Source organism: Exiguobacterium sp. PHA03, from assembly GCF_041945985.1.
GTDB lineage: Bacteria > Bacillota > Bacilli > Exiguobacteriales > Exiguobacteriaceae > Exiguobacterium_A.
Window position 1 is genome coordinate 1,833,488 of sequence record NZ_JAUTYQ010000001.1, and the last position, 57,671, is coordinate 1,891,158.

The 57,671-nt window shown below is 47.4% G+C and carries 52 protein-coding genes (2 of these 52 running past the window's edge); 20 read left to right on the plus strand and 32 right to left on the minus strand.

The features are described 5' to 3' along the window. Together Q7C19_RS09645 and Q7C19_RS09650 are read left to right on the plus strand one after the other, a co-directional pair. Positions 1–14, plus strand: the 3' portion of a protein-coding gene (locus tag Q7C19_RS09645; RefSeq protein ID WP_035410166.1) for an SGNH/GDSL hydrolase family protein. It extends 727 nt beyond the left edge of the window; the window shows 14 of its 741 coding nt (coding positions 728–741); its start codon lies off the left edge, out of view; the stop codon is at positions 12–14. A gap of 344 nt (positions 15–358) precedes the next feature. Further along, positions 359–826: a hypothetical protein gene (locus tag Q7C19_RS09650; protein ID WP_035410169.1), complete on the plus strand. Its 468-nt coding sequence runs from the start codon at positions 359–361 to the stop codon at positions 824–826. 59 nt (positions 827–885) lie between these two features. Here Q7C19_RS09650 and Q7C19_RS09655 read toward each other — a convergent pair whose 3' ends face one another. Together Q7C19_RS09655 and Q7C19_RS09660 are read right to left on the minus strand one after the other, a co-directional pair. Beyond that, positions 886–1,482, minus strand: coding sequence for an alpha/beta hydrolase (locus Q7C19_RS09655; protein ID WP_290752535.1), 597 nt, complete (start codon positions 1,480–1,482; stop codon positions 886–888). Further along, positions 1,479–2,417: a VOC family protein gene (locus Q7C19_RS09660; protein WP_375092019.1), complete on the minus strand. Its 939-nt coding sequence runs from the start codon at positions 2,415–2,417 to the stop codon at positions 1,479–1,481. Before Q7C19_RS09660 ends, Q7C19_RS09655 begins: the two co-directional genes overlap by 4 nt. 179 nt (positions 2,418–2,596) lie before the next feature. Between Q7C19_RS09660 and Q7C19_RS09665 the strand changes: the two genes are divergently transcribed. The 3 genes from Q7C19_RS09665 to Q7C19_RS09675 all read left to right on the plus strand — a co-directional run bounded on the left by Q7C19_RS09665 (position 2,597) and on the right by Q7C19_RS09675 (position 5,177). Beyond that, positions 2,597–3,490 carry an ABC transporter ATP-binding protein gene (locus Q7C19_RS09665; protein WP_035410178.1) on the plus strand — a complete coding sequence of 298 codons (894 nt, stop codon included), beginning with the start codon at positions 2,597–2,599 and terminating at the stop codon, positions 3,488–3,490. Beyond that, positions 3,480–4,679, plus strand: a complete 1,200-nt coding sequence (locus tag Q7C19_RS09670; RefSeq protein ID WP_035410182.1) for an ABC transporter permease — start codon at positions 3,480–3,482, stop codon at positions 4,677–4,679. Before Q7C19_RS09665 ends, Q7C19_RS09670 begins: the two co-directional genes overlap by 11 nt. 66 nt (positions 4,680–4,745) lie before the next feature. Continuing rightward, a complete protein-coding gene (locus tag Q7C19_RS09675) occupies positions 4,746–5,177 on the plus strand; it encodes a hypothetical protein (RefSeq protein WP_035410184.1) in 432 nt (143 codons plus the stop codon). 47 nt (positions 5,178–5,224) lie between these two features. On the opposite strand, the gene Q7C19_RS09680 is transcribed toward Q7C19_RS09675, so the two are convergent. From Q7C19_RS09680 to Q7C19_RS09715, 8 genes are all read right to left on the minus strand, one after another. Then, positions 5,225–5,854 carry a helix-turn-helix domain-containing protein gene (locus Q7C19_RS09680; RefSeq protein WP_035410187.1) on the minus strand — a complete coding sequence of 210 codons (630 nt, stop codon included), beginning with the start codon at positions 5,852–5,854 and terminating at the stop codon, positions 5,225–5,227. 30 nt (positions 5,855–5,884) lie between these two features. After that, positions 5,885–7,816, minus strand: coding sequence for an FtsX-like permease family protein (locus Q7C19_RS09685; RefSeq protein WP_056063129.1), 1,932 nt, complete (start codon positions 7,814–7,816; stop codon positions 5,885–5,887). Next, on the minus strand, positions 7,782–8,546 hold the full coding sequence (locus Q7C19_RS09690; protein WP_035410192.1) for an ABC transporter ATP-binding protein: 765 nt from the start codon (positions 8,544–8,546) through the stop codon (positions 7,782–7,784). Before Q7C19_RS09690 ends, Q7C19_RS09685 begins: the two co-directional genes overlap by 35 nt. Next, positions 8,539–9,531, minus strand: a complete 993-nt coding sequence (locus Q7C19_RS09695) for a sensor histidine kinase (RefSeq protein WP_313491326.1) — start codon at positions 9,529–9,531, stop codon at positions 8,539–8,541. The genes Q7C19_RS09690 and Q7C19_RS09695 overlap by 8 nt, the downstream gene beginning before the upstream one ends. Next, the gene (locus Q7C19_RS09700) at positions 9,528–10,214 is read right to left on the minus strand and encodes a response regulator transcription factor (RefSeq protein WP_035410198.1); all 687 of its coding nucleotides are present in this window, start codon (positions 10,212–10,214) and stop codon (positions 9,528–9,530) included. The genes Q7C19_RS09695 and Q7C19_RS09700 overlap by 4 nt, the downstream gene beginning before the upstream one ends. A gap of 94 nt (positions 10,215–10,308) precedes the next feature. Continuing rightward, complete coding sequence (locus Q7C19_RS09705; RefSeq protein WP_375092020.1) at positions 10,309–12,228, minus strand: ABC transporter permease; 1,920 nt, start codon at positions 12,226–12,228, stop codon at positions 10,309–10,311. Further along, positions 12,215–12,976: an ABC transporter ATP-binding protein gene (locus Q7C19_RS09710; RefSeq protein ID WP_375092021.1), complete on the minus strand. Its 762-nt coding sequence runs from the start codon at positions 12,974–12,976 to the stop codon at positions 12,215–12,217. Before Q7C19_RS09710 ends, Q7C19_RS09705 begins: the two co-directional genes overlap by 14 nt. Positions 12,977–13,133: 157 nt before the next feature. Next, positions 13,134–13,637, minus strand: coding sequence for a PTS sugar transporter subunit IIA (locus tag Q7C19_RS09715; protein ID WP_035410206.1), 504 nt, complete (start codon positions 13,635–13,637; stop codon positions 13,134–13,136). A gap of 178 nt (positions 13,638–13,815) precedes the next feature. Between Q7C19_RS09715 and Q7C19_RS09720 the strand changes: the two genes are divergently transcribed. Continuing rightward, complete coding sequence (locus Q7C19_RS09720) at positions 13,816–15,519, plus strand: M3 family oligoendopeptidase (RefSeq protein ID WP_375092152.1); 1,704 nt, start codon at positions 13,816–13,818, stop codon at positions 15,517–15,519. Between the two features lie 291 nt (positions 15,520–15,810). Here Q7C19_RS09720 and Q7C19_RS09725 read toward each other — a convergent pair whose 3' ends face one another. Then, positions 15,811–18,597 (minus strand): putative bifunctional diguanylate cyclase/phosphodiesterase, encoded by a 2,787-nt coding sequence (locus Q7C19_RS09725; protein WP_375092022.1) that lies wholly within the window; start codon positions 18,595–18,597, stop codon positions 15,811–15,813. Between the two features lie 138 nt (positions 18,598–18,735). Next, positions 18,736–19,158 (minus strand): CBS domain-containing protein, encoded by a 423-nt coding sequence (locus Q7C19_RS09730; RefSeq protein ID WP_035410212.1) that lies wholly within the window; start codon positions 19,156–19,158, stop codon positions 18,736–18,738. 171 nt (positions 19,159–19,329) lie between these two features. Between Q7C19_RS09730 and Q7C19_RS09735 the strand changes: the two genes are divergently transcribed. The 3 genes from Q7C19_RS09735 (at position 19,330) to Q7C19_RS09745 (ending at position 25,054) form a co-directional block, all read left to right on the plus strand. Next, the gene (locus Q7C19_RS09735) at positions 19,330–21,537 is read left to right on the plus strand and encodes a methyl-accepting chemotaxis protein (RefSeq protein WP_375092023.1); all 2,208 of its coding nucleotides are present in this window, start codon (positions 19,330–19,332) and stop codon (positions 21,535–21,537) included. A 115-nt stretch (positions 21,538–21,652) separates the two neighbouring features. After that, positions 21,653–22,810, plus strand: coding sequence for a helix-turn-helix domain-containing protein (locus Q7C19_RS09740; RefSeq protein ID WP_035410218.1), 1,158 nt, complete (start codon positions 21,653–21,655; stop codon positions 22,808–22,810). 102 nt (positions 22,811–22,912) lie between these two features. Continuing rightward, on the plus strand, positions 22,913–25,054 hold the full coding sequence (locus tag Q7C19_RS09745) for a bifunctional glycosyltransferase/CDP-glycerol:glycerophosphate glycerophosphotransferase (RefSeq protein ID WP_375092024.1): 2,142 nt from the start codon (positions 22,913–22,915) through the stop codon (positions 25,052–25,054). A gap of 123 nt (positions 25,055–25,177) precedes the next feature. Here the strand turns inward: Q7C19_RS09745 and rlmD are convergent, their stop codons facing one another. The 9 genes from rlmD to Q7C19_RS09790 form a co-directional block, all read right to left on the minus strand. Beyond that, a complete protein-coding gene (gene rlmD / locus Q7C19_RS09750; protein ID WP_056063144.1) occupies positions 25,178–26,536 on the minus strand; it encodes a 23S rRNA (uracil(1939)-C(5))-methyltransferase RlmD in 1,359 nt (452 codons plus the stop codon). A 25-nt stretch (positions 26,537–26,561) separates the two neighbouring features. Next, complete coding sequence (locus Q7C19_RS09755) at positions 26,562–27,524, minus strand: diacylglycerol kinase (protein WP_035410224.1); 963 nt, start codon at positions 27,522–27,524, stop codon at positions 26,562–26,564. A gap of 147 nt (positions 27,525–27,671) precedes the next feature. After that, positions 27,672–29,105 (minus strand): Asp-tRNA(Asn)/Glu-tRNA(Gln) amidotransferase subunit GatB, encoded by a 1,434-nt coding sequence (gene gatB / locus Q7C19_RS09760; RefSeq protein WP_035410227.1) that lies wholly within the window; start codon positions 29,103–29,105, stop codon positions 27,672–27,674. Between the two features lie 14 nt (positions 29,106–29,119). After that, complete coding sequence (gene gatA, locus Q7C19_RS09765; protein ID WP_035410229.1) at positions 29,120–30,562, minus strand: Asp-tRNA(Asn)/Glu-tRNA(Gln) amidotransferase subunit GatA; 1,443 nt, start codon at positions 30,560–30,562, stop codon at positions 29,120–29,122. Between the two features lie 15 nt (positions 30,563–30,577). Further along, the gene (gene gatC, locus Q7C19_RS09770) at positions 30,578–30,868 is read right to left on the minus strand and encodes an Asp-tRNA(Asn)/Glu-tRNA(Gln) amidotransferase subunit GatC (protein WP_023469336.1); all 291 of its coding nucleotides are present in this window, start codon (positions 30,866–30,868) and stop codon (positions 30,578–30,580) included. A gap of 200 nt (positions 30,869–31,068) precedes the next feature. Continuing rightward, positions 31,069–32,295, minus strand: coding sequence for an Nramp family divalent metal transporter (locus tag Q7C19_RS09775; protein ID WP_290752594.1), 1,227 nt, complete (start codon positions 32,293–32,295; stop codon positions 31,069–31,071). Positions 32,296–32,425: 130 nt separating this feature from the next. Further along, positions 32,426–33,937, minus strand: coding sequence for a sodium/proline symporter PutP (putP, locus tag Q7C19_RS09780; protein WP_290785691.1), 1,512 nt, complete (start codon positions 33,935–33,937; stop codon positions 32,426–32,428). A 78-nt stretch (positions 33,938–34,015) separates the two neighbouring features. Further along, positions 34,016–35,560, minus strand: a complete 1,545-nt coding sequence (gene pruA, locus Q7C19_RS09785; protein ID WP_029342578.1) for an L-glutamate gamma-semialdehyde dehydrogenase — start codon at positions 35,558–35,560, stop codon at positions 34,016–34,018. Between the two features lie 130 nt (positions 35,561–35,690). Further along, positions 35,691–35,978: a HesB/YadR/YfhF family protein gene (locus Q7C19_RS09790; RefSeq protein WP_035410238.1), complete on the minus strand. Its 288-nt coding sequence runs from the start codon at positions 35,976–35,978 to the stop codon at positions 35,691–35,693. A 121-nt stretch (positions 35,979–36,099) separates the two neighbouring features. Here Q7C19_RS09790 and Q7C19_RS09795 point away from each other — a divergent pair, with 121 nt between their 5' ends. From Q7C19_RS09795 to Q7C19_RS09810, 4 genes are all read left to right on the plus strand, one after another. After that, a complete protein-coding gene (locus tag Q7C19_RS09795; protein ID WP_056063160.1) occupies positions 36,100–36,939 on the plus strand; it encodes a hypothetical protein in 840 nt (279 codons plus the stop codon). A 13-nt stretch (positions 36,940–36,952) separates the two neighbouring features. Beyond that, entirely contained in the window at positions 36,953–37,402 is a 450-nt protein-coding gene (gene bcp / locus Q7C19_RS09800) for a thioredoxin-dependent thiol peroxidase (protein ID WP_375092025.1), read from the plus strand. A gap of 330 nt (positions 37,403–37,732) precedes the next feature. Continuing rightward, on the plus strand, positions 37,733–39,382 hold the full coding sequence (locus Q7C19_RS09805) for a peptide ABC transporter substrate-binding protein (protein ID WP_056063166.1): 1,650 nt from the start codon (positions 37,733–37,735) through the stop codon (positions 39,380–39,382). A 269-nt stretch (positions 39,383–39,651) separates the two neighbouring features. Further along, entirely contained in the window at positions 39,652–40,302 is a 651-nt protein-coding gene (locus Q7C19_RS09810) for a homing endonuclease associated repeat-containing protein (protein WP_035410251.1), read from the plus strand. A 97-nt stretch (positions 40,303–40,399) separates the two neighbouring features. On the opposite strand, the gene Q7C19_RS09815 is transcribed toward Q7C19_RS09810, so the two are convergent. Next, on the minus strand, positions 40,400–42,097 hold the full coding sequence (locus Q7C19_RS09815) for a GGDEF domain-containing protein (protein WP_035410254.1): 1,698 nt from the start codon (positions 42,095–42,097) through the stop codon (positions 40,400–40,402). A gap of 134 nt (positions 42,098–42,231) precedes the next feature. Here Q7C19_RS09815 and Q7C19_RS09820 point away from each other — a divergent pair, with 134 nt between their 5' ends. Next, positions 42,232–42,840 carry a YktB family protein gene (locus Q7C19_RS09820; RefSeq protein WP_035410258.1) on the plus strand — a complete coding sequence of 203 codons (609 nt, stop codon included), beginning with the start codon at positions 42,232–42,234 and terminating at the stop codon, positions 42,838–42,840. A gap of 31 nt (positions 42,841–42,871) precedes the next feature. Here the strand turns inward: Q7C19_RS09820 and Q7C19_RS09825 are convergent, their stop codons facing one another. The 6 genes from Q7C19_RS09825 to Q7C19_RS09850 all read right to left on the minus strand — a co-directional run bounded on the left by Q7C19_RS09825 (position 42,872) and on the right by Q7C19_RS09850 (position 47,881). Beyond that, a complete protein-coding gene (locus Q7C19_RS09825) occupies positions 42,872–43,384 on the minus strand; it encodes a hypothetical protein (protein ID WP_035410262.1) in 513 nt (170 codons plus the stop codon). A 163-nt stretch (positions 43,385–43,547) separates the two neighbouring features. Next, on the minus strand, positions 43,548–44,618 hold the full coding sequence (locus tag Q7C19_RS09830; protein WP_035410265.1) for an ABC transporter substrate-binding protein: 1,071 nt from the start codon (positions 44,616–44,618) through the stop codon (positions 43,548–43,550). Between the two features lie 3 nt (positions 44,619–44,621). Then, positions 44,622–45,422: an ABC transporter permease gene (locus Q7C19_RS09835; RefSeq protein ID WP_035410268.1), complete on the minus strand. Its 801-nt coding sequence runs from the start codon at positions 45,420–45,422 to the stop codon at positions 44,622–44,624. Further along, positions 45,422–46,228, minus strand: a complete 807-nt coding sequence (locus Q7C19_RS09840; protein WP_081780411.1) for an ABC transporter permease — start codon at positions 46,226–46,228, stop codon at positions 45,422–45,424. The genes Q7C19_RS09835 and Q7C19_RS09840 overlap by 1 nt, the downstream gene beginning before the upstream one ends. Further along, on the minus strand, positions 46,228–47,322 hold the full coding sequence (locus tag Q7C19_RS09845) for an ABC transporter ATP-binding protein (RefSeq protein WP_035410273.1): 1,095 nt from the start codon (positions 47,320–47,322) through the stop codon (positions 46,228–46,230). Before Q7C19_RS09845 ends, Q7C19_RS09840 begins: the two co-directional genes overlap by 1 nt. Positions 47,323–47,335: 13 nt before the next feature. Continuing rightward, a complete protein-coding gene (locus Q7C19_RS09850) occupies positions 47,336–47,881 on the minus strand; it encodes a helix-turn-helix domain-containing protein (protein ID WP_081780412.1) in 546 nt (181 codons plus the stop codon). A 187-nt stretch (positions 47,882–48,068) separates the two neighbouring features. Here Q7C19_RS09850 and Q7C19_RS09855 point away from each other — a divergent pair, with 187 nt between their 5' ends. The 3 genes from Q7C19_RS09855 to Q7C19_RS09865 are packed head-to-tail and all read left to right on the plus strand — an operon-like array spanning position 48,069 to position 50,101. Continuing rightward, a complete protein-coding gene (locus Q7C19_RS09855; RefSeq protein WP_035410276.1) occupies positions 48,069–48,914 on the plus strand; it encodes a DegV family protein in 846 nt (281 codons plus the stop codon). 59 nt (positions 48,915–48,973) lie between these two features. Then, positions 48,974–49,702: a tryptophan-rich sensory protein gene (locus Q7C19_RS09860; protein WP_214852355.1), complete on the plus strand. Its 729-nt coding sequence runs from the start codon at positions 48,974–48,976 to the stop codon at positions 49,700–49,702. 51 nt (positions 49,703–49,753) lie between these two features. After that, entirely contained in the window at positions 49,754–50,101 is a 348-nt protein-coding gene (locus tag Q7C19_RS09865) for an iron-sulfur cluster biosynthesis family protein (protein WP_035410282.1), read from the plus strand. Between the two features lie 233 nt (positions 50,102–50,334). On the opposite strand, the gene Q7C19_RS09870 is transcribed toward Q7C19_RS09865, so the two are convergent. The 3 genes from Q7C19_RS09870 to Q7C19_RS09880 all read right to left on the minus strand — a co-directional run bounded on the left by Q7C19_RS09870 (position 50,335) and on the right by Q7C19_RS09880 (position 53,839). Beyond that, on the minus strand, positions 50,335–52,377 hold the full coding sequence (locus Q7C19_RS09870) for a bifunctional diguanylate cyclase/phosphodiesterase (protein ID WP_375092026.1): 2,043 nt from the start codon (positions 52,375–52,377) through the stop codon (positions 50,335–50,337). A 180-nt stretch (positions 52,378–52,557) separates the two neighbouring features. Then, entirely contained in the window at positions 52,558–53,295 is a 738-nt protein-coding gene (locus Q7C19_RS09875; protein ID WP_375092027.1) for an anti-sigma factor, read from the minus strand. Next, on the minus strand, positions 53,276–53,839 hold the full coding sequence (locus Q7C19_RS09880) for an RNA polymerase sigma factor (RefSeq protein WP_375092028.1): 564 nt from the start codon (positions 53,837–53,839) through the stop codon (positions 53,276–53,278). The genes Q7C19_RS09875 and Q7C19_RS09880 overlap by 20 nt, the downstream gene beginning before the upstream one ends. Positions 53,840–54,065: 226 nt before the next feature. Here Q7C19_RS09880 and Q7C19_RS09885 point away from each other — a divergent pair, with 226 nt between their 5' ends. The 3 genes from Q7C19_RS09885 to Q7C19_RS09895 all read left to right on the plus strand — a co-directional run bounded on the left by Q7C19_RS09885 (position 54,066) and on the right by Q7C19_RS09895 (position 56,169). After that, a complete protein-coding gene (locus Q7C19_RS09885) occupies positions 54,066–54,329 on the plus strand; it encodes a metal-sensitive transcriptional regulator (RefSeq protein WP_035410294.1) in 264 nt (87 codons plus the stop codon). A gap of 178 nt (positions 54,330–54,507) precedes the next feature. Then, positions 54,508–55,314, plus strand: a complete 807-nt coding sequence (locus Q7C19_RS09890) for an SMP-30/gluconolactonase/LRE family protein (RefSeq protein ID WP_035410297.1) — start codon at positions 54,508–54,510, stop codon at positions 55,312–55,314. A gap of 126 nt (positions 55,315–55,440) precedes the next feature. Continuing rightward, the gene (locus tag Q7C19_RS09895) at positions 55,441–56,169 is read left to right on the plus strand and encodes an MBL fold metallo-hydrolase (RefSeq protein WP_214852343.1); all 729 of its coding nucleotides are present in this window, start codon (positions 55,441–55,443) and stop codon (positions 56,167–56,169) included. Positions 56,170–56,231: 62 nt separating this feature from the next. Here Q7C19_RS09895 and Q7C19_RS09900 read toward each other — a convergent pair whose 3' ends face one another. Next, on the minus strand, positions 56,232–57,671 hold the 3' portion of the coding sequence (locus Q7C19_RS09900) for an alpha-glucosidase (protein ID WP_035410303.1). 171 nt of this gene lie beyond the right edge of the window; only the last 1,440 of its 1,611 coding nucleotides appear in the window; the start codon falls outside the window, past its right edge; its stop codon occupies positions 56,232–56,234.

The window sequence follows — 57,671 nt, forward strand, 5'->3', positions numbered from 1 at the left end:
CAGCAAACAAATAAGCGATGGCGCATTAAAAAAACGGCTCATCCCGGCAATCGGGATGAGCCGTTTTTCGATTCTTAGTCTTCTTGGTTTTTAACACCCATATAAGCTGCAACGCTTGATGCTGAGAAAACAGCAACAGCAACGATTCCGACAGCGATCCAGATAACCTGATCCATCATTTCTTCATATCCTCCTTTATGTAACCGCTCACTTCTACATTTAGCGTACACGAATTTCGTCAAGAAAGAAACACATTTTCCATGTCTAATGACTAGACGATTCGGGAAAAAGTAACTATAGTAGAAGGACAACTATAAATTGTCAGAAAATTCGATTATTTAACAAGGAGGTGTTTCTGATGGCCACTTCATTGCTTACGCCGAAAGTGACGTTACGACATCGAAGTACTCTCAACTTTGGATATTGGCTTGTCATCGGATGCATAGGATGGGTGATGCTTGCCCTCGTCACGAATGTTGGTACCGTTCTTGGTCGTCTTCCTTTATATGAAAGCATTCCCCTCGCGATCCTTGTACTTGGGCTCACAGGTATCGTACTAAAAATGGCGCGTGACGAGTGGTGGATTCATTATCTTGAACGTCAGACCCAGTATTATATCGGACATGAGACCGTCACCAGTTGGTGCACGACGATCGATAGCATGTGGCTGATTCGTAAGACGATGCGTCGTGAACTTCGCCTACTTTACCGGCAGCTCGCTCAGACGAAGGCATCGGAAGAAGTGAAACAGATCCTTGCCCTTCAGCTTGTCGAACGTGGCGTGCTCATCGTCTACTCCCGTCCAAAAAGTGATCATCCCGCTTGAAGCGAAAAGAGGACTGCCCCATTACCTTCTAGAAGAGAAGCAGATGGGACAGTCCTTTTTTAGTGTTTTAACCAATCGGTTGCTGCTTCGATTGTCGGCATGACAAGTTGGTGTCCGTAGTTCGACCATGTGACATCGACTGATGCACCAGCCTCCTTCAAGAGTGCTGACAACTCTTCTGTTTCCTGAGCGGGACAGATTGGATCATTACTACCGGCGCCGATGAACACACGAACGTTTGATAAGTCCGGTAACGTCACACCGCGACGTGGTACCATCGGATGCAGTAAGATGGCTTGTTTAAATAGTGCTTCTTCAAACAACATGTTCGCTGCGATGTTGGCTCCGTTCGAATAACCGACCGGAATGAGGCGATCGAGTGCGAAGTCACGTTCCGCTGCTTGTTCCTGTAAAAATTGAATCAATCGTGCTGTCCGTAAAGCGAGATCTTCTTCATCGAAGACGCCTTCTGCGAGCCGTTTGAAGAAACGTGGCATCCCGTTTTCCGAGACTTCTCCACGGACAGACAAGTAACCGGCTTCCGGGTCAAGCAGCGAGACGAGTCCGACGAGGTCTTGTTCCGTTCCGCCTGTGCCGTGTAAGAGTAAAAAGATCGGTGCATCCATTGTTTTTGGCGCTTGATATAAATGAATCATATGAGTCTCCCCTTCGGTACTGTAATAGGTGTTACGTGATTCGTGATCGCGGTGCGATGCGCTTCAAATTGTTCCGGCAACTTCAAGCCTTCTCCAAGCATCTCGAAGTCTTCATCGATCGCGAACCCTGGATTGTCAGTTGCGATTTCATGGAGGATGCGTCCACGGTCATGGAAATAGATCGACGTAAAGTAATTACGATCTTTTACTTCAGTCGTCTGCAAACCGAACGCGTTGATCGCCTTCATCCAGTCGAGTTGTTCCTCTTGATCGGTTGCGCGCCAGGCGATGTGGTGAACGGTTCCCGTACCCGGACGACCAACCGGCATCTGACCATGGACGACATCAATGACATTTCCAAACTCCCCTTCCGCAATGTACCGGTCAACGGTCTCCGTCCGTTTACTGAGGGTGAGCCCCAATGTATCGGTCAGTAATTTGGCTGTGTCTGATGGATCTCGCGACAGTAATGTCGCTCCCGCAAATCCTTTGATGGCGACGTCACGCGTGACACCGTCGATTTCATAGCGACTGCCTCGTCCCGCCTTGCGTTCGACGAGCTCGATTTGAAGACCATGTGGATCTTCGAACGCGATCTGTTGCTCTCCGAAACGAACTGTTTCTTCAAACGAGACGTTCTTTTGCGTCAGCCGTGCTTTCCAGAAATCCGATGCACCGACCGGAATCGCATAAGCTGTCGTTCCGACCTGTCCGGCACCGACCTGTCCTCTCGCCATGCCTTTAAATGGGAAGAACGTGATGATCGTTCCGGGTGCACCAGACTCGTTTCCAAAATAAAAATGGTACGTCCCTGGATCATCGAAGTTGACCGTTTTTTTGACGAACCGTAGTCCGAGAATCGTCCCGTAAAAATCAAGATTTTCTTGAGGATCGCCGACCATTGCTGAGATGTGATGGATACCTTGCGTTTTCATAGAATAGGTCCCTCCTTCAATCGTTACTGTTAACACAATAATAGTAACTAATGAACAAAAAGTAAAATAATTAGACTTGTTTCCATTTTCCCTGGAACCTTTACCCAATTTTGACCGTAGGACACTATGTAACAATGGTACACTTGTCGTGCAACAGACATCTTTATAAGGAGGTTCTTATGTTAGAAATCAAACACATCACGAAGCGTTTCGGCGATTTCACTGCCGTTGATGCGTTGACGATCGAAGTGCCACGCGGACAAATCTTTGGTTTGCTTGGTGCGAACGGTGCCGGCAAGACAACGACGTTCCGGATGCTACTCGGTCTACTCCAACCGACCGAAGGTTCGATCACATGGAACGGAGAACGCATTCCGACTTCAAAGATTGGATATCTTCCGGAAGAACGCGGATTGTATCCGAAAGTCCGAGTCGACGAACAACTCTTATTTCTTGCTGAACTCCGAGATATGAAACGGAAGGATGCAAAACGAGCACTGACCGAATGGCTCGAGTATTTCCAAATTCCTCAATATGAAAAAATGCGTGTCGAACAACTCTCAAAAGGAAACCAACAAAAAATCCAGTTGATCTCCGCCGTCCTACATAAACCTGAACTGCTGATTTTAGATGAACCATTTAGCGGACTCGATCCAGTCAATGCGGAACAATTAAAACGTGCCGTTAAAAAATTGACCGTCGATGGAACGACGATCGTCTTCTCGAGTCACCGAATGGATCATGTCGAAGAACTCTGCGAGCATGTTGCGATTCTCGATCATGGTAAGCCCGTCGTCGCTGGTTATCTTCCTGATATCAAGGCGAGCTATGGGAAGACCCGTGTCCTCTTGACGACGGATGCCCCACCGCTCCTATGGGATAGCTTACCGGGTGTCCTTCAAGTTGAGTCGGACAATAATGGACATGTCGTCCAAGTTTCTTCAAAAGAAACCGCTGACCAACTTCTCCAACATATCGTCAGTGAAGGACACCATGTTGATCGTTTCGTCTGGGATCAATTATCCTTGCAGGATATCTTCATCGAGGAGGTCGGAAAACGTTATGAACCGTAAATTCCTGACTTTATATCGCTTCAATCTATTACAGAAACTACGTGCCAAAAGCTTTTTGATCTCAACTGTTCTGATGGTCCTGTTTCTCGTCGGCTTCGGCAATATCGAACGGATTCTCGACTGGTTCTCGGGTGACGATCCGAAAGTCGCCCTCGTCAGTGAATTATCGACAGACCTTCGCCCTGCCTTGAAAAAGGCTGGTGTCACCTCAGACATCACACCGAAGGAGTATACGGTCGCAGAAGCACGTAAAGCGGTCGATCGAGGCACGTTTGACGTCGTAGCGATTGTCCAAGATTCTTATGACGTGACGCTCGTTAGTGCTAGTCCTGAATCCGAGTTACAGACACAAGTCGCGACGGTCGTCAAACAAGTCCGTGATCAAGCGGTCATCACGGATGCGAAGATTGACCCGAACGTTCTTGCGTCACTCGCTAAACCCGTTCCCGTCAAACAAGAGTTGACGTCGACAGGTGGAAAAAGTGAAGACGAACTCTTTGCTGCCTCCGCGCTCGTTTATGTATTGTTGTTTTTGATGTACTTCACGATCGCGATCTACGGTGGAATGATCGTCACGGAAATCGCGAATGAAAAATCATCACGGGTCATGGAGTTGCTGATCTCTGCGGCGAGTCCGATCCAGCACATGCTCGCGAAGATTCTTTCAATCGCTACCGTCAGTCTCGTACAATTGTCGATTCTCGTCGGTGTCGGCTACTACAGTGCTCAAAGTAGCAGTTTATTCAATCAGTTATCACTCGATTCCTTAAGTGCCCGAACAATCATTTATCTGTTCGTTTTCTTCTTGCTCGGATACTTTCTGTACGCGACGCTTCTTGCGGCACTTGGTTCGCTCGTCAGTCGGGTCGAGGATGCGCAGCAAGTGACGTTACCGGTCATCTTGTTGATCGTCGCCGCCTTCATGATCTCAATGTTCAGTCTGAACGCACCAACGAACCAAGCCGTCGTCGTCTTGTCATTCGTTCCGTTCTTCACACCGATGGTCATGTTCCTGCGCGTCATGTTGACCGATGTACCGCTATGGCAAGTTTCGATTTCCCTCATTTTAATGCTGATCAGCATTTCGCTCGCCTTATTTGTCGGAACGAAATTCTACCGTGGTGGTGTTCTGTTCTACGGATCGAATCCGCTTAAACAATTACGCCGGATCTTAAGCGGACGCCGGTAACAGTTTACAAGACGAATCGTTTCCGCTATCGTTAGGTGAGAAAAAGCCTTTAGGAGGAACTACGTTATGCGGTCTCGTTTTTGGGCAGCGATCCTTTTCACAGCTGCTGCCATGGTCTCGTCACTTGTCATGTTCACGAAATTCCCGCAAGCGAGTGCGACATGGGAACTCGTCATTGCCTACGGAGGCATGGCGTTCGTCTCTAGCCTCTTTTGCTGGTCCTTCGTCGCGGTGCGCCGCCAGTCTTCCCGTTTATACGGTAGCTGGGTTGGTGTCTTCATCGCCGGATTGACTGTCTTACTTGTCTGTCTCGCGCGATTCGTCTTGCGTGGTGATGTGATGATGATTTTCAAGTGGCAAGCGATGCTTGGTAGCTTAACTCTCAATTTCGGCTATGTCGGTTGGGTACTCGTCATTGCGAATGCGATCATCGGTTTCATCATCGGTCGGACACGTCAAAAGACGCGTCGTCCACGTCCGATGCCACAACGTCAATAAAAAAGTCGCTGTCTTCTGAACGTCAATCAGAAGATAGCGACTTTTTTTCATTTTCGGTGATAACGAGAGCGGCTTTTCCGGTCGCTATAATCCGCATAATAAGTCGAACTGGACAAAGAAATCCCGTCCGTCATACGATCGAGGTATTCATCCAGTTGCATCATCGATGGTAATTTATCCTCAAATAACTCATACGTCTCTTCAGCTTGATCGCGTTGCAACTCTCCTGCTTCCATGACGGCTTCGACGAGCTCATGAAAGATCCGTTGCTCGGTAGCACTCATCGTCTGCTCGATCCGTTTGACATCCTCATCATACATTAAATCAAATAGACGCATTCGCTCCTCGAGCTGTTCCTCGACCCACGTTCCGTCTTGTCCGAGCGTCTGTTCATAAGCAAGCTTCATCTCTTCGAGCGGTGTGTTCTGTTGCATGATGAACTTTAACGACTCTCCCGTCCAGATATGCCGTGCCAAATAACTGGCATCGATGTTCAAGACGTCCGCTAATGCTTCGATGTAGGGTTTAGTTGGATAGACTTCGCTGAGTTCCGTCCGACGGATGAAATACGGTGCGACACCGAGGCGTTCAGCCAATTGTTCGATCGTAATCCCGGCACGCTCTCGTAAGATACGGATCCGGTCACCGTAACCCCGATATGGTGAATGGTCTAGCATACGATTCCCTCCCTTGTTCCTATGGTATCATCATACCCTTGAATCCGGTGTCGGATACATCGAACTTTTGGATGAATTCCGGAACAGATGGCGTGGGTAGCGTAACCAAATCGGTAAGACACTTAAGAAGTATCCGATCGTGACGATACTGATCCAAAATGCGGCTAAGTTGAGGAATGATCCGACCTGTAGTCCGGCTCGGGTCACGACGACTTGGAACAATAAGAAAGCATGAAAAACCGAGATCAGGTACGGAATGAGTAAGACCGCACCATACTTCATGAGCAAGTAACGGCGGATATTCCCGGAACCGAACCCTAACGCAAACAATGTCTTCATTCGTTTTTGTTCTTGTTCCGCTGTCATCTGCATCCACACATGCAGGAAACTTGCATTGATGACGAACAACCAGATCGTCAGGAGGATGACGACGAACGTGACGAGGCGCACGATCCGGATGCCGTCGATCTCATCCTCCGTCTCATTGATCAACTGATAAGGAACCGACTGTTTTTCATCTAGCTTTGCTGCAGACTGGATGTTGCGGACAATCTTCATCCACTGTTCCCAGTCCTTTGTTCCGTAATCATGATAGGCTGGCGTATCAAAGACGACGATTTGACGGACAGGTTGCTTCAGTGTTTGAAAGACGGCATCACTGACGACGAACATCGTCTCGATCCGGTAATTGTAACCGAAGACTAAATCATGGGAAGCAGCGGGAAGCAATTCAAAGTCGGCTTTTTCCATCGCCTGTTTCGCTTTTTTCATCGTCGGCGTGTTCTCTTCCAGTTGTACTGGACGTGCCGGTACGAAGAAACTCTGTCGACCGGTCGCTGTCCGCTCCTGAAAATGCAGTTGACGCATCATCTTGTTGTACGCTGAAATCGGCAAAAGCACCCGTGTTCCATCTGCCTTCACTTGAATATCTTGCTGGTAGCGATCCGGGAACGCCTTGGTCATCGTCTGCTTGATATCCTTCAATCGTTTCGTCGGCTGAGCGGACTCTTCATAATAGACGAGACCGAATTGGTTTTGTGACGATAAATCGAGTCCGACCAATTGAAATAAGAAAACGAGACCGACTGCTGTCAGCGCACACGACGTCAAAATCGTCCCGAGAGCAATCAACGTACTATTCGTACGAAGTTGATTGGCGATTTCCGAGACGATCAGCTTCCGAAGCGACAGACGACGAGGACGGTATAATTGGGTCAACCACGGTAAGACATACCGGCAAATGAAGAACGATCCGATGAAGATGACGAGGGGAAATACGATGTAAAATTCGTACATCCGAATGAATGCGAGCGTATACCCGTAGATCAGAGTCAACAAAGCAATGACTTGTATCAGAATCCAGATCCGTCGTCGAAACGGAGACCGTAATCGAACCGGTCGGTCGGGACGAAAGCGATAGATCGCGAGAACGGTTGCCGTCAGTAAGACGATGAGGGCACCACCAATCAAGGCGAGGATTGCATAAAATGATAACTCGAATTCAATCGGTGGCAAGAACATGACCTTAACGACAGAGAGTAATAACATCTTCGTCAAGACGTTTCCAAGCACTAGTCCTGCCGTAATCGCAAATCCACCGACGATCAAGACCTCAATCAAAAAATATTTTAAGAAATGCGATAGTCCACTGCCGAGTGTTCGCATCGTCCGCAAATCATTCTTACGGTGCTCAAGCATCGTGTATGTCGTCGAATAAATGAACAGGACACTAAAGAGTAAGATGATCAGCTCCGCGGTGAAGACGAAGAAAATCGTCAGCTCGATGACCTGGTTCAATTGACTCAATACCTTGGCGACATTTTGGAACGATCTATTCGTCAACAAGTTCCAATAACTCGTCACGATTGTCATCGCGATAATAATTGTCAAGGCGTAACCGTAGTACAACCGCTGATAGCGGCGGATGTTACGTAGGGCGTATTGCAGATAATTGATGCTCATCCCCTCCTAATAACGATAATGATTCGATGACCCGTTGGAAAAAGATACGTCGTGGCTCATCACGGAATAATTCCGTCTGAATGCTACCGTCTTTGAGAAACAAGACATGATTACAGTACGATGCGACTTGCGGATCATGCGTCACGATGACCATCGTCATCCCGGTCGCATTCAACTCGGCTAGGACGTCCATGACATGTTTCGTCGATTGAAAATCGAGTGCTCCGGTTGGTTCATCCGCGAGTATCAGACGCGGGGTATGGATCAAGGCACGACCGATTGCCGTTCGTTGTCGTTGTCCGCCACTTACCTCATCGACCTGTTTATCGAGCAGATCGTCAATCTGTAGACGACGTGCCAACTCTTCCATCTCTTCCCGCGCAAGCTTCGCCTTTTTCCCCGACAGCATCAACGGAACGAGCATGTTTTCACCGAGTGTCAACGAGTCGAGTAGATTGAATTCCTGAAAGATGATCCCGAGCGTCTCGCGCCGAAAACGTGTCATCTCTTTTCGCTTGAACGTTGCTGTATCGACGCCATCGATCAGAATCGATCCCCAGCTCGGTTCGTCAAGTGTCGCAAGCAAGTTGATCAGTGTCGATTTGCCACTACCGGACGGTCCCATGACGGCAACCATCTCACCTTCCTCCACCCGAAAGTTCAAATCGGTCAACGGTTGCTCCGTCACCTTTCCGGGATAGACCTTCCCCAATTGTTTGACTTCAATCATGTGCACGACCTCCTACTAATCGAATCCGGCATGTCGTGCCGACATCTTCTTCACTCTCGAGTTCGATCTCGTGCCCGAGCTTCAAGCAAACTTGTTGGACGAAATACAAGCCCATCCCGGTCGATTCCCCGTAGCGGCGCCCATTCTCACCCGTGAAGAACGCATTAAAGACACGCGGCACATCTCGTTTCGGAATTCCGACACCATCGTCTTGAATCGACAAGACGACCTGCCCCTTTGTCACCTCTGCCGTCAGAACGACTTCTCGACCATGCCCCGTTGTATACTTGATCGCGTTCGTCACGAGCTGTAAGACGAGGAAACGAAACCACTTTGCATCCGTATAGACATACACGTCCTCGGCGATGTCGAGTTTCGGGTAGACCTGGTTTTTGACGAACAATCGTTTTTCTTGATTGATGATGCTCGTCACGAGCGGCTTCAATACCAGTCGTTCCGCCTTCAAGTCTGTCTCGATTGCTTCTAAACGTGACGAATAGAGCATCTGATCGAGTCCACTGCGTAACCGATCAACCTCTTGACGTAAATCCGCTTGATAGTGTTCCCCTGGATGTTCGAGGATCAGTTCGATGACAGATAATGGTGTCTTCATCTGATGAATCCATTGATCGACATACCGATGTCGTTCCTTTTCTTTTCGTCGCTCAGCAAACAGGCTATTGCGAAACAATGTCTGTTGCCGCTCTAAAAATTGTTCGACGGCAACGGAAATCGGTTCTTCGCTATCACTACGAATCGGTTCTGCGACTGACTGGACCGGTTGTTGCATCCGTCGTAACAGCGGAAGCATGCTGAAGAAACGATAGCTGAGATAAATCAAGAGACCGATGCTGTTCAAGAGGACGATGTAAAAAAATGCTGCCGGACGATAGAGGTCGTAGAGCCATAAAATAGCGTATAAAATAAGCATCTGTCCGGTAAAGAAGATGGTACCCGGTATCACGTGCCGTAAAAAAAGCTTCATGGCTCAAGAACCAGTTTATAGCCGACACCTCGAACCGTCTCTAGACCAGCAACTCCGATTTCTGCAAGTCGTTTACGGACACGGGTGATATTTACGTTCAATGTATTCTCATCGACAAATGCTTCGTCATCCCAAATCCGTTCGAGTAAGTCACCCCGACTAACGATTCGTGGACTTGCCGTCAGCAGCATCTCAAGGATCAGCCCTTCTTTTTTCGACAGCTCGATCGACTGTTCCCCGTACTCGACGATATAACGGTCTAAGTACAGTGTGACACCCTCTTTCGTCACCGTCCGCTCATCCGCCTCGTTCGACAACGTGCCATACGCCCGGCGAATCTGACTTTTAATCTTCGCGATGACGACCGCTCCTTGGAACGGTTTGACGATATAGTCATCAGCACCATATTCGAGTGCCATGACTTGATCCATCTCGCCGACACGTGCCGAGATAAAGAGAATCGGTGCCCGTGTCTTCATCCGTAATTGCCGACACCAATAGAAACCGTCGAACTTCGGTAAATTAACGTCTAATAAAATGACATCAGGATTCGTTTCCTCGTAGGTCGCGATGACATCCCCTCGTCCATCCTCGACGACGACCTTAAAATCATAACGTTCGAGTAGTTCCTTTAATAATGTCGCGATTTTCACATCATCTTCGACTAATAAAATCGTATGCATCGTTCACGTCAACTCCTTCTGTTTCTATCATAACGAACTCAAAAAGGACTGGAAACGATTATTCCGTTTCCAGTTCTGTGTATCCGTATTTAGTTCATCCCGTCACGATGCGGCGGTAAGCACGAACCGTGACGATATAGTAGATCAGATAGACGATCGTATAGCAAACAATCGCAAGTAATGTCGGACGGACGATATTGTAGTTCAACAGTTTCTGCAGGACTTGCATCGCAACTAGACTATGAACGAGTCCGAGGACATACGGTAAAGAGAAGACGAATCCGACGAGGCGACGGATGATACCCGTTTGTTCCTTTTCATCGACACCAATCTTTTGAATGATCGCAAACCGTTGTTTCGATTCTTCTGCTTCCGCGAGCATCTTAAAGTAGATGATTGAACCTGTCGCAAGCAAGAAGACGAGACCGAGGAAGCCGGCAGCAAACGCGAGTAAGCCGGTCGTTGCCGTCGTCATCGTATAGACCGGATAGTACGCTGCCATTTCTGTATCCGCTTGTTTTCCATACAGTTGCGTTAATTGCTTTATCAGTCCATCGTCATGACGTTCATCCGAAAACTGATAATTCGTCAGCATAAAACCTTTTTCCGGCATCTTTGCAAACGCATCGTCGTTTACGACGAAGGCAAGCCGCTGTTTCTCATAAAGTTGAGCGATTGGTAAATTCGTCGCAGCGGTGATGCGAAAGGAATCATGGACATCCTTGATTTTGACACCGACCGGCGATTTGACTTTCATCTTCAACAAATCGTTTCCTTTAAATGTTTCAAGGACGATTGCTTCGCCTCGCTTTGGTTCTTTAATGACCGTTTGACCGTTTGCTTTCGCAAGCTTCACGTAATCCGAGTAATTGACGTAACTAAATTGCCCTGGCTGATCTTCGTAAGCATAGGTTTGATAATAGCGTGTGAACGTCAGCGGGTTCGGAAGCTCAGTCATCTTGTGATCGACGTTCTTGACGTTGACCATCGTCCGGCTGTCGATCTTCTGGTCGGACTTTGCAATCAGCTGTTCCGCTTCCGCTTGTTTACTCGCAATCGACAGACTGTACGGGACTTGCTCCTCGACAGTCTGATCGATGAAGTAATAGATCGATGTCGCTGTACCGACTGTCGTTAATGTCACGGCAGTAATGACCGTGATCGTCGACAGCATGACAGCGTTCGATTTGATTCGTGACAGCAATTGTCCGTGCAGAATCAAATTCGTTCCTTTGAAATGTCGCGCTTGATTACTTAAGAGGCGTAATAAGAAGATTGTGAAGTAACTCATCGTTCCAAATGTCCCGAGGATCACACACAGCATCAAGAGCGGTGCGACAATCGTAAAGTGATCCATCAACGGTTGTCCCGTCAAATAGTAACCGATACCAATCAAAACGACCGAAAGCACGGCTAGGATCGGATGGACTTTCGGAAGGGATTCCGCTTGTTGCTCTGCCTTGAACAATTCAATCAATGTAAAACGATAGATCGTCCGGGCTGAACGTAAGGCAATGATCAGGAAAATCAAAAGGAAGACGCCGATCGTCTGCACGACGGAAGCTCCGCTGATCGTAAAGGTCGCATCGACTCGCATCGCCATGACGGAAGCCAGCAACTGTACGAAATATTTCGATGCGACTGTTCCGATCGCAATCCCGAGGATTAGACCAATCACTCCATACCCCATCGTCTCAAGGAAGATCAGTCGGGCGATCTGTCCCCGCTCTAAACCGAGCAACGCGTAGAGACCGATTTCCTGCTTACGGCGGCGTAAGAAGAAGTCACTTGAATACCAGATGAAGATAGCAGAGAAAAGCGCTAGAATAACACTCGCTCCAGTAAAGACCGTTCCTAATTTTCCGTACAATTCATTCGCCTGAAGCATCGCTTCGTTTGATCGAATCGCGAGGAACGTGTAGTAAATGAGAATCGCGAACGTGACCGCACCGAGGTACATCACGTTTTGACGGATGTTTTTTAGATTTTGAAACGCCAGTTTAGACAAACTCACGGACGGCACCTCCGAGTTCGCGTTGGACTTCCATGATCTGCTCGAAAAAATCCTTCTGTGAACCGAAGCGATGGACTTCCTTGAACAGCTCTCCATCCTTGACGAACAGAATTCGTTCTGCATAAGACGCCGTCATCGGGTCGTGTGTCACCATTAAAATCGTCGCGCCTTCGTCGTTTAGTGACTGCATCGCTTCAAGCAATCCTGTCGCTGACTTTGAATCAAGCGCACCGGTCGGTTCATCCGCTAAGATGAGTGACGGATCATGAATGATCGCACGGGCGGCAGCCGTCCGTTGTTTTTGTCCTCCCGATAGTTCGACCGGACGTTTATCGAGTAGGTCCTGGATACCGAGTTGATGCGCCACACGATCGACACGCTCTAAGATCATCTTTTTATCGACGTTCGCGAGTGAGAGTGGTAAGGCAATGTTTTCCCGGACCGTCATTGTATCGAGGAGATTGAAATCCTGGAAGATGAAGCCAAGTTGTTCCCGGCGAAAGCGAGCCAATTGTTTTTCCCTCATCGCCGTCACGTCTGCTCCATTGATTAAAATCGATCCGTCCGTCGGCTGATCGATTGTCGACAGCAGATTAAGCAACGTCGATTTCCCGGCACCGGACGGTCCCATGATACTGACGAATTCCCCTTCATGGACACTGAGCGTCGTCGGACGTAGTGCTTCGTGGCGTGCCGTTTTCGTTTGATAGGTTTTTGTGATCTGTTCTGCTCGTAAGATTGCTTTCATCTGTAATGCCTCCTGTGTTTGATTCGTTACACTCAGTCTAGTCCTTCCATGCTTTTCTCAAAATGGACTTTACTTTCACTTCTCTTACAAAACGGTAAGACAAGGGAGGAGACATCAAAAAAGCCCCCATCCGTAAGGGATGGAGGCGTGTCGTATCTTATTTATGTGTTGCTTTGAAGAGCTCTGTGTCGCCTGCGACAACAGAAGTTCCTTCAGCTGGTACAGCTGAAAGCGTGAATTGATCGTGATTTGTCACGATGATCGGTGTGATCGTCGATGGTGCGTTTGCACGGATGTACTCGAGATCGAACTCGACGAGGACGTCTCCTGCTTTGACTTTGTCACCTGACTGGACGTGAGCCGTGAAGCCTTCGCCTTTGAGGTTAACCGTATCAAGACCAACGTGGATCAAGAGTTCAAGACCATCTTCACCTTTTAGACCGATTGCGTGTTTTGTCGGGAAAATCGTTTCAACCGTTGCGTTGATCGGTGAAACAACTTTACCTTCTGTTGGCTCGATCGCGACACCGTCGCCCATCATTTTTTGAGAGAAAACTTGATCGGGTACGTTCTCGATGTTGACGATTTTACCTGTAAGTGCAGAAGCAATTTTCGTGTTTCCTGCGTCGTTACCACCAAACAATTTTTTTAAGAATCCCATGATACTATCCCTCTACTTTCTCGATCGTTTTTCTTCCGAATGGAAGTTTCGATTTTTTATAGGAGTAAGCTGTTAGACAGCTCGCTCACGTTCTCACAAAAAGCATACGTTTGTCCCTCTGGTTTTGCAAGTATTTTTGTGTGATAATAGTTAGAAATCAAAAGGAGGCGCTTACATGTTGCCATTTTCAGAAATTACATATGTCCGTCCTGATCTTGCTTTGCTTGAAACATCGATGAATCAAGCAATCGCTCGACTAACGGAAGCCACACAGGTAGATGAAGCAAACGCAGCCATCACTGAGATTAATACCCTCAGAAATCAATTTGAAACGGCAAGCCAGCTCGTCGAAATCCGTCATACGATTGATACACGCGATACGTTCTATGAGACGGAACAAGGGTTCTTTGATGAAGCAAGCGCAATCTATCAGGGATATGTCTCAAGCTATTATCAAGCGTTGACGACGCATCCGCTTCGCAATGAACTCGAACGGACGCAAGGCAAACAGTTATTCCTAATCGCGGAAGCGAGCCTAAAGACGTTTTCGGAAGAGATCATTCCAAAGCTCCAAGAAGAGAACCGTCTCTCAAGCGAATATACGAAACTGATGTCTTCTGCTCAAATCGAGTTTGACGGGAAGACGCTTAACTTATCGCAGTTCGGTCCTTACCTCCAATCACCAGACCGGGCTGTTCGTAAAGCAGCTTCAGAAGCCCGCTATGGCTACTTAAAAGAGCAAGGGGGAACGATCGATACAATTTACGATAAACTCGTCCGTATCCGGACAGACATCGCAAAGACACTCGGTTTCCCATCGTTCGTCGAACTCGGATACGCACGGATGCTTCGCGTCGATTACAATCAATCGATGGTTGAACAATATCGCGAACAGATCCTTGAAACGATCGTCCCGCTCGCGACACAACTTAAAGAACGCCAGCAACGACGCATCGGTGTCGATCACTTGTACTACTACGATGAAGGATTCGCCTTCAAGTCTGGGAACGCAACACCTAAAGGCGAAGAGTCGTTCATCATCGAAGGCGGCAAAAAGATGTATGCGGAGATGTCACCGGAGACGAACGAGTTCTTCAACTACATGCTCGACCGGGAAGCACTCGATTTAACGGCGAAGCCTGGAAAAGCGGGCGGTGGGTATTGTACCTACATCGCAGACGAAAAACTCCCGTTCATCTTTTCAAACTTCAATGGAACGGCGGGCGACATCGATGTCCTGACACACGAAGTCGGACATGCGTTCCAAGTCTATGAGAGCCGTCACCTGACTGCTCCAGAAAGTGCCTTCCCGACGTATGAAGCGTGCGAGATCCATTCGATGTCGATGGAGTTCTTTGCTTATCCATGGATGGAAGAATTCTTCGGTGAAGAGACGGCGAAATACAAATTCAATCACCTCGCAGGAAGCGTCACGTTCCTTCCATACGGCGTTGCGATTGATGAGTTCCAGCACGTCATCTACAACCAACCGGAATTGACACCAGCTGAGCGTCGCGAAGCATGGCGGACGATCGAGAAGAAATATTTGCCGCATCGTGATTACGAAGCGAATGATTATCTCGATTCAGGTGCCTGGTGGCATCAGCAAGGGCACGTCTTCGGAAGTCCCTTCTACTACATCGATTACACGCTCGCTCAAGTCTGTGCCTTCCAGTTCTATGCTTGGATGGAACAGGACCGGGAAGCGGCTTGGACATCATATCTCGATCTCTGTCGTGCCGGTGGATCGGAAAGCTTCCTCACGCTCGTCGAGCGCGCTGGATTGAAGTCTCCGTTTGCACCAGGTACGGTTGAAGCAGCGGTCGCACCGGTCAAAGCGTATCTCGAACAAGCAGACGACCTCGTACTCGATCGCGTTTAATAATTATTTTTCATCAATCTAAAGTTCACGCTTACAACGAACGTTTCTGTCATCCCCGCTTTCCACAGGCGGGTGATAAACCGCGGCACCTTGTATTTCATGCGGTCTGTCGGGTCTTATCTAGCCCTGACGAAAGCGAAAATCGTGCTTTCTTTTCCTGTAGGAGTCGAGGGTGAACATTCACGTTCTCTATTTATCGAATGAAAAAAGGTGACTTTCCGGACTGGAAACTCACCTTTTTTCATTTTAAGACACATACATATTAAAATCATGAATCATAATAGACTAATTTCATTCAGATAGAAGCTTTTGATGGTACTTCACGTACCAGACTCGAAACTCGTCGGCTGGAATCGGTCTTGAATAATAGAATCCTTGCGCATACTCACAGTCAAGTACTCGCAAATGATCAGCTTGTTCAAGTTCTTCGATCCCTTCAGCGACGACGTCATACTTCAGCGTATGTGCGAGCTTGATGATCGTCTCGATGAGCGGTGCGTTCGAGCATGCATCCGGACCACTGATGAACGAACGGTCAATTTTTAGTCGCTGAATTGGCAAGCGACTCAAGTACGACAAGGAAGAATACCCTGTACCAAAGTCATCAATCGCAAGACGATACCCCATCTGATGCAACTTCTGTAACGCATCAAACACGCGTGTGTCTGAAAAGACACCGAATGATTCCGTAATTTCAAGTTCCATCCGTTGTTCGATTCCCGGATGAACCTCTCGGACATCAGTCAGATAATCGACGATCCGACCGGAGACGAGTTCTTTGACGGATAAGTTCGCTGAGACGCGTAGTACTCCGAGTTCCGTATCCTTCCACTCTTCGACTTGTCGGACCGTTTCGGCAACGACCCACATCCCGATCTCTTCAATCAACATCGATCGTTCGGCAATCGGAATGAAGATCGCCGGACTGATCATCCCCCGTTCAGGGTGGAACCAGCGCAGGAGCGCTTCACAACCATCGACCTGACCGGTCGCGAGATTGATTTGTGGTTGATAGAACAATTGTAGCTCGTTCTTTTCGATCGCGTCCCGCAGTTCTCCTTCGAGGACGACGGATTCGAGATACTCGGCACTCATCCAGGATTCGAACCAAACCGGTCCGCCTTCTGTCTGTTGCTTCGCATGCTGCATCGCGATATCAACCGAAGATAACAAGGACGTGACGGCTACTGCATCATCGGGGTACCGCACCATACTCATACTGATGCTGACATTGACATACTCTCCATCGATCTCATAGACGTGTTCGATGACTTGCTTCAATTTCTCGTAATCAACGATATCCTGTTGTGCAACCAACACGGCGAATTCGTCTCCCCCGATTCGTGCGGCTTGTCCCGTTCCGATGAAATGATGTTTGAGTCGATTGGCGAGATCTTTCAAAATCTGATCGCCTGCACCATGTCCGTAAATATCGTTGATCCGCCGGAATTGTCGAACGCTGATGGTGACGAGTTCTCCCGGCTGAGGTGCTTTCAACGCATCTGCCATCTTTTGTTCAAAGCCATTTCGGTTCAACAGTCCCGTCAACATGTCAAAGAGTGCGAGTTGTGTGATCCGTTCTTCGCGCCGGAACTGATCCGTTTCATCATGACAGGATAAGTAAAGTGCAACGCCTGTATCGTCTTCTTTGTTTGCGACATGGACGATGTTGACGAACATGTTTAAGATTTTTTCATCGAACAGCATCTTGCAACGAATCGTTTGACTATGGCCTTCCAATGATTGCTTCAACGCTCGCCGCATCCGATTCAAATCAGCCGGATGGATCAGTTCTTCGATCGTCCATCCCGCCGTCGCTTTCGTCAATTGTCGAAAGCGTTCGTTTCCGTTCACAATCGTATAGTCAGATGACATCGCAAGAATCGGATCTGTATTTTGTGAAAAGAGCGACTCGATTTCCGCTTTTTTCTGCTTGATTTCTTTTGTTTTGGCATCATTATGATCGAGCAACCCGGCGATGATGGCCGTCATCGTCCGAAACGCTTGGACGACAGGTTGAAAATCATTTCGCTCCGGTACGTCATAACCGGATTGCCGGCGGTCTTCCGCAAAGGTATTCGCTTCTCCTTTCAGTAAGGATAGATCTTGGCGAAAGGCGCGTAATAACGATAAGGTCAAAATCAACAGTCCAAGAATTAAGACACCGGTTGCACCAAAGAGAAGCCAGGCATTTCGAATGATGTGATGGCCTCGATCCTGCATTTCTTGTGCGACTTGGTTGAGTTCTTGATCGTACAGACGATACATACTCGATTCATATTCTTCCGCTTGTCCTGCCAAAGCAGCGTACGTCTCGACTTTTGGAGCACGTAATAGATCATCGAGCGTTTGTGTATAGGCAGCCATCTGTTCCCGCATTGTTGCGACATCTTGCCGTCCCGTATCGTCCTGAAGAGGAATCACATCATACAATGATTTGATGAGTGATGCCTGGCGTATCGGTAAATCAATCCGCATCTGCTGAATCCGTAATCGATCAATCGAGCTCGGTTCTTCCTTTTGACGGGCATCTTTTAAGATTTCAGCTGATTTCCCAAGTTGTTCCTCCATCAGAATCAAATTGGAGAAGACATTATAATAAGATCCCGTCTCTTTGCTCAGTACGAGTTGATTGAAGATGATTTCACTCTTGAAATTCGCCATCGTCGTGAAGAAGCGATGGTTCGATTCATATCCTTGTCGTTGAAGCTTCTTGACCTCCGTCAAGACTTCTTCCCGTGCCGCCCCAGTCGCTTTCATGTTCGGTAGACGATCCGTTAGTTGTTCCAATGCACGATCGGACTGTTTGGACGCTTGTAGAACATCCGTGTCCTCATTCAATGATGAAAAATAATAGCGCGTCACTTCTTGTTCAGCATGATTAAATGGTGTCACTTCAGCAATCGTTTTTCCTGATGCTTTGAAGCGATAACCTTCTTCGAGTGTTTTCATCAAATGTTGACATGCGACGATCAATGCTAATAACCCGATGATCGCAATCATCCATGAGAACGTTTTATAGTAGGAGCGTCTTCGAAAAGCTTCTACGATGAAGACTGGTGATAAACGTCGCAACACATCGTCCTCCCTAAATTGTCATTATGTTTCTATATCGTCGTCTCATACTGATTCCTGAAGTCGTTTTGGGTCAATAAAAAGCACGTCTTCCCACATTTCTGCGAAAATAAGTGCTTTTTTTACTGGTTTTATTCTTTTTTAATAACTGACGTTCTCACGCGCTACTTTTTTAGCAAAATAATCGATGATGTCACGTCGTCGGATAATCCCGATGAAATGTCTTCCGTCATCGATGACGGGTACGAAATTTTGATCCGTGATGACTTCAATCATCTCTTCCATTTGCGCTGTGATCGAGACCGGTTTATAACGGACGCGTTGTTTGATATCAGTTAAACGTGTCTGCAAGACATGGTCATAATCGGCATGCTCGAGATTTGCTTCGAGCGCCCACAAGACATCGCCTTCTGTCAGCGTTCCTGCGTATTTCCCTTTATTATCAACGAGTGGGACTGACGTAAAACGATGATGTTTCATCTTTTCTAGTGCTTGTCTGACCGTTGACTCAGGATCTAAATATTTCACCTCATCTTTAGGTAATAAGAAAAAAGCAATATTCATTTCTGTTCCTCCCTAGCCACTCTGTGACACCCTTTTCATTTTATCATGAACCCTGCTCCGATTCATTTCTCAAATGATGAAAATCTCTACATAATTCCTTCATATTTGGTCATACTATTCCGATATTCCAAGTAGACAGAATTTAAAGACTATTTAGTTAGGAGAATACATATGCGCCTCCCGATCACGCGTCGCCTGTTCATCGGGCTTATTTTATTGCCCGCTCTCACTCTCGGTGCCTCGACCTGGTTTTCTTATGATCAGACGAGCCAAACCGTCGATCAGCTTGTAGACTCGACGTCACAAACCGCTTTGAAGCAACTCGAACAATCCTTTACACGAATCATTGATGATACGAAAAAGGATACGACCTTACTCGCAGGTCTTCCGTTCAACCGAGCGGACGGCGCTTTACCGAACTACACGGATCAAACGAAACAACCCGATCCGGCTACTCCTCCGACGCAAAAAGCGAGCGATATCTATAGCGTCCTAGAAAAGTACGGTTCATCGAAAATCGAAAACTCATTCATTCAGTATGCGGATACCGCTGGTGGTTATCTCAACTGGCCAAAACAAGCGGCAGCACCTGGATACGATCCACGCAAGGAAGACTGGTACAAACAAGCACTCGATAACTCTAGCACCGTCATCATGAGTGAACCGCATTATGATGCGGCAACGAAACTATCCATCATCGGCTTCTCAAAAGCAACACTAGATGCACAGGCGAATATCAAAGGTGTCTTATCCATCTATAAAAGTATCGATCGCCTAGCAGAAGACATGAAGCGGATTGAAATCGGACAAAAAGGATTCGTCTTCAGCTATACCCAAAATGGGAAGATTGTCACCCATCCGAATAAAAATTATTTCTTCAAAAACGTAACGCAGATGAAAGAAGACGGAAAACCTTATTTCTCTGCTCCTAAAGCAATGATGGAACAAGAGTCGGGTTCGACCATCATGGACGTCGCCGGTACAAAATCCGTCGTCATCTGGCAGACCTCGTCAAAAACAGGCTTTAAGTTAGCTGTCGTTCTTGACTATGTTTCCTTGTATGCACCGAAAAAAGAAATGCTCAGTCAATCGTTGATCAACTTCGTCGTCGCGATCGCTTTAGCCACGTTGATTGCTTGGTTGATTGGTCGATCAATCAATCGTCCTTTATCAACACTCCGTCAAGAAGCACTTGCCATCGCCTCTGGTGATTTACGGACGCCAAAGCGTCCGACACGTTTCATCCAAGACGAGTTGACGGATCTCACCGAGAACTTTGACGCGATGCGGGCTCGACTACGTCAAACAATTCTCGCTTTGACGACTTCAGCGACGACCGTCCGGGATGCATCTGCCGAACTCTCCACGAATGCAACGCACGTCCAAACAGCTTCTCTGAAAATCGGACGAACGATGGAAGAGATCGCGGCGGCTGGTGAAACACAGACTAAACAAGCAGAGCGCTCGTCCCATGCCGTTCATGGCGTCAAGGAACGGTCGACGGCCATGCAACACGTCGCGTCAACGACATTATCGGAAGTCTCGACCGTCGCTTCCGCAGCCGTTCGCGGAAGTGATGTAACGAAACAGACGATCGCCGATTTACTTGATCATTCCGTCTCACTCGAACAGGAAATCCAAAATACGTCCGACTTCCTCGGTAAACGATCGGATGAGATTGCCAAAGTCCTTGGCACACTACAAGCAATCTCGAGTCAGACGAACTTGCTCGCCTTGAATGCCGCCATTGAAGCAGCACGCGTTGGCGAACAAGGACGCGGATTCGCTGTCGTTGCGAGTGAAGTCCGAAAGCTTGCGGAAGAGAGTGACGCTTCTGCGAAGCAAATCAAACAACTCCTCGATCATATCCAAGACGAGACACAGACCGCGATGGGTGCGATGCACCATGTCATGGATGATTTGAAACGATCGCTTGATTCCGTCAAGACGACCGGTGACGATTTCGAGCAAATCGCGGGTTCCGTCCAACATGTCTCACGCCGGACAGAAGAACTGACCGGTGACATCCATGCGTTGACGCAAGCGACGGAAGAAGTCTCAGACGCCATGGGGACGATTCTCGCTTTGACGGAAGAGAATGCCGCAGGTCTTGAGACGAGTAGTGCGAGCATTCAAGAAACGAACGCAACACTCGAATCCGTGACGTCTGCCGCTACGCATCTTGCAAAGATTGCTGGTAATCTCCATCAACTGACGCTTGATTTCCAACTCGACGATACGAAAACATTGGTTCACGACTCCGTTGAAGAGGTCATACATTCGGAAGAATCCGTCTTGTATGAGGAAGCAGCTGTCGCATCACTTGACGAGGAACGACATGATTCGGATTTAAAGGTTCCTTCGTCTTCATCCGAATGATTTTTCAGCGAAGTCTTTTTTGAAAGGCTTCGTTTTTCATTGTTTCGTTCTCGACTATCCGCGAAAGAGGACATACACTAGAAGCAATCCACTATATTTCGAAAGGAGTCGTGTCATGAATCGCTTGTCGACGTCTGACTTGACGCAAATCGCAGAGCACCTCTACGGGATGACTGGTTTTTTCGTCACGTACCGAGATCATCACGGTACTCCGCTGTCGTTACGTCCAGAAGCTCCATCTCATCCGGGAACCTTACTGATTGAGAACGAATGGCCAGTACTAAAAAAGACTCCTCTACTCTATACCCTGAAAGATGGTACAGCTTACCTCTTTTTAGATGTTCCGGAACAAGGAATGTACCGAATCGGTCCGGTTTTACTACAATCGGCTCTTTTTCGGGCACACATCCAAGATGAAGCCTACCATCAGTTCTATAAAGCCTTACCACGTACGACGGAGAATCGACTGATTGACTGTGCTCACTTGATGTATCGCTTGTTACACGGGGAAGCTCTACCGAAGCGCGAGATCGAACAACAGTCTGATATTCAGGAAGCCGAAATCCCTCTCGTCGCAGACGCCCCTTCCCATACGGGCGTCACGGCATATCGAAAAGCCTGGCAACGGGAACAACAAATCATTGATTGGATCGCGACCGGTCAAAGTGAGCGCCTCGCTACGACCTATTCCCTGCCGGCCTATGGCGAGTTCGGAACACTCGCCCGTCATCAGCCCTTACGTGCAGAAAAGAATCTGTTGCTCGGGACTGTCCTCTTAAGCGCGCGTGCTGCGATTCGCGGCGGACTGGAACCGGATGAGGCATTCTCACTCAGCGACCGGATGATTGAGACGATTGAAGCGGCGACGAGTATCGCTGAGCTCCGGAATCGGCATGTACGGATTACCGTTTCGTTTGCCGAAGCCGTCAAGGAGCTCCAAGCATTACGTCATTCGCCACATGTGTTGGCAGCCATTCGTTATATTCAGCAACACCTCTATGAACCTTTGTCCGTCTCGTCGATCAGTCAAGCCATCCATGTCTCGTCTAACTATCTGTCCGTCCTATTCAAAGATGAGACCGGTCTACCGCTCGCCCGCTACGTTATCCGGGAACGGATCCGGGAAGCGAAGCGCCTCTTGCGTTCTTCGGACGATTCCTTGCTGACGATCTCGAACAAGTTACACTTCTCGAGTCAAAGCCACTTCAGTCAAGCCTTCAAGCAGACGACCGGTGAGACCCCGACACATTATCGACAACGAAGTGAATTTTAAGAGAATCGTGCCTTTTTTTCGTTTTGTGATATCCTATTCAACAGGAACTATTTTCGTGAATCCGTCTTGAGCGGATTCTTTCAACAAAAAAGGAGAATCAACATGAACTCAATTAGTGTCATCATTCCTGTCTATCAAACCGAATCACAAACGAAGACAGCCATTCAATCCGTTCTTGATCAGAAGGTGTCTATTCCGGTAGAAATCATCGTCGTCTTTGATGGACCAAGCCCATACATCGATGAGCTTCGCTCCCTCTATCCGACTTGTACGATCTTGGAACAAGCACATCAAGGAACATATGCTGCACGCCGTCGCGGTCTTGAAGTCGCGACAGGTGACTACGTCACATTCCTCGACAGTGATGATATCCTCGCACCACGTGCGCTCTATACGTATATCAAAGCCTATGAGAAATCACGCGGTGAAGTCATCATCGGTAAAGTCTCACCTGTCTACAACAAGAAAAAATGGCTTATGCCGATCGATGATGATCGTTATTTCTTCTACACTCGCACGAAATTCAATTCGCGTCATTTGACGACGATTCACGGCTGGATGATCAAAAAGGACTTGCTGAGCGATTTGCCGGTTCTTGAGACACGATGGTTTGCTGATACGATCATCGCGCATACGATTATCGCGAAACTGACGAACCTGACATCGGTCAGTTATGTCGTCTACGGTCGAAACTCACGCAGTACACCACTCGAGGGACAATCACTCTATCAAGCACGCGATATCACGACATTGACTGATATCTCACGGATCTATGGTATGTTATCTGCGCATACGATGGATAACACTGTTCAAAAGTTCTTGAATACATGGTACAAACGATTCATCTCAAAACGTGGTCGTGCGTTGCTTGAACGAAGCACGTCAAAAAGTCAGCAGGCAGATGTATTCCGCCACGTCGCTTACGATTTAAGACGGACGAAGACACGAAGTAAGTATCTACAAGCATGGTCGACGGGTTCCTACTTCATGTTCCGTTCATACATCACTGCCGTGAAGACAAAACGAACGCTACGGACGGCACGACGTAAAAAGATCAAGAACGGTCTGATGCTCTATCGCCTGTTCCAAAAGATGCCGGTCAAAGAGAACCTCGTCTTATTTGAGAGTTTCCTCGGTCGGAGCTATTCTGATAATCCAAAGGCGCTTTACCTGAAATTAAAAGAACAACGCCCAGAACTTGAACTCGTCTGGATTTTCTCGAAAGAACCTTCAGATGACGTCAAGGAAGCTTGTCCGAACTGGGTGCTCAAAAACAGCTTCGCGTACTACCAAGCAATGGCACGTGCCAAGTACTGGGTCTTCAACACGCGTCAGCCACTGAGCTTGAAAAAACGCGAAGAAACAATCTATCTCCAGACATGGCACGGTACTCCTTTAAAACGATTAGGTCTCGACATGGAAGAAGTCCATATGGCGGGAACGAATGCGACACGCTACAAACGGAACTTCTACAATCAAGCACAGGAATGGAACTACTTGATTTCTCCGAATGCGTATTCGAGCGAAATCTTCAAGAGTGCGTTCGGTTTCCAAAACACGATGCTTGAGACAGGTTATCCACGAAACGATCTCTTGTATGCGGACGATCAAGCTGGTTTAATCAGCGAAATCAAAGCGCGTCTGGATATTCCAGCCGACAAGAAAGTCGTTTTGTACGCACCGACATGGCGGGATGACGAGTTCATTGCGCGTGGAAAATACCGCTTTGATCTCCAACTCGACTTGAACGAGATGCAAGCCCGACTCGGTGACGACTATGTCGTCTTACTACGGATGCATTACTTGATTGCACAAAACATGGACATCAGTGGACATGAAGGATTTGCCTATGACGTGTCGTCATACGGTGATATCGCAGAGTTGTATTTAATCAGTGACGTGCTAATCACCGACTATTCGTCTGTCTTCTTCGATTATGCGCACTTACAACGTCCGATGATCTTCTTTACGTACGACTTGGAAAAATATGCATCGACGTTACGTGGATTCTACTTCGATTTCGAAGCAGTCGTTCCGGGACCACTCCTAAAAGAAACGGATCAAGTCATCGATTATATCGAACAGATTGATACGAAGTCTGTCGCTTACCAAGAAAAATATGATCGCTTCCTCGAACGGTTCTGTAGTTTGGATGACGGCACGGCAAGTGAACGTGTTCTTGCTGAGTTGTTCCCGAGCACAGCACAGTCAACGATGGAGGATGAAACAACAGAAACAGAATGACGATTATCAAAATGAGAAATGGCTTAATAAAGCCGTTTCTCATTTTTTGTTCCCACCCATTAATTGCTAAGCGTAAAGACAAAAAAGCCTCCTTCCTTAATGGAAAGAGGCATTCAAAACGATTTAGTTACGGACGAACAAGGCAACGCTCTCAACGTGTGTCGTATGTGGGAACATATCGACTGGTGTCACTTCAACGAGTGTATAACCGAGCTCCGTCAACAACTTCGCGTCACGTGCTTGTGTCGACGCATTACATGAGACGTAGACGATCCGCTTCGGTGCGACATCTGCTGCAGCACGTAAGAACTCTTCGTCACAGCCTTTACGTGGTGGGTCGACGACGATGACGTCCGGTTGGATACCTGCTTTAACGAGATCAGGCATGACCTTCTCAGCTGCACCGTACTCGAACGTCACGTTCTCGATCCCGTTCGCTTGTGCGTTCCGGCGTGCGTCATCGATTGCTTGCGGTACGATTTCGATACCGTAGACGTGCTTCGCTTGTTTTGCGAGTGACAATGAAATCGAACCGATTCCACAGTATGCATCAACGACTGTCTCATCTCCTGTCAACTGAGCATACTCGAGCGCTTTCGCGTAGAGTTTCTCTGTTTGCAACGGGTTGACTTGGAAGAACGAATGCGGTGAGATCTCATATGTCAAACCAGCGATTTGATCGCGAATGACGGACGGTCCGTACAAGACGACGTTCTTTTTCCCAAGAATGACGTTCGTATCATCCGGGTTGATGTTGTGCTGGATCGAAGTGACGTTCGGTAACGCCTTTAAGATTCCTTCGACGATTTTATCGATACCGCGAAGTTGTTTGACCTTCGTGACGAGAACGACCATCAACTCGTTCGTATGATAGCCATGACGTGCCATGATATGACGAATGACACCTGCTTTTTTCTTCTCGTCGTATGCTGGGACTTTTAAGTCAGCGAGGACTTTACGAACCGCTTGGACAGCTTCATCGTTTTCTTTGTTTTGGATCAAGCAGTAGTCCATATCGATGATCCGGTGGCTCCGTTTTTGATAGAAGCCAGCCATCAATTTGTTCGATTGGAACGCGACCGGTACTTGTGCCTTGTTGCGGTAACCCCATGGATCTTCCATACCCATCGTCTCGTGGACCGGAATCTCAAGGCCTGCTAGACGCGCGAAAGCGTCACGAACGCGGTTGTGCTTGAACTTGAGTTCTGCGTCGTATGACAAATGTTGCAATTGGCAACCGCCACACTGGTTGTAAACTGGGCAAGGTGGCTCGACACGATCGGCACTCTTCGTCTTTTGACGGATGATGCGACCGAATCCGTAAGACTTCGTTGTTTTCGTGATCTTGATCTTGACCTGCTCCGTTGGCAATGCGCCTGGGATGAAGACCGTATATCCATCGATGCGCGCGACCCCTGACCCTTCATGTGTCAGGTCGACGATCTCGACGACGTGTTCATCGTTCTTTTGTACTGGAATCATGAATATCCTCCTTAAAAACCTCGCTTCACGCGAGGTTCATTTCTGCTTCTTGTAGTTGTGTATTAATCTGTTCCATTTCTTCGATCCGGAACTTTGGTGTCATGACTTCGAAATGAGAGCGAAGATTCGTCATCTCGCCTTCGCAGATGCCGCCAAACTCACCATCAATGTTCAAACTCATCTCTGATGTGTTCTTCATACGGACGAATGAGGTCGTGACATGCTCGATGCAAGGGTCCGAGAAATGATCCCCTTTTAAGGCAAGACGCATGACACGAATTAATTCGACGAGGTTACATTTCTTCAGGATGAAGAGATCAAACCGACCATCGTTAAGTGACGCGTTCGGTGACAACTTCTCGAATCCACCGACAGAGTTCGTATTGGATGTCAAGAACAACATGACTTCTCCTTTGAATATACCCTTTTCATGCTCCAGTTCGACATATGTTGGTCGGATTTGCGGAAGTTTCTCCATCCCTTTGACATAGTACGCGAGCTGTCCAAGTGCCGTCTTCAGCTTTGAAGGCACTTCGTACGACAGTTCTGTCATGATGCCGCCACCAGCGATGTTGATGAAGTAATGGACGCCTGTCGACCCTTCGATCTTACCGATATCGACCGGCATCGTATGTCCTGTGCAGATGACATCCATCGCCCCTTCGATCGTCAATGGAATACGCATCGCTCGACCAAAGTCATTCGTCGTTCCAACAGGTAGTACACCAAGCTTTGGACGTTTGCTATAAGCTGCCATTCCGCTGATCACTTCATTCAACGTACCATCGCCGCCTGCAGCGACGACAAGATCAAAGTCTGCTTCGCATGCTCGTGCTGCTTCATACGTCGCATCGCCGACCGCTTTCGTCGAGTAGACAGATGTCTCATAACCCGCTGCTTCGAGTCGGTCGAGGATATACGGTAAATTTCGTTTAACCATCTCTTTCCCGGAAGTCGGGTTATAAATCACGCGCGCTCTAGGTCTCATAAGATTTTCTCCTTTTTGACTCAACCGTTCATTTGATACATAACTGTTTTATTCTACATGAACTCTCGAGACATTACAAAGCCAAAAAAGACAGCGTCCGTTTCTTCACCTCAGCGAGGGAGAGACGGACGCTATCTTAAGTGGAACTTATTTCAGTTTTTCGAGCTCTTCGTAGAAGAGTTGATCAAGGAGAGCAGGGTTTGCCATTCCTTTTGTTTTCTTCATGATCTGACCGATGACGAAGCCTTTCTTCCGATCACGTCCACCGAGTAACTCCTCGACGACGGCTGGGTTCGCTTCGAACATCTCGACGATGAGACCACGCAACAATCCTTCATCCGAAATTTGTGCAAGACCGTTTGCTTCAACGTATGCACGCGGCTCGACACCTTCTTCGATGACTGCCGTGAAGACTTGTTTGGCGATTTTCGAAGAAATCGTGCCGCTTGCGATCAAGTCGATCATCTCTGCCAAACGCGCTGGTGTCATCTTGACTGTTTCGAACGTTTCCGTCGATTTATTCAAGTGACCTTGGATCTCACCGACTGTCCAGTTGGCTGCTGCTTTTGGCTCTGCACCAGCTGCAAGTGTCGCTTCGAAGTACTCTGCCATTTCACGTGTGACCGTCAATTGTTTCGCGTCATACGCTGAAAGACCGAGTTCTTCTTGGTAACGAACACGGCGTGCATCTGGAAGTTCCGGGATACCGGCACGAATCGCTTCTTTCCAATCGTGATCCAGTACGAGCTTGACGAGGTCAGGCTCTGGGAAGTAACGATAGTCCGACGCCCCTTCCTTGACACGCATGAGGACGGTTTGTTTTTTCGTCTCATCGAAACGGAGTGTTTCTTGACGCATCACACCACCCGCAAGCAATAGTTTACGGTGACGATCTTCTTCAAACTCAAGCCCTTTTAAGACGTTTCCGAATGAGTTTAAGTTCTTGAGCTCTGTTTTCGTACCGAACTTCTCTTGTCCGTATGGACGCACCGAGATGTTACAGTCGCAACGGAGTGATCCTTCTTCCATCTTGACGTCTGAGACGCCTGCATATTGCAAGACTTCTTTGAGACGTTCGAGGTAGGCGACCGCGTCTTTCGGTGAACGCATATCCGCTTCACTGACGATCTCAATTAGCGGTGCGCCTGTCCGGTTGAAGTCGACGACCGAGTGGTTGGCACCCGTGTGGTTCATCTTACCGGCATCTTCTTCCAGATGGACACGTTCGATTCGGAAGCGTTTCGTTTCGCCATCGACTTCCGCATCGATGTAGCCATCAAAGCCGATTGGTTGATCAAACTGCGAGATTTGATACGCTTTTGGCGTATCCGGATAGAAATAGTTCTTCCGGTCGAATTTTGTTTGATCGGCTACTTGGCAGTTGAGTGCCATCGCTGCACGAACGGCGAGTTCGACGGCTTTTTCGTTGATTTTCGGCAAGACGCCCGGGTGTCCAAGACAAATCGGACACGTTTTCGTGTTCGTCTCTGCGCCATATTCCCGCGCACAACCACAGAACATCTTCGTGTTCGTGCTCAGTTCGGCGTGGACCTCGATCCCGATGATCGTTTCAAAGTTCATGATACATTCGCTCCTTATAACTTCGGAAGCGCGAATCCACCTGTCGCAAGCTCAAACGCATGCGCAGCGCGATAGATCGTCGCCTCATCGAAATGTTTTCCAATGATTTGTAAGCCGACCGGAAGACCGTCGACGAATCCAGCTGGAACCGAGATCGCTGGGACACCTGCTAAGTTAATCGGAATCGTCAAGATGTCATTCGCATACATCGTGACCGGGTCATCGAGCTGTGCACCGAGTTCGAATGCTGGTGTCGGTGCTGTTGGTCCGATGATGACGTCATAGTTCGCAAGGACATCTTCGAAATCTTTTTTGATTAACGTCCGAGCTTGTTGTGCTTTTTTATAGTAGGCATCGTAGTAACCAGAGCTGAGTGCATACGTTCCGAGCATGATCCGGCGTTTGACTTCGTCTCCGAATCCTTGTGAACGGGAATACTTGAAGACATCTTCAAGTGCGTCCGCTTCCGCGCGGACACCGTAACGAATGCCGTCAAAGCGTGCGAGGTTCGAAGATGCTTCTGATGAAGCGAGTAAGTAGTACGTCGCAAGCGCATATTTCGAGTTCGGAAGTGAGACTTCGTCAACCGTTGCACCGAGTGCTTCGAGTTTTTGGATCGCTTCACGGATGTTGGCTTTGACGCCTTCACTGACACCCTCGCCGAAGTATTCTTTCGGAACAGCGATCTTCAAACCTTTGATATCACCAGTCAACGCTTGTGTATAATCCGTTGCTGCAACGTTCGCAGACGTCGAATCCATCTCACAGTGTCCTGCGATCGCGCTCAAAAGATACGCGTTATCTTCGACTGTTCGTGTCAACGGACCAATTTGGTCAAGGGACGACGCGAACGCAACGAGACCAAAACGTGAGACGAGACCGTAAGTCGGTTTCAACCCAACGACACCACAATAGGCAGCCGGTTGACGAATCGAACCACCTGTATCCGAACCGAGGCTGAACAAGACTTCGCCTGCTGCGACAGCAGCTGCTGAACCACCCGAAGAACCGCCTGGAACGTGTTTTGTATTCCATGGATTGCGAACCGGTTTGTACGCTGAGTTCTCGTTTGAAGAACCCATTGCGAACTCATCCATGTTCAACTTCCCGATTGTGATTGCCCCTGCTTCATGCAGACGCTCGACGACCGTCGCATCATGTGCTGGTACGAAGTTCTCAAGGAATTTCGAACCACATGTCGTCGTCATTCCTTTCGTGACGATGTTATCCTTGACGCCGATTGGAAGACCAAACAGTGGGTTCGCTTCGTGTTTCGCGACATCATCCATTCGTTTCGCTTGCTCGAACGCTTCTTCATTCAATGAGAGAAACGCACCGATTTTTCCGTCGACGCGGTCGATTTGATCAAAGGATTCCTTGACGAGTTCAGAAGCTTTGACTTCGCCATCCTGAATGAGTGTGTGTAATGTTTTGACACCATGTTCAAAAAGTGACATCGGGTCATTTCCTCCTTATTCGAACACCGCTGGGACGCGGACTTGTCCGTCTTCCCAATCGGGTGCGAGTCGTTCTACTTCCGTACGCGGAAGTGATGGACGTACTTCGTCCTTACGTAGGACGTTCTTTAAATCGAGGACATGAGTCGTCGGTTCGACGCCTGTCGTATCGAGTTCATTTAATTGTTCAGCGAACCCAAGAATCTTCTCGAGTTGTCCTGTGAATTGTGCTACTTCTTCATCTGTCACGGCAAGGCGTGCCAAATGCGCCACGTGGCGGACTTGCTCCTCATTAATCTTTGCCATGTCATTCCACCTCCGGAACTTTTGCGATATATTTTACACTATTTCTAATCATAGCACTTTTTGTCCAGACAAAAAAGACGATGGTGCATCGGGGGGAGGTCCGCACCATCGTCCTTATAGGGGTAGCAAAGCTTCCGGGCGGAAAGCTTCTAGTTATGAAATACCCGGTTTAAATCAGACGAAACAAAAATACTGAATATTCATACTAAGACATCAAAGAGTAAATAGATATTGAAGACGATGACGATCGAGACGATGATCCATGCCAACGCGTTCATGAAATGACTGTTTCGATATTCCCCCATGTACCGTTCACTCGCTGTCGCCCGAATCAAAGGGATTAGCGCGAACGGAATCCCGAACGATAAAGCGACCTGACTCAGGACAAGTGCTCGTGTCGGATCAAAACCGGAGAAGAGCAACAAAATCGCCGGTAACATCGTCACAGTCCGTCGAACGAACAACGGCAATTGAAGATGGAGGAATCCGCGCATAATCGCGTCACCTGACATCGTACCGACACTCGATGATGCAAGACCTGAAACGAGTAAGGCAATTGCAAACAGATACGGCGCGATGCCACCAAGCGTGACATGAAGTCCCTCATAGATCGCTTCAAGTGAACCAGCTTGATATTTCGTACCGTAAAATACACTGGCCGCGATGACGAGCATTGCTCCGTTGACCGCTCCGGCGATCAGCATCGCTCCCCAAATATCGAAGCGTTGGATTCGTAACAGCGGTATTTTGTTTGCAACATGTCCCATCCGTCGCTTCGTTAAATCGGAATGGAGATAGATCGCATGTGGCATGACGGTTGCTCCGAGCATCCCGGCAGCAAGCACGATGCTCGACGTACCCTCAAATCCCGGTACCAATCCTGCCGATAGATCGCGAAAGACCGGATGAACTTCAAACACTTCAATTGCAAAAGCGGCAGCGATGATTAAAACAAGCACCGCGATGACGGCTTCGAAATGTCGAAGTCCCTTTTGCTCGAATCCGAGGATGACGAATGATAAAACTGCCGTCAACAGCGCCGCCATGCGTAAATCGATCGCAAACAGTAAATGAAATCCGAGTGCGGCTCCGACGAACTCCGCGAGATCGGTCGCCATTGCGACGAGTTCCGCTTGTACCCAGTAAAAGAAGCGATAGACCGGCGATAACTCTTCTCGAATCACCTCCGCTAAACTAAGATTGCTGACGATTCCAAGTTTGGCTGATAGGAACTGAATGACGACGGCCATCAAGTTCGAGGCAACGATGACCCAGAGCAGTAAATAGCCATATTGAGCACCTGCCGTCATGTTCGTTGCAAAGTTTCCCGGATCGAGGTACGCGACGGCAGCAACGAACGCCGGTCCGATATATGTCCGTTTTTTGGGTACGTCTTGTGTAAGTGGCTGTGTCACCATCTCATTCACCTCACTTTTTGTTTTTATTATACGCTCATTTTGCGTAAGCGCAACAAATATGTTTATGGTAAATAATAACGTATCAAGTAAACAAAAAAAGGAGTGTCTCCTTTACTCAGGAAACACCCCTTTCCGTTATTTAGACGATTTTTCGCTCAGGCTCTGCACCTTTTAGTTGTGCTTGTACTTGATCGAACTCATCATAGATTGCTTGACTTGGTTCCTTCGTCACGAGACTACCGATAACGAGCGCGATCGTCGAAGCGATGAATGCTGGAATCATCTCGTACATTTCCGAAATATACGATGGTAATCCATCTACATTTTGGTTAATGAGGATCCAAGCGATGACAACGACAGATCCCGTAATCATTGAAGCAAGTGCTCCCGTCTTGTTCATCCGGCGCCACAGTAAGCTGAACAGCACGACCGGACCGAACGCTGAACCAAAACCAGCCCACGCGTATCCGACGAGTGTTAAGATCGACTTCTCCGCACCGAATGATAAGAGAATCGCAAGAAGCGCTACGACAAGAACCATCAAGCGTCCCATGATCATCAATTCACGATCTGAAGCATCGCGTTTAAAGAAACGGTGATAGAAATCATTCGTTGCCGCACTTGAAGAAACGAGCAGCTGCGTCGAAATCGTCGACATGATCGCAGCAAGTAAGGCTGCAAGCAACAACCCTGTAATGAACCCTGGGAAAAGGTCACGTGATAATTGAATGAAGACATTCTCTGGATTTTTTAATCCTGCACTTTGTTGCGTGTAATAGGCATATCCGATCAAGCCCGTCACCATTGCACCAACGATCGAGAACGTCATCCAAATCATCCCGACACGACGCGCCGACTTCATCTCATGTAAGTTACGAATCGCCATGAAACGAACGATGATATGCGGCTGTCCAAAATAGCCGAGTCCCCACGCGAGAAGCGAGATGATACCGATCGTCGTCGTCCCTTTGAACAGTTCCAGTTTCGAGCCGCCTGTCGACCGGATCGTCTCCAGTGTATCATTAATCCCACCACTTAAAGTCAGCGCGACAGCTGGTACGATCAGCAATGCGATGACCATGATCATCCCTTGCACGACGTCCGTCCAACTGACGGCAAGGAAACCACCGAGGAAGACATACGCAATGACGACGCCTGCGAGAATCCAAAGACCTGTTGTATATTCAAGACCAAAGACAGCTTCGAATAAACGACCACCTGCGACAAAACCACTTGATGCGTACATTATAAAGAATATTAAAATAACTCCAGCTGAAACGGTACGCAAAACACCACTTTTATCGTGGAATCGTTTTTCAAAGTAATCGGGAATCGTGATTGCATCCCCTGCATGTGCCGTATACGCACGCAGACGAGGCGCGACGAGTAACCAGTTGGCATAAGCGCCAAGTAATAATCCGACGACAATCCATCCACTGGACAGACCAGTTGCATACATCGCACCCGGTAAACCCATCAACAGCCACCCACTCATGTCACTTGCTCCTGCAGAGAGCGCCGTGACGACGGGACCGATCGTACGTCCTCCAAGCATATAGTCATTCATGTTCTTCGTCCGATAATACGCAATGACGCCAAGTGCGACCATCAGGCCGAGATATAGCAAAATCGCGAACCACATTCCGTTCATCCTTGCTCCCCCTTTTTCCGTGATATAAGAAAAACGGGTGTGCAGGTCGCACACCCGTTTCATCTATTAAACACCATTTCAGAACATTTCTGAAGTAGTTTTTGCTTGAAGATGTAAAGTCAAGTAATCCGGTCCGCCCGCTTTCGAATCCGTACCTGACATGTTGAACCCACCAAATGGTTGGTAGCCAACGATTGCGCCTGTGCAACCCCGGTTGAAGTAGAGGTTACCGACGTGGAAGTTCGCACGTGCGTACTCTTGATTCGTCCGGTCTTGCGTGATGACAGCACCTGTCAATCCGTATTCCGTGTTGTTTGCGATATCGATTGCTTCTTTGAAATCTTTCGCTTTCGTGAAGGCGACGACTGGTCCGAAGATTTCTTCTTGCATCAAACGATCCGTTGGTTGAACGTCCGCGACGACTGTCGGTGAGACGAAGAATCCTGTTGAATCGTCAGCCGTACCACCTGCGACGATGCGTCCTTCTTCTTTTGCGACGTCGAAGTACGACGTGATTTTCTTGAAGGCTGCTGCATCGATGACTGGTCCGACATTGTTTGAGACATCCGTCGGGTTACCGATGCTGAGTTTGTTTGTGTTCGCGACGACTTTTTCGAGCAACTCGTCATAGACAGAGTCGAGTGCGACGACACGTGAACAAGCTGAACATTTTTGACCTGAGAATCCGAATGCCGCTTTCGTGATCATGTCCGCTGCGTAATCGAGGTCAGCCGACTCATCGATGACCATCGTATCTTTTCCGCCCATTTCCGCGATGACACGTTTGAGCCAGATTTGACCTTCGTTCAGTTTTGATGCCCGCTCATTGATGCGAAGACCGACATCACGTGATCCCGTGAAGCTGATGAAACGTGTTTTTGGGTGATCGACGAGGTAGTCGCCGACTTCTGCTCCTGAACCGGGTACGAAGTTCAAGACGCCTGCCGGAAGACCAGCTTGCTCCATCACTTCAACGAATTTCGCTGCGACGACCGGTGTCGTCGATGCTGGTTTCAAGAGGATCGGGTTCCCTGCCACGATTGCTGCGACGGCTGTTCCAGCCATGATCGCGAGTGGGAAGTTCCATGGTGAGATGATGACACCGACACCGAGTGGAATGTAATCGTAACGGTTGTATTCGCCTGGACGACTCTCGACTTTCTTACCGTCTTTTAAGACGAGCATCTGGCGTGCGTAGTATTCGAGGAAGTCGATTGCTTCTGCTGTATCCGCATCCGCTTCATTCCAAGGCTTCCCTGCTTCTTTGACGAGGTAGGCAGAGAACTCATGCTTCCGCTTACGGATGATGTTCGCTGCTTTGAATAGGACGTCCGCACGTACAGACGGATTGACGAATTTCCATGTTTCGAAGGCTGTGACTGCTGCTTGCATCGCTTCTTCTGCATGTTCCTGTGTCGCTTTTGAGACACGTCCGACGATCTCTTCTTTGTTGGCCGGATTGACGGAGACGATTTTATCTTCCGTCGTCACATGTTTTCCACCGATGACGAGCGGATAATCTTTGCCGAGTTCTTGCGTGACGAGTGCAAGTGCCTCTTCGAACGCTTTCTTGTTTGCTTCTTGTGAGAAGTCCGTGAATGGTTCGTGTTTGTACGGAATCATCTCTATTCCCCCTTTAATCTCTACTTTAAATCGCTTACATTCTCCATTGTACAGAAGCATGAGTCCGCTTACAATTATTCTAGTCAAAAAAATAAAGGAGCGACCGATTCGGTCTCTCCTCGTTCCTCTATCATTCCTTCGCTTGTGAAAAAACAATCTCTTCGTTTTCGATCGAGACTTTGACGTCTTGTCCTTGGAATAACCAGTCATCTTGGTCAGATACGACGAAATGAATACCGTCGACGACTTCCTCGACCGCTGCCCGTTCGACTTCTTCCATATGAACGCCGACGGAGAAACCTTGCGTTAAATCCGTTGATCCACCATATTTTGCGAAAAAGCGAATCGTATCGCCCGATTGTGCTTCCATCTCATTTTTAAAGTATTGCAATGCCTCGTCTGTAATATGAATTTTCATACCTATCACTCCCCTTTCGTTTAGTGTACCGATATCCTACTCAAAAAAGCGAATTTCCTGTATGGTAGAGACAAGATTAGCTATGAAATCATCAAGGAACACCCATCTAGGAGGAATTCGAATGAAACGATCGCTCGTAGTGCTGCTTGCGACCAGTCTCGTACTCGTCGGTTGCGGAAACGATTCCCCGTCTTCTACAAATACCAAATCCCCGAAGACGACGGAAACGAAACAACAGAAGGCTGAACAAGCCGTTCTCGATATCTATCAAACCTATGAAAAAACGCTCGGTCAATCGGGACGAGCAGATGCGAAAGACCTCGCATCGATTGAATATACAGGTGATGCAAAACAACTTGAACCCCTCGCCGTTGGTGCGAAGAACTTGAACGTCATTCCTGGTAAAATCGTCAAGTCGTTCCAAAAGGGCGACGTCGCTTATATCATCCATGAATTCAAGGATGCGAAGGGAGCAATTCTCCCGAACCGCGGATCGAAGCTGTTATTGAAGAAAGACGATGAGTGGAAGATCGTTCTGACACCGACGACGTTCGACCCGGCCGTCTTCTCGACGCTTGGTGATCTGTTCACTGGGTTTAACGCCGATGAGTATGGTGTCAATGCGAAAGCAGCAGACGAAATCGGGAAAACGGATGAAAAAGAACAGGATGCCGTCTTCTCTCGCGTCAATGCGCAAACGGATTATATGGCGCTTGAGATGAACAGTAACATTCTGATGATTTACGGTGAGGCGCTGAAGAATGAAGGAAACCCTGAGACGCTTGTTGATTACTATCAAGACTATGCGGATTGGTATGAGGAAGAACAGCCTCTCCTCATGAAGACAGCGAAAGCCGGTACGGATTATGAGAAGTACTTGATCGCACTCGATCCGTTAAAAGAAAGCCTTCAAAAGAAGCTTGAAAAATATGCGGATCAATTAAACATGGAATTAGGATAAGGAGGAGTTTTTTATGCAAGCACCAACATTCACCCTTCCAAATGCACAAGGAGAACCAATCTCCCTTGAAGATTATCGCGGAAAAAAAGTCGTACTTTATTTCTATCCAAAGGATTCAACGCCGGGTTGTACGACCGAGGCATGTGATTTCCGAGATGCGACGCAAGCTTTTGAAGAGAACAACACCGTCATTCTCGGCGTCTCCGCTGATAGCCAGAAGCGTCATCAGAACTTTATCGCGAAATACGAATTACCGTTTCAATTGTTATCAGATGTCGATCACAAAGTCTGTGAACAATATGGCGTCTGGCAATTAAAGAAGAACTACGGTAAGGAATATTATGGAATCGTACGCTCGACTTTCTTAATCGATGAATCCGGTGAAATCGTCAAGGAATGGCGTAGTGTGAAAGTAAAAGATCACGTCGCAGAAGCACTTCAATACGTACAAGAACGGAAATAATTCGAAGAACCAGTTGAATCATTCAACTGGTTCTTTTTGTATGTGCAGATTATTAATATTCCTAATTTTATCCTTACATAAAAATAATTTCATGTAAGGAAACGTTGGTATCACACACAAATTTAATGATTTTGAAATAATCTGAAAATATCCTATTGATTTTTCTGAATATTGTATTTATTATTGATAACAAGTTGATCCGGTGCTTTCCATAGCTTAAGAATAAAAGGCGATGACCCCTCTTATTTTTAGTCGGACACCGGATCGCTATCCTATCGGTTCTTTTCGTTTCACCATATATATCTATTTCTTTTGGGAGGGATTTACTTTATGAAGAAGAAAAAGGCACTCGCACTCGTCGGAGCACTGACAATCGCTGGATCAAGTCTTGCGGCATGTTCGACGACAGATGAAGGTAAAAAAGAAGGCGGCTCGACGTCAGGCGACAAAACTTCAGACAAACAAGTCTTGAACTTAACGAGCGGTTCAGACATTCCGGCTCTTAGCCCGACAGTCGCAACGGACTCTGTATCCTTCACGGTATTGAACAACGTTCAAGAAGGTCTGTTCCGTCTTGACGACAAACAAGAAGCAACACCAGGTGTTGCTGAGAGTGTAGATGTTTCGGAAGATGGACTTACATACACGTTCAAACTTCGTGATTCAAAATGGTCGGATGGCAGCGATGTCACAGCAAAAGACTTCGAATATGCGTGGAAACGCGTCCTCGATCCGAAGAGCGGTTCGCAATATGCGTATATCATGTATATCATCGACGGTGCGGAAGCGTACAACACGGGTAAAGGGAAAGCAGATGACGTTGCAGTTAAAGCGGTCGACGACAAAACACTCGAAGTCAAGTTGACGCAACCGGCTGAATACTTCAAATCATTGACTGGTTTTGGTTCATTCATGCCGCTCAAGCAAGAATTCGTCGAAAAACAAGGGAAAAACTTTGCGACGAAGCCGGATACATTCCTCTACAACGGACCATTCACCCTCTCGGATTGGAAGACGGAAGTCGGCTGGAGCTTTAAGAAGAACGACCAGTACTGGGATAAAGACAACGTCAAGCTCGATGACATCAACTTCAAGATCGTTAAGGAAGTCTCAACGAGCGTCAACCTTTACGAAAAAGGTGATGTCGACCAAGTCGGTCTGACGAGTGAGTTCGTTGATCAGTACAAAGATAGCAAAGAGTTCGATACGCGTCTTGATGCGTCAATGTACTACATCCAAATGAACTTCAAGAATGAACTCTTGAAAAACAAGGATATCCGTAAAGCGATCGATTCGGGATACGATAAAGCGCAGATGGCGAAAGTCCTCTTGAACAACGGTTCGATCCCTGCGTACTACTATGTACCAAAAGACTTCGCAAAAGGTCCAGACGGTAAAGACTTCCGTGACGGCAACGAAGGCTTCGGATCATACGACGCTTCTTCAGCCAAAGCATCGTTCGAAAAAGGTCTCAAAGAAGTCGGTAAGAAATCGGTGAAACTCGAGCTTCTTTCGTACGATGATGACAACTCGAAGAAAATCTCTGAGTACCTCAAAGGCGAGTGGGAGAAAAACCTTCCAGGTCTTGAAGTCACGATCAAACAACAACCGTTCAAGAACAAATTGGATCTTGAATCAAAAGGTGAGTTCGAACTGTCATTCGCAGGATGGGGACCTGACTATCAGGATCCGATGACGTTCCTCGATATGTGGGTAACAGGTGGACCATACAACCGTGGTAAGTACACAAGCGATAAGTATGATTCACTCATCAAATCGGCTCAAAAAGAAGTCGATGCAGCAAAACGTTGGCAGTCACTGAAAGATGCTGAGAAAACACTCCTTGAGGATGATCAAGCCATCTCAGTCATGTACCAACGTGGAGCATCCTTCCTACGTAAACCATATGTCAAAGGAGTCGTCAACCACAAAGTTGGTGCGGATACTTCGTACAAATGGGCTTCCATTGAAGGAAAATAAGTTATATCCGAAGACCAGATTCGCTGACGAGCGTGTCTGGTCTTTTTTTCCATATGAGCCGTTTGTCCTATTTTTCTGAATAGAATTAAAATTTCGTGTCATTCTGTTTTCATTTCCATGACTTCCATTTATACTAAGCAAAGAATCCGATTCACTTTATTTACAATATTTTGCGGGAATTATTCATAATTAATGGAAATGTACCGATATATCTAATACAGAGGACTTTTGCCTCAATATTACATCGAACTAGGAAGGAGGACTCACTCATGAAGCAACGTGTACTTACGAGTCAACAGAGTTATACAGAAGAGCAACTTGAGATGATTGAAGCCATCCGCGCGGTCGGTGAACTCATCCAGGATCGTCCACGCCGCACTGTCTATCGCCGTTATGCTCTCGTGAATGACTGGCCTCAGCCAGAAAACATCATTCGTCAATTCGGTTCATGGCCAGAAGCCTTATCTGCTGCTGGATACGAGTGGAATGTCGATCAACAGCCGGAGGAACTCGAGCGTGCACCTAAATACACGAAAGACGAGATCTTAAAGTCATTCGAACGGTATGCACAAGACGTCGGCTCGACGATCACGCTCAAAAAGTATCAAATGTGGCGTAAATCCGTCCATCATGCCCCGAGTCACTATCATATCGTCAAGATGTTCGGTTCATGGCATGACGCCTGTACCGCAGCAGGACTTGAAGCAAGTGTCACCTATTCAAAAGCTGAACTTGCTGCTTCCCTGCGTCAAGCAATCGAAGAAGTTGGCTTCTCCCTCTCCTTTGAAGCATATCGAGAATGGGCAAAGCGAAACAACAAACCATCGACGAAAGCCTTACTTCATCGCTATGGGTCTTGGTCAGCCGCGATCCATGCGATCGAAAACGAGATTCGCCTTAGTAAACAACAAGCCCAATGAACTTATACCTTCTTCAATCCTTCTCGTTCATTTGAACTGGAAGGATTTTTTACATCAAAAAAGAAGGTGACGCATCCGCCACCTTCTATTCGCTTCTTTAAATGACCTTCTCTTTCCACTCCTGATACGATGCGACACGATCGCGTCCTTGGAACTTGGCACCGACGTACATCGCCCGGTCCGCATTTCGAATCAGACTCGCGAGATCCCCAAGTTCCTTTAACGTATCGATCCCGATACTTGCTGTGATCTGAAGGGTGTGACCTTCAACTAAAATAGGATGCGCATGTAACGTCTCACGAATCCGTTCTGCAACGATTTGTGCGGAATCAAGATCCGTATTTGGTAGCAAGATGACGAATTCCTCTCCCCCGTAACGCGCAACGAGATCCGTGATTCGTGTTGCTTGCATCAATAACTTCGCGACTTCAAATAAAACGACATCTCCGACTTCATGACCATACGTATCATTGATTTGTTTAAAGTGATCCAAATCAATCATCAATGCAGAGAACGGATACAGATCGCGTTGTTTAATACGACGATCGCCCCACTCTTGTAGCGCACGATAGTTTGGCAATTTTGTCATCGCATCTGTTCGACTATCCGTCAATAACCGCTCTCGCTCGTGCGCTCGTTCAACGGCCCATGATAGAACACGTAAAGCGCGGTATAACTCGTATCCGAAATCCTTCGTGAACTCTCCACTCGCATGGGACGCAAGGAATAAGGAGCAGTTAATCGTCTCCGTCGCCTCCGGTTGGATGAAGAGGACAGATTGTGTTTCTTCTGGCAGACAATCGTACAGACGAATATCCCATTCCTGTTGCATGCCGTAAAGAAGGACTTCTTCTTTTTCGATGATATCTTCAATGATTCGTCCTTCGACATGATCTGCTTTTAACTTTCGTCCATCCTTCAACGAATAGTAGACAGTCTGCTTGCCTTCTTCAAAATCAAACTTAATCCAAGCGATATCCGGTTTGACGAATTGATTGAGCTGTCGCAGATATCGCTCGATGATGAACTGTGCATCGCCGTCCTTCCAAGCTGCTTCTTTCAATCGCTCGATCTGCTCCCAATGTTCGATACGATCAGACGCTTCGACCGAACTCCCGAGTGCTCGTTTGATGATGAACAATGCAAATGCTGCCATGACGAGTCCACTATTCCCATTCCCTTGGACGACGAGTGTACTGAAGATCCCATATAACAGTTCTGCCGTGATGACGACTGCTTCAAAGCGTAAGAGCTGGAACATGACGTCACTCGGAATGTTTTCTCCGAGAAGAAATCGAGATAACTGGTATTGTAACAAGAGTACGATCCAAAGGATCGCGACCATCGCTAGTAACGGAACGATGTTTTCTGTCAACAGGAATGCATCTCCGTGTGTTCCACCAAGGGCATTATAAGCAAGACCTGCTGGCACGATCAGAAACAACTCGAGCGCGACATTGAACGGATAGTTGTGCAACATCCGACGACGTCCAATCGGCGTATGGATCGTCCGCAACTGATAGATGAGCATCGTCAGTTGACCGACGAAAATCGCTGATAACAAACCGTATGATAAGAACGTAAAGAGAACAAATCCAAAATGAAAAGTAAAACTCATATGACGACGGCGGACAGGATCGATGACGAAAATCGTCGACAAGACGGCAATCAATAAGAACGTAAACAAATCGATGCTGAGATTATAATCCTTTGACTTCGCAAAAAGATCGATGCCAATGACGATTACGAAAAAAACGACCCAGCTTCGGAGGAGATATTGTTGAAAACGACGCACAAAACATTCCCCTTCCTCTTAAGTATGTAGTTGTATATTACTGGAAATCGACATGTCCATTATTCTACTTTTCAAGCAAAATGTCGAACTTCGATAGTATCCTTTGATACAATTAATGTGAGGTGATATTTTTCATGACAAACACATTCACGCAACATGCATTTGATACATTTCAGATTGATGGATTAGAACCCCGGATGAAGGCGATTCGTGAACGGATTCAGCCTGTCTTCCGCGACATCGGTCAAGAAGTCGCACCTGACTTGACGGTCGCAACAGCAGAAGATGTCCATGTCCACATCGCGCAACATGCTCGGCGGAAGGTCAATCCTCCGAAAGATACATGGATGGCATTCTCACCCGATAAACGTGGATATAAAAAACATCCGCACTTTCAAATCGGTCTATTTGATGATCACTTGTTCATTTGGCTCGCTTATATTTATGAGTTACCGAACAAACAACAATATGCATCAAAACTGTTACAGCATACGGAACTGCTGACGACTCTTCCGGATGATTTCGTCGTTTCTTATGACCATATGAAAAAAGACGCGGTTCCTGTTCACGCGACGGATCTTCAAAAAGGTTTACAACGTTTCCACGACGTCAAAAAAGCAGAGTTCCTTGTCGGTCGCCATATTCCGGCAGAACAAGTTCATCAACTGTCACGCGAAGAATTACTCGAAATGATTCGAAATACCTATTCGCATCTCGTACCACTCTATAAAACGATTAAATAAAAAGGATGGCCGAATCGGTCATCCTTTTTCGTTAGTTATATTTTACTAGAATTGACATGACTTGTGTACGGTCGGAATTTAAATTTAGATAAATGTTGACCTGTTTCGAGGAAACAGTCATGACGTTGAATGTTTTATCGAGTTTCGCTGTCGGATATGCTTTTTTAGCTTCTTTGACCGTCACCGTCCGTTTGATTTGCTTTGGATCATAGACGATGGCGCTAACTTTAGCTTTTGTGTCCTTCACGCCATACGTTGAACAGTAATGAAGGGAGCGATCTGCTGAAGCAAGACCATTTCCACTTTGACACCAATTGGAGTTCTTTTCCCCTTTGTACGCTTTATGTACTTGTGCAAGTGTCGTTTTTTCAAGTACGACTTTTCCATCGAGTGAGCGCGCTTGTTTCGCTTGTGTTTGAATTTCTTGAAGCCATTTGACGTCTGATTGTTTTGATGCCTCGACCGGTTGCTGTTTATATGAAGTGCCTGACACGATGCTGACAGTGAGAGCGGCAGTTAAGATGATTCCTAGTACTTGTTTCATGATGATGTCCTCCCCGGTGCCTGTAAAAAGGCGTTGATAATAAACTGATTCCCCTATTTCAAAAAATTATTCAGTTTTTACAGTTTTTTTTTGGGAACTTATATTTATTTTTATGAAGAGAAATAAAAAAAGAACCTAGTGCCCCCTAGCACTAGGTTTTTCCTCATTTCTTATGCATCTTAAACTCTAAGAACAACTCATTGTAATGCGCGAGCATCTTCTTCCCGAGGTTCTCATAGACTTCAAGCGTATCAGTGACTTGTTTATCAGGATAGAATCGTTTATCTGTCCGAACCGATTTGTCGAGTAACTTTAAGCCTTCTTTGTTCGGTGTCGAATAACCGACGTAGTCCGCATTTTTCGCTGAAATATCTGGGCGTAACATGAAGTTGATGAACTGATGTGCTCCCTTGACGTTTTTAGCTGTCTTTGGAATGACGATATTATCGAACCAGACGTTCGAGCCTTCTTTTGGAATGACATAGTCAAGTTTGTCGTTTTCACTCATGATCTCGTTCGCATCTCCAGACCAGACGACACCAAGTCCTGCTTCTTCGTTCGCAAGCAATAACTTGATTTCGTCCCCGACGATCGCTTTGACATTTGGCGTCAAACGCATCAGGTTCGCTTTTGCTTCCTGTAGCTTCGACTCATTCGTCTCATTCAAGGAATAACCGAGACTGTTCAAACTCATACCTATCACTTCACGCGCACCATCGGCAAGTAGAATCTGGTTCTTCAGCTTCGGATCCCATAGATCCTTCCAGCTCGTCGGTTTTTTTCCGATCAAGTCTTTGTTGTAGACGATACCGACCGTTCCCCAGAAATACGGAATCGAATATTTATTTTTCGGATCAAAGGATAGATCCAAGAAACGTGAATCGATATTTTTGAGATTCGGGATTTTTTGATGATCAATCGGCAGGACGAGCTTCTCATCGATCATCTTTGCGATCGCATAGTCGGATGGGACGGCGATATCATACGTCGTTCCTCCCTGTTCGATTTTCGTCAACATCGCTTCATTCGAGTCGAATGTCTGATAGACGACCTTGATGCCGCTCTCTTTTTCAAACTGTTTGATCAGTGCCGGATCGATATAATCGCCCCAGTTATAAATGTTCAAGACATTCTTACCTGAGTACCCTTGTGTCTCGTTTAACTGATTCAAGGTGAATAGGATGACACCCGAGATCAAGAAAATCGCGACGAATAATTGAATCAATTTTTTCAACGGTCATTTCACCTCCGGTCGCGAAAGCTTCGTAGCAGCTCGTTGGTTCAAGAAGTAGTAGCCGATGACGAGCAGGAATGTAAACAAGAAGATGACGGTCGACAACGCATTGATCTTCATCGAAATCCCTTGGCGGGCAAGTGAGTAGATTTCGACAGATAACGTCGTAAAGCCGTTTCCTGTCACGAAGAATGTCACCGCAAAATCGTCAAGTGAATACGTCAATGCTGTAAAGAATCCAGCAAAGATACCGGGTGTGATGTACGGCAGGACGACCTTCGTTAAGACATCCCAGCGACTCGCGCCTAAGTCACGCGCCGCATCGACGAGCGTTGGACTCATCTCCTGTAATTTCGGCAAGACGAGAATGACGACGATCGGTACCGAAAATGCGATATGAGAGAGTAAGACTGACGTAAAGCCAAGCTGGATTCCAAGCATCGTAAAGAAGATCAAAAACGATGCTCCGATGATGACATCGGGGCTGACGATCAAGATACTGTTGAGCGTCAACAACGACGTCTCGACACGTTTCTTGCGGACCGCCTGGATCCCGATCGCTCCGAATACTCCGAGAATCGTCGAGATTGCAGCTGACAACAACGCGATGACGAGTGTGTTCAAGACGATGATCAACAAGCGTGAATCTTGGAAGACTTCCTTGTACCAATCCCACGTGAACGAATCGAAGTTCGTCATGTTATCAGCGCTGTTGAACGAATAGAACGCGAGATAGAAAATCGGAGCATACAAAATGATGAAGACACCGATCAAATAAAGATTTGCTAGTTTCAGACGTTTCATCAAGTCGTCGCTCCTTTCTTCCGTTTCGTACTTGTCAAGGCAAGGATGATTGCCATCGCGATGATGAGGAAGACGGCAATCGTAGCGCCCATGCCCCAGTTCTGTGTCACGAGGAATTGCTGTTCAATCGCCGTACCGAGCGTAATGACGCGGTTCCCGGCAATCAAACGCGTGATCATGAACAGTGACAATGCCGGAATGAAGACAAGCTGACAGCCTGATTTCACACCGTCAAGTGTCAACGGAAAGACGACACGACGGAATGTCGTGAAATTTGAAGCTCCGAGATCACGTGCCGCGAAGACGAGCGATGGGCTCAGTTTTTCTATCGCGTTAAAGATCGGTAGGATCATGAACGGAATGAAAATGTAAACTGAGACGAAGACAAAACTGAAATCGGTAAACAAGATTTGCTTCCGTCCGATTCCGATCGCTTCAAGCGTTTGATTTGCGAGACCATACGTACTGAACAATCCAATGAAGGCGTAGGTTTTCAACAATAAGTTGATCCACGTCGGCAAGATGACGAGCAACAGCCAAAGTTGTTTATGTTTCGTCTTCGTCAGCAAATAAGCCGTCGGATAACCAATCAAGAGTGAAAACAAGGTGATCAAAAAAGCATACCAGAACGAACTAAGCGTCATCGTTAGATACGTCGATGTGAAGAAGTTCCGGTAGTTCTCAAATGAGAAATTGCCATCAAGATCAAGGAACGAATAATAGACGACGAGCACAATTGGTGCGATGACGAATAAGGCGATCCAGAATAGATACGGGATGAGATACCAGTTACGTGATTTCTGCATCATAACACCCCGTCGTAGGATTCCAGACGCTTATCAAATTCTTCTTCCGTCTCGTTCAATCGCATGACGTGGATCGCTTCCGGATCAAACGTTAGACCGATTTGTTCACCAACCGTCGCTTTTTTCGTACTGTGGACGAGCCATTCGTTTCCTACTTCATCCATACAGGCGATTTCATAGTGCACCCCACGGAACAACTGTGAGTCGACCGTAACCTTTAGTTTTCCTTGTGTCACGTTCGTAATTTCAAGATCCTCGGGACGAATGACGATTTCGACCGGTTCGTTCAGCTCAAGACCGCGGTCAACACATTCGAATTCTTTTTCTGCGAACCAAACTCGATAATCTTCGATCATACGTCCAGGAATGATATTCGACTCGCCGATGAAGTCCGCGACGAAGCGGTTGATCGGTTCATCATAAATATCTGTCGGCGTTCCCGATTGTTGAATGACACCGTGATTGAGAACGAAGATTTCATCTGACATCGCGAGTGCCTCTTCTTGGTCATGTGTGACGAAGATGAACGTGATCCCAAGACGACGTTGTAAGTCACGGAGCTCATATTGCATCTCTGTCCGCAATTTCAAGTCGAGTGCTGAGAGCGGCTCATCGAGCAAGATGACTTCCGGTTCATTGACGATTGCCCGGGCAATCGCGACACGCTGCCGTTGTCCACCCGACATCTCGGTGATTTCTCGTTTCTCATAACCGGACAAGTTGACGAACTTCAATGCATCGGTCACACGTTGTGCGATTTCCGCTTCCTTCACCTTCTTGATCCGAAGACCAAAAGCAATGTTTTCGAAGACATTTAAGTGTGGGAACAATGCGTAATCTTGGAAAACGGTATTAACTTGACGCTTGTTCGCCGGCACATCATTGATCCGTTTCCCGTCGAAGATAATGTCTCCCTCTGTCGCTTCCGAAAAACCGGCGATGAGTCGTAAGATCGTCGTTTTCCCGCAACCCGATGGTCCGAGTAACGTATAGAACTTTCCGCGTTCGATTTCAAAGCTGACTTGATCAAGAACGGTCTGATCGTCATAACGTTTCGTGACGTCCTTGAATTGAATGATCGTAGTATCTGCCAATCTAGTTCCTCCTTTATAGGTATGAGTCGGTTGCGGTCACGAGAACCTTTGTCTCTTGCATTGACTCATTGCGTAATTGATGAATTTCTGAAGCCTTATAGTAAAGTGTCTCCCCTTGCTTCGCTAAAAAAGACTGACGTCCGAGCGTCAACGTGACGTTCCCCGCGAGCACATAGACAAATGTCTCCGCCCCCGAAGGTTCATACGTCTTGAAGGCTCCCCCTGGCGCAAGTGTCAGCAGGACCGGTTCCATCTCTTTTTCATTCGATTCTGGGATGAGCCATGTGACATGATACCCTTGTTCTTCGTCCGCATATGTTGTGACATCTTCTTCTCCATAGACGACTTTTTGATTAAGTGCGTCCTCATCAAAGAAATCCTTCGGTGAGATGCCAAGGACTTCAAGGAGATGAAACAGTGTCTCGATCGATGGGGAACTGATTTCCCGTTCGAGTTGCGAGATGTACCCTTTACTCAGGTCTGTTCTTTCCCCGAGTTCCTCTTGCGTCAATCCCTTTTGAAGACGGAGGTTTTTGATTTTTTGTCCGATTGAGTACAATCGACGTCCTCCTCTCATCGGCTTAGTTTAGTATAAGACGACTAAAAGTTTACTAATCACGTACCGATTATAGCGTATTTCATTATTTAATCAACTAAAACGTTTGATATTTTTTAATGTTCATTTGACAGCGAGAACGCTTACACCTACAATTATTATCAGGTACTAATTTGAGGAGGAACTTGTAATGCGGATTGCTTGGATCACTGATAGTACGACGATTTTACCGGATACGATCGCAAAGCGCGACGATCTCTCAGTTGTCCCTTTACTCGTCATGAAGGATGGCGAAAGTTTCATCGATGGGGTCGATGTAAATGCGGAAACCGTCTATAGCTGGATTGATGCAAAACATAAAGTGACGACGAGTCAACCTTCCATCGGTAGTTTTACCGAACACTACGAACGACTAAAAGAAGATTACGACATCGGTTTTGCTATCCACCTGTCGAGTGAACTGAGCGGAACGTATAACGCGTCCGTCCAAGGCGCAGAAATTGCCGGCTTCCGCTTGATCGCGATTGATTCTCGTTGTGGGATTTATCCGGCTGGTCAGCTCTTAGCAGAGGCAATCGAGCTCATCGAAGCGGGACATTCGATTGAATCCGTCGAACAGTTCATTCTGGAGCGTCGTTTCGACCACCATATCGAATTCACTGTCGCGAACCTCGATCAATTGCAAGCCGGTGGACGGATCTCCTCGACGAAGGCATTCGTCGGTAACTTGTTGCAACTGCGTCCGTTGTTCCACTTCGAAGAAGGAAAGATCGTTCCATACCAAACCGTTCGGACGTTCAAGAAAGCCCATTCGAAGATTTTTGATCACCTTGTTTTGATTCTCGAGCGCGGTCAAGTGACGGACATCTCGTTGTTCCACGCGACAGCGTATGAACTGGCGCTCGATTGGAAAAATCGACTCGAAGCACAGTTCGACGTCCGGGTCCGAATCGATGATTTAACACCGGTTCTCGGTTCACATACCGGAAACCCCGCCATCGGCATGTCCTTTTTGAACCCGACACGTCGACCATGATGACTAATGAAAATGATTTTTGGGTAAACCTTCTTTAGAGAATAAAGGAGGTTTTTTGTTTGAAAAATAAATGGATTTGGCTTAACTGGGTCGGCTTTATCTTTACGATTGCTGTGAACGCCCTCGATGGTGGAAAGACAGGACGGATTTCTGACTCCATCTTTACGTTATTCAAACCGGCTGGTTATGCGTTCTCGATTTGGGGATTGATCTATACGATTTTACTCATTTGGTTGATTCTCCAAACGATCCCAAAATTCAAGGAACATGAACTGGCGAAAAAAATCGGACCATGGTTCCTGATCAGCTGTTTATTCAATGCTGGCTGGATTGTCTCATTCACCTTCGAATTGTTCGTCGTATCTGTCGTCGTCATCGTTGGTCTCTTGCTGTCATTGATCGTCATCTACTCGAAAATCGACCGCGAGACGAAAGGCTTACGCTTCAAGCTACCTTTCTCGCTTTATCTCGGCTGGGTATCGGTCGCAACGATCGCCGACATCTTCCTAACGATCAACGCAGAGGGCGTGACGTCGTGGCTTGGAATTGGAGATGCCGGTTGGACGATGATTATGCTGGTCGTCGGTGTCATCGTCGCCCTTCTCTTCATGTTCGCAAACCGCGATCCGATTTATCCGCTCGTCTTCGTCTGGGCGTACATCGCAATCAATTTCGAGTCGGATAACGGTCTCGTCGATACGGCGGTTCTCGGTAGCGTCGTCTTATTGTTAGCCGGGTATATCTTCCTTCTTGTACGGATGCGCCGTCGAGTCAGCGTGAGCAAGTGACGTTCCTTTCTCATTCGAACGGCGTATACTAGAGAAAAGGAGTGAATGACCATGAACATCACATTTACACCATCTGCTCAGGAACGAATCAATCAATTACGCGGTGAAGTATCCGGTCAACTACACCTCTACTACGATACAGAAGGTTGCGGTTGCGGAAACTCTGGTATTTTCAGTATTCGTCTCGTCGATGAAGCGACACCGGAAGACATGACGATCGACTCGAATGTCGGACCCGTTCTTGTCAAACGATGGTCGAGTCATTTCCTCGATCAAGACATGACGCTCGATTACAACGCGGAGAAAAAAGCGTTGATCCTTAAAAGCGATGGACAATACTTCAATACGAACGTGCTCGTTACGGATCAGACAGGCTGTGTCCTCACGGTTCGTTCATAAGCACAGACGAAAAAGGCAACTTCCGCGATGGAAGTTGCCTTTGTTTGTGTTCGAACAGACAGGTGCTACGTTAAAAGCTTGGATGGTCTGAGTATGATTGAATGTACTAGATGTCTGTCTGCGTCGTGCACAAGCTGGTGAGAAAATCCAGCGCTTTGCGTCCCCCCAGACGCCGCATGCATCATCCTCGCATGCTTATCTAGTATACGAACGAAAGTCGTGTTTGGATTGCTTTATCCGACATTTAGAACGGTCTCTTCAATCGTCCGCTGATTCAGATCCTTCACATGCATCGGCTTACTGTAATAATAACCTTGTCCATAATCACAACCGAGACGTTTCAGGAAAAGATGCTGTTCGAGTGTCTCGACGCCTTCCGCGACGACTTCGATCCCGAGACTCTTCGCAAGCTGGATGATCATTTCCGTGATTGCCGTTCCGCGTTCGTCATGCGGGACTTCATCGATGAACGATTTATCGATCTTCAGGATATCAATCGGGAGATGTTTCAGGTGTGTCAATGATGATAGACCCGTTCCGAAATCATCAAGTGCGATCGTCAGACTGAGTTGTTTCAGTTCACCGAGCATCATCATTGCCCGATCGAGGTTCTCCATGACGGATGTTTCCGTGATTTCAAGCTGTAGCTGTAGTTCGCTCCCATTCTTCAATGAATGGTGGACGATTTCCTTAATCATTAAGTTGTGTGACTCGGACCGGAAATGCATCGCCGATAAGTTCACCGAGACTTGGCGAATGAAATAATCTTCCTTCTTCCAAATCTCCATCTGGGCGACGGTCTCTTTGAGTACCCACTCAGTTAAACGGTGAATCAAACTGTATTTTTCTGCAAGCGGGATGAACTCCGCCGGTGAGATGAAACCAAACTTCGGATGATTCCAGCGGATCAAGACTTCCGCTTGATCAACTTTTCCCGTCGCAAGGGCGATCTTCGGTTGATAGACGAGGGCGAACTCCTTGAAATCCGTCATCGCCCGGCGTAAGGATCCGACAATCAATTGCTCTCTACGATCCGAGTGTAGTGAGTCATCATACACGATGAAGCGATCACGCCCCTCATTTTTGCCAGCCCGAAGCGCACTTTCCATCTGACCGATTCGCATCTCAAGTGATTCCTTCGCATTCGGGAGGATGACGCCCATCGTTGCTGTCAAATGAACCGGTTGATCTTCGAGATCAATCGGAAGACGTACATCGTCTAAAATTTGTTCGAAGACATCTGTCATGTCTTCTTGTGAGACACGTTTGATGAGGAAGAACTGCGTCCCGTTATAACGAATACACGCTTCATCTTCCTTCAACGTCTGTAACATCCGTTCTGCGAATTGGCGGATGACCGCATCTCCCTTATCGAATCCGAATGTGTCATTGACCCATTTGTATCCATCAAGATCAAGTAACGCCATCGCCATCTCCTGCTTAGCACGACCATACTGGGCATCGACTTTCGTCATGTGATGATCGAGCCATCGTCGGTTGTGTAATCCCGTCAGATGATCGGTATACGCCATCATCTGAAGTGCACGACGTTCGAGGTGAATGTAGAGACCTGCAATCAACACGAGAATCAAGAAGACCGGTATCGCGACTTCATTCAAGATGTTCGACGTGATTGGAGCATCACCGATAAGTCCGGCATCTGAGGATGGAATACAGAACGATGTGCCGAGCATTCCGACATAATGCATCGAAGAGATGGCAAACCCCATCACGACTGCGATGGGAATCAAGATCCGTTTCTTAGCGACATGTCTCAATCGATGAAGCAGTAGCAAGGCGATATAGGCGACAGTGACTGCAATCAGGACGGATAAAAAAAATAAACTCTTCTCATACCGAACGGCTCCACCGAACTCCATCGCCATCATGCCAAGGTAATGCATCGTAGCGATTCCGCTCCCCATCAGGGATCCTGCTAAAATGACCTTCTTTCGCGTAATCGTCGACGAGTACAACAAATGAAAGGCAATGAAAGCAGCCAAAATAGCGGGAATGACGGATAAGAACATTAAAAACCAATCATAGCGAACCGTGACGGACAGAGCGAATGCCCCCATCCCGACGAAATGCATTCCCCAGATCGATAACCCCATCGTCAACGACGAGAGGAACAAGGCACGCTTCTTTAAGGAAGTCGCTTTCGCTAGACGACGATTTAACTCCAGTGAACCATATGAGCCGAGGATGGCAACGAGCACCGATAACACGACCAATGTCACTTCGTAGTGTTTCGTTAAGATGATCCATTCATTCATTGTATGAGGTCTCTCCTTATGAAATGTCATTCTCCTAACTATCGTCTGCTCTGACTCTTTTTTTCAGTGAAATTTAGAAATTCGTTTGATTTCTTATCATTCCATCACTTTTTTACCTAATCCACTCGACATCTTACACAAAAACGGATCCGCTCGAGACGGATCCGTTAAACATCATTTTTAGAGTGCTACCGATGCGACGATTTCACCCGTCGGTTTTTCTAAATCCGGTTCGGGTTCGACCGTGATGGCGACGGCATCAACTTTTCCGTCTCCTTTAAGCGGGAAGACAGCTGCTGCCTCTCCATCTTTTTCGATGACACCGTTCGCAGTAGGCGTCTCTCCTTCGAGCGTCCACAATTGATAGAGCTGACCTTTTTGAAGCGGTGGTAAATCTTTCAGTTGAACGAGCATATACGATTTATCATTTTGCGTAAAAATCATGCTCGATCCTTTAATGGACTCGGTACTTTCAAAGTTCCCCATCCCTTTGATCTCATCCATGGCTAACGTCTCTGGTGTATCTGTGCTCTCTTCCTGTGACAGGAAGTAGGCATTCGCACCAAGCGAGAGAATCAAGGCGGCGGCGATACTCATCAACCAACCGAGTGGCACACTCTTCTTCTTCGTTTGTTGCTGACGTGCTTGTTTAATGTCTACCGGAGTAGTCATCGGTGCTTCCTTTGGAGACGCTGCCTCTGCTGAACCAAGGACTTCTCCAAGAATTCGTGCTTTCATACCTGCAGGAACGGGTCGCTCCGGAAGCGATTCAGCGATGGGAAGCATGAGTTCTTCCATTTCTAAAAGCGCTTCACGACATTCTTCGCACGTCGCAAGATGCGCTTCGAACGCGTCGCGATCAGCTGCGGATAATGTTCCATTAAAATAATCGATTAATTCATGACAACGTTCTTCCATCTCGTTCCCTCCCATCCATTCGTTTTCGTAATGCTTGAATCGCGCTCCTGATTCGCGTCTTGACCGTTCCAAGAGGTAAATCGAGCTGCTCTGAAATCTGTTGTTGCGTCATCCCCTGGAAGTAAACGAGTTTGATCAGCTCTTGCTGTTCTGGCTTCAATTCACTGACCGCGCCGCGTACTTCAGCAGCCGTTTCCCGCTGCATGACCGTCCGCTCGACCGGCTCGTCGTATCCACCATCCCGCTCTTCGACTTCGATCGTCGGTTGTCGTTTTTCACGACGGAGACAATCGAGTGCCGCGTTACGTGTAATCGTTAAAATCCACGATGAAAACTTTCCTTTTTGTGTATCAAAATCAACACGACCATTCCAAATCTTCATCCATACTTCCTGTATAACTTCTTCGGACAACCGGTCATTATTCGTAAAGCGATGGGCGAATGAAAACAATAACCTCTCGTACTTATCGTATAATGTCTCGAGAGCTTGCTCGTCACCGCTACGCATCAGATGATAAAGCGATTCATCGGATTGAGTGTGCATCCTTCTCCTCCTTCTGACGTCAGCCCTATCATATAGTATACGCAAGCTGACACCAAATCGTTTTCGATTTCACCCATTTTCTAAGTAAAAAACTTCACCACATCCATATTCCCTCATTCTATTAAAAGTATAGCTTAAAATTCTGCTGAATTGACAGCGATACCGTAATGGGCATAGCATAAAGATACTACATGACGTCAGGTCAACGGGAATCGGAGGAATAAAAATGGATTATGATCGGAAGATGAAAAACCGTGTTAGTCGGATTGAAGGACAGCTACGAGGTATTTTACGGATGATGGAAGAAGGGCAAGATTGCCGCGATGTCATCACCCAGCTCTCCGCTGCCCGTTCTGCGATTGACCGGACGATCGGCGTCGTCGTTAGCTCGAATTTGATCGAGTGTGTCAAGGAAGCAGAACAAAACGGCGATGGACAAACAGAAGAACTCGTGAAGGAAGCGGTCAACCTACTGGTGAAAAGCCGCTGACGTCACGTTCATACCGATAGTCTGCTTTGGAAGCAGGCTATTTTTTTAACGTTTCTTTTCCCAAAGTCGTTGCGAGTATACACCTTGACTTAGGTTTGATTGCGTATCAAAACAGGTATACTAAATTGTTATTACTTGGACAGCATGTAGAGCCGTCCGCTTAGGAGGAAGAGTACTCATGACCGTTTCCCTATTCATTGATATCACGTGTAAGACAGGTGAATCTCCTGTTTACGACGCAAAAACAAAACGCTTTTATTTCGTCGATATTCCGAATCAACTGCTCTTTTCATATGATCTTGTTACAGAAGCACTTAAACCATATACGTTGCCAAGCGCTATTACATCGATTGCCTTGACGGACGCTCCGGACTTATTGCGTGTCACATCAGCACATGGCTTTGGCACGTTCGATCTCAAGGAAGGACATCTGTCTCTCGAACATCAATTGTCATTACCGGATTCTGATCGGATGAACGATGGCAAGCTCGATCCGACCGGACAATATGTCGCTGGTAGCATCAATGAAGAAGACGGTAAAACAGCTGGGCTGTTCCGTCTGCGTCATGACGGTTCCATCGAGGTTTTACACGAAGACTTAACGAACTCTAATGGACTCGTCTGGTCAGAAGATGGCAAGACGCTCTATCATATCGATACACCAACGAAAAAAGTCTATGCCTTCGACTACGCTCCCGATGCCCCACTTTCGAATAAACGCGTCGCCGTTGATCTCGAAGAGGAAGAAGGATTCCCGGATGGTATGACGAAGGATGCTGAAGGTCATGCTTGGATCGCACATTACGCCGGATCATGTATCACACGTTGGAATCTTACGACGGGCGAAAAACTGGATCATGTCGACTTCCCTGTCTCGAATCCGACATGTCCGATTTTTTACGAAGATCGCTTACTCGTCACGACAGCTGCCAACGGAGATGATGCACCACATGCCGGTGCTGTCTTCGCTGTGACATTTGAATAATTAGCATGGGAGGGATCATCTAGTAATAGATGGTGCCTCTTTTTACACATAATCCGTCTAGACGCCTATTCAAAAACAGACGATACTAAAGAAGAAGTCTATTTACTTTTTGAAGGAGTGAAGCCGATGCGTGTCACGATCATCGAACGTTTACACCAATTGCAGACGACCCCATCCTTTTTCCCGGTCAATTGCTACCTGTTTGAAGAAGCAGACAGTTTGACATTGATTGACGCCGGACTCGGAATCAACGCAAAGGCGCTTTATCACTATATTCGAAAGCAAGAAAAACCGCTCGGCGCGATTATCCTGACACACGCACATGCCGATCATGTCGGCTCGCTCGATTTCCTTGCGAATGCCTTTCCTCTCGCTCAAGTATGCATCAGTTACCGTGATGCCGCATTGCTCAGTGGGGACGAGACGCTACGCGAAGGCGAAACGACTCCTTTAAAAGGCGGTATTCCGAAAAACATCAAAACACGTCCAGATCGATTGCTCGAAAGTGGTCAACAAGTCGGTAGCCTCAGCGTCATCGCCTCGCCAGGTCATACACCTGGTTCGATTTCTCTTTGGCATGAAGGTAGTCGGATGCTGATCGCCGGAGATGCCTTTCAGACACAAGGGGGACTCGCTGTCTCCGGTGACGTCCGTTGGCAATTTCCGTTCCCAGCACTTGCGACATGGGATCCGGACGTTGCTCTTCGCTCCGCCGATCAATTAACGGAACTGTCTCCAGATATTCTTGCCGTCGGACATGGTCCCCTCATCCTTGGACCAAGTTACGAGATGCGCCAAGCCGTCGATCGATTCACGCACGTCTTACAGACGAAAAAATCGTCACCTTTCAAATAACACACGAAAAAACATCCGCGACGCGTTCCTGACACGTCGCGGATGTTTTTTCGTCCAGCAGTTCAATTCTGTTCTGTAACAGTATATCGATATACACGTGCTTCATAAGGACGTAGTTCATCCGAGATATCTGGATAGTTCGACACAAGCAACTTATCTTGTGATAAAACGAAGGCAGTTTGCATCGGTTCGTCATGCACGTTGAGAACGATCCGCCACACTTCTCCCTCTAGTTCCCGCTCATAGATGTAGAGATACGGATCATGAAGAGCTAAGTCGCGATACGTACCATAGACCATGATTGGATGATCCTTTCGCATCTGAATCAATGCTCGGTAGAAGGCAAGTACGGATGATGGATCGGCTTCTGCTTGCGCGACGTTGATGTCCGTGTAATTCGGATTGACCGCTAACCACGGTTTCCCACTCGTAAAGCCTGCCGCGTACGTACCGTCCCACTGCATCGGCGTGCGGGAGTTATCGCGTGCGAGTAACTGCATTGACGAGAGTACGACCTCCGGATCCTCGCCGCCAGCGACGCGCTCTTCATATCGATTGCGAAAGGCGACGTCTTGATAGAGCGACGGATCCGAGAAGCGAATCCCCGTCATCCCAATCTCTTCTCCTTGATACACGTATGGAATGCCAGGTAATGTATGCAACATCAAACCGAGTAGTTTCGCACTCTCGACTCGGTATCGTTCACTGCCGAAGCGGGTCACTTGTCGCGTATGATCGTGGTTGTTGAGAAACTGTGAATTGACGCCTAACGGATACAAGACGTCATACCATCGTTTCTGAATTTCCTTGAAACGTAAAAGATCCATCGCCTCCATGTCGTCCGCGATTTCGAAGTGAAACAGCGTCCGAAGTTCTTCACGTTCTTCACTGACATATAACAGACCGTCTTCCGGACCAACGAACGGAATCTCACCGACCGTGAACAAGTCTTTCCCGGCAAGGACGTTCGCATGCATTTCCTGAAGGAAGTCGTGCACACCTGGTTGATTCCCGAGATACGATAGATTAAACGGATTGACGACATCCTCAAGCGAACGTTTTTTGATCAAGTTGATGACGTCCATCCGGAAACCGTCAATCCCTTGAGCGATCCACCAGTTCATCATGTCGTAGATCGCTTGCCGGACAGCCGGTTGTTCCCAGTTTAAGTCCGGTTGCTCTTTCGCAAAAGAATGGAAATAATATTGTTCGCGCTCTTCACTCCACGTCCACGGGCTCGGCGCAAAGTACGACCGCCAATTGTTCGGGGGAGTCTCTTTCGTTCCATCTTTCCAGATGTACCAATCATCCTTGTCGTGGATTCGGTCCCGCGACTGACGGAACCAGTCATGCTGGTCACTCGTATGATTGACGACCAAATCAAGAATTATCTTTAAGCCGCGTGCGTGAGCCGCTGTGATCAACTCTTGTAGATCGCCCATCGTCCCCGCCTTGTCCATGATCGTGTAATAATCGGCAATATCATAGCCATTATCGATGTC

What these genes read in the sequence shown, in the direction of transcription:
- Q7C19_RS09655 (WP_290752535.1), bottom strand. Translation starts at nt 1,482, where the DNA reads ATGATTCATTTATATCAAGCGCCAAAAACAATGGATGCACCGATCTTT.
- Q7C19_RS09835 (WP_035410268.1), bottom strand. Translation starts at nt 45,422, where the DNA reads ATGAAACGTCTGAAACTAGCAAATCTTTATTTGATCGGTGTCTTCATC.
- Q7C19_RS09855 (WP_035410276.1), top strand. Translation starts at nt 48,069, where the DNA reads ATGCGGATTGCTTGGATCACTGATAGTACGACGATTTTACCGGATACG.
- Q7C19_RS09825 (WP_035410262.1), bottom strand. Translation starts at nt 43,384, where the DNA reads ATGAAACAAGTACTAGGAATCATCTTAACTGCCGCTCTCACTGTCAGC.
- pruA (WP_029342578.1), bottom strand. Translation starts at nt 35,560, where the DNA reads ATGATTCCGTACAAACACGAACCATTCACGGACTTCTCACAAGAAGCA.
- Q7C19_RS09890 (WP_035410297.1), top strand. Translation starts at nt 54,508, where the DNA reads ATGACCGTTTCCCTATTCATTGATATCACGTGTAAGACAGGTGAATCT.
- gatA (WP_035410229.1), bottom strand. Translation starts at nt 30,562, where the DNA reads ATGTCACTTTTTGAACATGGTGTCAAAACATTACACACACTCATTCAG.
- Q7C19_RS09790 (WP_035410238.1), bottom strand. Translation starts at nt 35,978, where the DNA reads ATGAAAATTCATATTACAGACGAGGCATTGCAATACTTTAAAAATGAG.
- Q7C19_RS09810 (WP_035410251.1), top strand. Translation starts at nt 39,652, where the DNA reads ATGAAGCAACGTGTACTTACGAGTCAACAGAGTTATACAGAAGAGCAA.
- Q7C19_RS09820 (WP_035410258.1), top strand. Translation starts at nt 42,232, where the DNA reads ATGACAAACACATTCACGCAACATGCATTTGATACATTTCAGATTGAT.
- Q7C19_RS09865 (WP_035410282.1), top strand. Translation starts at nt 49,754, where the DNA reads ATGAACATCACATTTACACCATCTGCTCAGGAACGAATCAATCAATTA.
- Q7C19_RS09660 (WP_375092019.1), bottom strand. Translation starts at nt 2,417, where the DNA reads ATGAAAACGCAAGGTATCCATCACATCTCAGCAATGGTCGGCGATCCT.
- Q7C19_RS09675 (WP_035410184.1), top strand. Translation starts at nt 4,746, where the DNA reads ATGCGGTCTCGTTTTTGGGCAGCGATCCTTTTCACAGCTGCTGCCATG.
- rlmD (WP_056063144.1), bottom strand. Translation starts at nt 26,536, where the DNA reads ATGATTCCAGTACAAAAGAACGATGAACACGTCGTCGAGATCGTCGAC.
- Q7C19_RS09795 (WP_056063160.1), top strand. Translation starts at nt 36,100, where the DNA reads ATGAAACGATCGCTCGTAGTGCTGCTTGCGACCAGTCTCGTACTCGTC.
- Q7C19_RS09710 (WP_375092021.1), bottom strand. Translation starts at nt 12,976, where the DNA reads ATGAAAGCAATCTTACGAGCAGAACAGATCACAAAAACCTATCAAACG.
- Q7C19_RS09745 (WP_375092024.1), top strand. Translation starts at nt 22,913, where the DNA reads ATGAACTCAATTAGTGTCATCATTCCTGTCTATCAAACCGAATCACAA.
- Q7C19_RS09685 (WP_056063129.1), bottom strand. Translation starts at nt 7,816, where the DNA reads ATGAGCATCAATTATCTGCAATACGCCCTACGTAACATCCGCCGCTAT.
- Q7C19_RS09875 (WP_375092027.1), bottom strand. Translation starts at nt 53,295, where the DNA reads ATGGAAGAACGTTGTCATGAATTAATCGATTATTTTAATGGAACATTA.
- putP (WP_290785691.1), bottom strand. Translation starts at nt 33,937, where the DNA reads ATGAACGGAATGTGGTTCGCGATTTTGCTATATCTCGGCCTGATGGTC.
- Q7C19_RS09715 (WP_035410206.1), bottom strand. Translation starts at nt 13,637, where the DNA reads ATGGGATTCTTAAAAAAATTGTTTGGTGGTAACGACGCAGGAAACACG.
- Q7C19_RS09730 (WP_035410212.1), bottom strand. Translation starts at nt 19,158, where the DNA reads ATGAATATTGCTTTTTTCTTATTACCTAAAGATGAGGTGAAATATTTA.
- bcp (WP_375092025.1), top strand. Translation starts at nt 36,953, where the DNA reads ATGCAAGCACCAACATTCACCCTTCCAAATGCACAAGGAGAACCAATC.
- Q7C19_RS09840 (WP_081780411.1), bottom strand. Translation starts at nt 46,228, where the DNA reads ATGCAGAAATCACGTAACTGGTATCTCATCCCGTATCTATTCTGGATC.
- gatB (WP_035410227.1), bottom strand. Translation starts at nt 29,105, where the DNA reads ATGAACTTTGAAACGATCATCGGGATCGAGGTCCACGCCGAACTGAGC.
- Q7C19_RS09870 (WP_375092026.1), bottom strand. Translation starts at nt 52,377, where the DNA reads ATGAATGAATGGATCATCTTAACGAAACACTACGAAGTGACATTGGTC.
- Q7C19_RS09880 (WP_375092028.1), bottom strand. Translation starts at nt 53,839, where the DNA reads ATGCACACTCAATCCGATGAATCGCTTTATCATCTGATGCGTAGCGGT.
- Q7C19_RS09755 (WP_035410224.1), bottom strand. Translation starts at nt 27,524, where the DNA reads ATGAGACCTAGAGCGCGCGTGATTTATAACCCGACTTCCGGGAAAGAG.
- Q7C19_RS09735 (WP_375092023.1), top strand. Translation starts at nt 19,330, where the DNA reads ATGCGCCTCCCGATCACGCGTCGCCTGTTCATCGGGCTTATTTTATTG.
- Q7C19_RS09895 (WP_214852343.1), top strand. Translation starts at nt 55,441, where the DNA reads ATGCGTGTCACGATCATCGAACGTTTACACCAATTGCAGACGACCCCA.
- Q7C19_RS09680 (WP_035410187.1), bottom strand. Translation starts at nt 5,854, where the DNA reads ATGCTAGACCATTCACCATATCGGGGTTACGGTGACCGGATCCGTATC.
- Q7C19_RS09650 (WP_035410169.1), top strand. Translation starts at nt 359, where the DNA reads ATGGCCACTTCATTGCTTACGCCGAAAGTGACGTTACGACATCGAAGT.
- Q7C19_RS09700 (WP_035410198.1), bottom strand. Translation starts at nt 10,214, where the DNA reads ATGCATACGATTTTATTAGTCGAAGATGATGTGAAAATCGCGACATTA.
- Q7C19_RS09885 (WP_035410294.1), top strand. Translation starts at nt 54,066, where the DNA reads ATGGATTATGATCGGAAGATGAAAAACCGTGTTAGTCGGATTGAAGGA.
- Q7C19_RS09695 (WP_313491326.1), bottom strand. Translation starts at nt 9,531, where the DNA reads ATGAAGCTTTTTTTACGGCACGTGATACCGGGTACCATCTTCTTTACC.
- gatC (WP_023469336.1), bottom strand. Translation starts at nt 30,868, where the DNA reads ATGGCAAAGATTAATGAGGAGCAAGTCCGCCACGTGGCGCATTTGGCA.
- Q7C19_RS09740 (WP_035410218.1), top strand. Translation starts at nt 21,653, where the DNA reads ATGAATCGCTTGTCGACGTCTGACTTGACGCAAATCGCAGAGCACCTC.
- Q7C19_RS09690 (WP_035410192.1), bottom strand. Translation starts at nt 8,546, where the DNA reads ATGATTGAAGTCAAACAATTGGGGAAGGTCTATCCCGGAAAGGTGACG.
- Q7C19_RS09670 (WP_035410182.1), top strand. Translation starts at nt 3,480, where the DNA reads ATGAACCGTAAATTCCTGACTTTATATCGCTTCAATCTATTACAGAAA.
- Q7C19_RS09665 (WP_035410178.1), top strand. Translation starts at nt 2,597, where the DNA reads ATGTTAGAAATCAAACACATCACGAAGCGTTTCGGCGATTTCACTGCC.
- Q7C19_RS09805 (WP_056063166.1), top strand. Translation starts at nt 37,733, where the DNA reads ATGAAGAAGAAAAAGGCACTCGCACTCGTCGGAGCACTGACAATCGCT.